Source organism: Bacillus sp. 7884-1, assembly GCF_002272245.1.
In the GTDB taxonomy this organism is placed as follows: Bacteria; Bacillota; Bacilli; order Bacillales; family Cytobacillaceae; genus Neobacillus.
Map to the genome: position 1 here is coordinate 1 of NZ_NPDD01000146.1, position 55,543 is coordinate 55,543.

A 55,543-nucleotide genomic window follows, 5' to 3' on the forward strand; every position below is an offset into this window, starting at 1 on the left:
TCATTACATCATATACCATTATTATAAAATTTTATAAATTAAAGGTCTTTAAAAAAAATATATATACTGATTTATTTTTAAAAGAAAAAGGTTCAGAATTCGCTTTCTGAACCTGGTACCAAATAATGTATTTGAGCTCCTACCAGCGTCCAAATGCTACAAATAGTGCCAATACTAATAATATTAGATTCATTGGAATTGCTTTACTTTCTTTCCTTTTTGCGTGGAACCCTGCAGCCAGAATCATGATAAGCCCCAGTCCAAGAGCGGCAATAGGGGTTAATATTGGTGCAATTCCTAAGACATAAGGCAGTATTAACCCAAGCCCTCCTAGCAGCTCGGCAACCCCGATAAAGGTTACTAAACCTTTTGATGAATCTTGTACCCAAGGCATGCTGGCTTTTGCTTTCTCATAAGAAAATGCTTTCGTTGAACCTGCCATTAAAAACATCAATCCTAATAAAATTTGAGCAATCCATAGCGCAATATTCATCAACTACTCCCCCTTGGTATAATTTACCTGCTCCCGTTATAATATTGCCTAAGAACACATTTTAGAAGTAGGCACATTAATGTGAAAATCAAGAAGTTCAGGGGATAGAAAAGAAAAGATTCCTTAATTTTAATCGGGGATTTTAATTAGGAAAATCACTATATTTATTTTTGATTCCTTTTTTCACACCGAACTTACGCACACCAAAGTATAAAATGAGAAATTGTAAAGAATACTGTGTGAAAGAATTTAATGTGAGTCCCCACACAGAAAAAGTAATATCTACTATTAAAACTGAAATAAACCCAATAATGATAAAACTGACACAAACGAAAACAAATCTAAATAAACCCAATAGAACAGCTCCTCAAAGCATTCTCAATATTCTCTAGTTATTACAAACGCCACTAAAATTGTCTTCCCTCTTTATCTGATGTTTTTCGTTTGAAAAATTTCGGTATTAAAGGATAAAACGTCCTTTATGTCGAATTAATAGATAAAGGGGTTGGCCCAATGAATAAAGTTGATTTATTAAAAAATCTTCGCAATGCCAGTCAAAGTAATTTATTTTCAACAGAGATTCCTAAGTCCACTAAAGAAGATGAAAAAAAGATTGAGAAATGGGTGGGAGAATTAGAAAGTGAAGGAAAGATTAAGTTAAGAGAATGTGTACAGCGGGAATACTCCGTTTATTTACATGGAATAATCAAGTATGCATCCGATCAATAATCGGGTGTTTTTTTTTCGGGAGAAACTAGTACAAATAAAAAGGCGTCAATTCATACTTGAATCAACGCTTCTTTTATTGGAGTTCGGGATTATTTAGTCATAACCCTAATTGTTATTCATGATTTTCTTCTGCAGCCATTGCCTCTGCCTTCGTTCTATGAACAGTCCCAAATGGATGTTGAAGTGGGGCATAGATCGTATAAAGTTTCAGGGGCGTATTCCCTGTATTGGTAACATTGTGCCATTTCCCTGCAGGGACCATAATGGCAAAATCATCCGAAACCCTTGCTTGAATAGTTAAATTGTCTTTTGAATCACCCATTTGAACGATTCCTTGACCCTCTTCAATACGTAAGAATTGATCGACATCGGGATGCATCTCTAAACCGATGTCTTCCCCCACGTTGATACTCATCAAAGTAACTTGCATATGATTCCCTGTCCATAAAGCTGTTCGAAATGTACGGTTTTGCTTAGCAGCTTCCTCAATATCCACTACAAATGGTTGTTTCCCATAATCTTTAATATCTACATTTCTCTCATTTATAGATTGCCAATATTGATATCCATTTGCATAGTCCAATTGATCCGGATAACCCCAATACAAAGGTTGCCTCCCATAGTTATCCATTGGCACATAGAAATAATCAGGATTTTGGTATACATATGGGTAGGTATAAGGAAAATAGTACATCTTGCTCATTCCCTTCCAAAATTAATCTAGGTATTCTATTCACTTTGGTTAGGAAATGACCGTATAGATGAAGGTCCATAAAAAAAGACAAGAAATAGTAATTCCTTGTCTTTTAAGATATAACATTATGCGCGTTTTTTTAGTGAAATAACCAGTGCTAACAATCCAGCGATTAATGCAGCAATTGAAACATAAAGTGGAGCATTTGAAGGGCTTGTTGTTTCTTTTACTACTTCTTCATGCGTTTGCTCCGGTTTCACCTCTTCTTTAGTAGCAGTACCGTGGTGATCACCAGATCCATCAGCTGGCTTTGGATTTACTGTAGTCACAGATGCAGGCTTGTCTGCATCTGATGCTCCAACCCACTCCACTAGGCTTCCATCCTGATATGTCTGATAAGCTTTGAAAACAATTTCAGTTGCCTCGTCTGCAACCTTCCCTTGCATATTAAAAAGTCCAAATTCAGTTGCTGATAAACCTTCACCTTCTGTGGTCCAAGTAACGCTCGTAATTTTATCAGTGGCATCTTTTTGGATTTCATATTTCCAGCCGAGCTTTGGTTCAAAACGGCTTATATTAACTTCTGATGGAAATTCTACTTTTATTTGTGTAGTCGGAACTGTATCGTTTTCAGAAGGTACCCGAACGGTGAACATTTCATAGCTTCCCTGTGTGGTTTCCTTAGGCAGTACAGTTACGTGGGCACTTGCCACACCCGTAAATAGTGTAAATCCTACAAGCATTAAAATTAAAGACGGTGCTAATTTTTTCATAATATATTGTATTCCCTTCACGATGGTTAGTCATAAATAATGTATATTTTTGATTAACGTTTTTTCTTTCCGGTAAAGAATAAAAGTACAATTCCAAATATCACAATTAAGATAATAAAAACTGTAATTAACATGGTTGATGAGTCATTATTATTTTGATCGTCCGTTTTTTCAACTGTATCTGACGCTGTATTTTGATCTTCACTATTTTGAGCTATTTGATCATTTTGACTGTCATCCTCTTGATTTGCTTCGCTCTCCTCAGGAGTAACAGGATTCTCCTCTATTGCATTTTGATCCATTTGTACAACAAAATTGATTTCTCCTTTTATCGGATGACCATCTTCTCCAACAATTGTCCATTGGATTATGTAAGATCCATTATCTAATGGTTTTGCTATTGTTCCAATTAATTGCTTATTTTCAACCTTGATTCCTTCTAATGGAATTTTATTTCCGTCCTTAACCATATCCATCGTGCTTAATTCCTCGATAGAAGTAGCAAACGTAAGAATAATTTGTTCAAGATTCTCTGTTACAACTTGTCCTTCAGATGGATTCGATGAAGATAAACTTGTGTGTGCACTTACAAAGGAAGGTACAGCCAGTAAAGTACAAACCAAGAATAATATAATTTTCTTCAAGATAAAGCTCCTTTCTCTCTAATACATGATGTACTTAATATATTCGGGAATTGACTAAACTAGTACATGTTTCCTAGCATATTCATATTAACATGCTGACTATGTGGTTTTAAGAGTAATGTACTATTTCACAAAAATTTCACAAGTAATTCTTGACAAGATAAAAAAGGCGATTGTCCATATAGAACAATCGCACTTCGTTAGAATCACTATTCTACTGATATACTCGTAAGATGTTTATTTATATTTTTTACTTCAGCTATAATATCTTTCATTAAAACTTCAACAGTTTGACTTTTGGCTAATCTAGGACTTTGACCAGACCAGAGTGACATGTAATCTGAATTATTTTGGGAAGAAGCAGCCTTTCGAATGTGTTGGGTTAGAGTATTTTGAACTGGAAAATGGGGTACAGACTCTTCATGATTCTTGAAGTCTGAAATAAATTTATTGTTAATTCCCCTTGCCCATTTGCCAGAAAACGCTCGTGTCAAAACCATCTGGTCTTCTTTTGCGTGAAGAATGCCTTCTTTATGTAGTTTATGAGCTCCACTTTCTATACAGGTTAAGAAAGCTGTCCCCATTTGAACTCCCTTTGATCCCAAACAAATGGCGGCCATCAGCCCTCTACCATCCATAATTCCTCCAGCAGCAATCACAGGAATGCTTACATGATCAACAACCTGAGGAATCAATGACATTAAACCTACTAAACTCTTTTCGTCGTCAGCCATAAAGTTCCCTCGGTGTCCACCCGCTTCACTGCCTTGAACAACAACCATATCCATCCCTAACTTTTCAACTTCAACCGCTTCTTCAACGGTTGTTGCTGTTCCCATCAGAATAATGTTATGGTGTTTTAACTCAGCGATTATTTCAATGGAAGGAACACCAAAAGTAAATGAACAAACAGGGACTTTTTCGTCTATGACAACCTGGATTTGTTCATCGAACTTCTCAAAAAAATGATTAGATGTAGGTATGTCAAGATTGACATTATCGCTTATATTTAATTGCTTATAAATGGGTTGTAAGTGATCATTTGCTGCTTTAATTTCTTTTTCTGTATAGGTAAATTCGTTAGGAACAAATAGATTGATACCAAATGGATATGTTGTTAACTGCTTTATTTCTTTGATCTGATCACGTATTTGATCTGGTGTCATGTAGCCAGCTCCCATCATACCAAGACCACCGGAATTTGAAACCTCTGCTACTAAATTTGAAGTGGTTACTCCTCCTGCCATAGGAGCTTGGATAATCGGAAACTCAATTTTTAATAGCTCTGTCATTTTATTTTTAATCATCCACTACACCTCTAATAATCTATTGTTTTTTATTAAAACAATCTTCACAAATGAATTTACCTTCGTTTCTTAAGTAAGCTATTATTTCGGTAAATCCTTTTCGCTTGGGATACCGCATTTTAACATAAACCATTTCATCTCCTTTAATTTCTTTGTCACAAACTAAGCACTTTGGTTTATCCCAGAACATGATATAAATACCTCCCATACAAAATAAAAGTTCTGTAAAAAAGGAACCTCCAATTACAGAAGTTCCTTTTCTTTTTAATACTTAATTTCTTGGACAATTTGTCCAATTTCATTTTGAACATCTAACACATCTTGACCACCGAGGAAACCAAAGTAATCAATTTTCTGTTTCAATATGGTGCTTCGAATAGAAGGAGGAACATTCTTATCGTTCGATAACAAGATAGGTACACCTTGTTTTGCAGCTAATACAGCACCTGTTAAGGCATCAGGGAATTCATATCCTCTTGCAAGATATGCTTGATCAATCCCATTATAAAGTCCATTTACAATGGCTGCATTGGTATCAAAGCGAGTTTCCCCGCCGTAACGTATGATCTTTTTAGGTGATACTTTAGATAAGATACTATCTGGGAGAAGCTGCTTATCACCAACAACAATAATATTTTCATAGTTTTTAAGTTCGTTTGCGGTTACATCAGGTATTCCAGTTTCCCGCGTTAAATAAATCGGGTAACCATTTTGAGCGGCATAAGATGCAATGGATAACGCATCTGGGAAATTAAAACCGTATGCAAGGACAGCGGTATCCTTTTTCGGTAATTGCTGACCAATTTTTGCTGCTGTTTCAAATCTATCTTCCCCGCCATAACGTGTAATGGTTGTAATCCCTAAATCTCTTAATTCTTTCTCAACAGATGGCTTAATGAGCTTTGAACTGCCAAGCAACACAGCCTTTTTAGCACCTAATCTTTTAATTTCATTTTTCGTTGCGTCCCTTAATGAATCATAGTAAGACAAAAGAAGCGGTGCATCCAAATGATACGCAAGCGGTGTACCAGCTAAGGCATCAGGGAAATCATATCCAAAGGCAATCACAACGGTATCCGTTGATTTCCAGCCTTCTCGAGAAACAGCCGCTGCCGTTTCCATCCGATCAAAACCATGAAGACGTTTTCCTAATGGGATCAATTCACCTGAGGCCGTATACGCAGTGGTTTTACCATCATTAAGTAACGCTTTATACCAGACATATTGTCTATCTAGCATTTTTACCGTTGAATCATATTTGTAGGTTTCATCGTAAACCAATGATGAATATTGAGGGGCTCCTGCTTGATTCCCTGGATCAAGGATGGTGATAGCTTCCCTCATCCCTTTAGGCAGACTCCTTATTGGGTCAATCGTTTTTACGGTAGAAGGAACCCCACGGAATTGTGCCGCTGGTGCAGAAAGAACAATATCATCCTTTTCAAATTTATGCTTCGTTACATGCAATAAGTGATCGGGAACATCATATTCCATCTTATTAAAATGCAAATTATAGTTTGGCGCCCCGGTATAAGTGAAGTCCTCAGGTTTAAATGGGAATGGCAGTGGAGAGACACCCATAAAATTATTATAGTAATCGACTTTCGTATAGACTTCCTCCTGGTATGCTCCTTTATTGACACTGCCATCATCTTGCTTAGTAGGACTATTCACTTGTTTCTTTCCATTGTATGCTAATAGTGCAAAGTACCAGTTTTCTAGTACATCGCGGTCCATATCATTCAATTTAGGAAGAATTGCATCAAAATTACGAAACTTTTGATCAAGTATTTCCACACCTTTCTCGATGTTATACTTGATGTCATTTTTTAATAAATCTTCATTAAAATTGTGGGGTTGTGTAACTTGCATGATACCAATCCCACCATCAATGACAAGTGGGTCACCTTTTTCATCAAATTGGCGCCAGCTACTTTCTTGAATAGCAACAGCTTTCACAATTTCAGGCGGTATACCTTTTTTAAATGCTTCTTCGGTTAGCATTCTATTAATCTCCTGCTGAGGAGGATTTGTTGCTGCATACCCCTTTTCTCCTGCAAAGCACCCGATTGCCATACTTACAGCAACCAGGGAGACCATCTTTTTAATCATTCTTAATCTCCTTCCAAAAAAACATATTCTTATAGAATGGTAACATTCTTTGACAATAATTGCTATTACCTTACATCAATCAAATAAATTGTAAAAAAGCAAAACTCGCCATAGATGATCTGCCCCGTAAATGTTAGAATGGTGTCTAACATTTACGGGGCAGATCAAGATTGGCGAGTTCTTTTAATAGGAATATCTAAATTTTTAGAATGATTCATCCTCGATACTGTTATACAGTTTGTCGTTCAATTAATTTCACATTTATCTCCTGGTGAGAATTATTTCTATTGTCCATTGTTTGAAGAAACAATTTCTCCCCTATCTCAACCAAAGGAATTTCAAGTGTTGTGATGTGCATAACTTTTGCAATCGGATGGTTATCGAATCCCATTATTGCAAGGTCATCAGGTATTAAGATTTCTTTTTCCTTGCAGTAGGTTATCATTCCAGCAGCCACGATGTCACTTGTAACGAGCAGAGCAGTTGGCGGATTGTCCATTCTAATTAATTGTTGTACCACTTTTACCCCATCTTCAAATTTTAGACTTTCATAAAAAATATAATCAGGGTCAAATGACAGGTTTACGTTATGCAAAAAATCTATATAAGCCTTCTCCCTTTGTTTACTATTGGTTCCTGATTTCCTTCCCACACAATAGCCAATTTTTTGATGTCCTTTATGATAAAGATACTCTAGTGCATTGGTAAAGCAATTATAATGGTCAATGAATGTTGATGATACATTTCGGTCTCTCGCATCTTCGCATAAAATGATTGGACCGTATTCCACATACTGTTCTATAACGTCCCATCCACAACTTCTTGAACAGATAATAAGTGCATCTATTTGCTTATGCTGTAACATCTCTAACGCTTCAATTTCTCGGTTTTCGTCATAATTAGTTTGAAATAGAACCAACTTGTAATTGTTTTTCACAGCTTCTTTCGCAATCCCTTCAAGGAGCAAGCCAAAGTAAGGATGATTGGTAAATGGAATAACAACCCCTATAAGGAAAGTTTTTCCTTTGCTTAGATGAACGGCATTTATATTTCGCTGGTATTTGTATTCCTCCATTGCCTGCAAGACAGCTTCCTTTTTTTCTTTACTTACATATGGATGATTATTCAATACACGAGAAACGGTTGTAACCGATACTCCAGCTATTTTTGCAATATCTTTGATATTTGCCACAGTTATAACTCCTTAAAAAACTTTTTCTTGCTATGATACGCGTTTCATAATTTAAACTGATTTCGTAATAATAAAAGGAGGGTACTAAGATGTCCATGATAATAGGTATTTTGTGCATACTATTCTTATGTAGTTCTGTTCTGATATTATCATCATTTCCAATTTATCAGTACACAAAAAAACATTCTATTAAAAAGAAAGCTAAAAACAAGGTAAATGATTATTATAGCCATTTCTTTGATGTATACATCTATTAGAGAGGAACACTTGTTTTTTAGACTTGCACAAAAACAAAGGGTTGCCGCCGCAACCCTTTATGACAAATCAGATAATTTATTTATTACTTCAAGTTAAATATTCCCTTACCCGTTTCCATATTTATAGGCAAGGATGAATGTTCATGAGCTATAACCCAATATTCATTCACTTTTTTTAAACTATATGTGAACCGATTTGTCATTTGACGAAGTTTCTCACCTGATTCTTCTTGGTAAGCAGCAAATGTTATAGCACAATAAGCAAATGCGAGATATGAATTCTCTTCAACTACTAAGTCATTAAAATCAACTTTAAGTAAAACACTATCCTCACGCAAACCATTAAACCACTCTGCCACATTTTCCTTCCATGAAGAAAACCTTTGATTTCCCCTAGCAGTTACGGAAGGATTACTAGCTGAAAAAAGTTTTAGGTGTGAATTCACATAGGAATTCACGCCTGAATTTGTTGATGAAGGACTAATCTTACTACCATTTCGATAGGTAGTTCTTGATTAAGCTAATCTATTTATTTTATACTGCCTTGAATGGGAGCCGGAGCTTTTTCAAAATGGAAGCCTTCGTAACCGTTGGCCGCGATTTCAGCACATTTCTGGCGGTATGCTCCGACACCCCCTAAGTAGATTAAAAACCTACGTGTTTTTCCAGGGATGTTGGCACCCGTGTACCAGGAATCTGCCTTTGAAAACAGCGTTGCATTCGCGACCTCTCCGCAATGCTTACTCCAGGCTTCCTCAGCTTCAACGTTTGCTTCGATACTTTCCATATTGTTTTCACACATGTATTCAATACAATCGGAGATCCATTCCACATGCTGCTCAATCGAAACCGGCATGTTACTCAAAACGGAAGGACTTTCAGGTCCGGTAATCATGAAGAAATTAGGGAATCCAGCATTCGCAACACCTAGGTAGGTTCTTGTATTTTCTCCCCCATTCCATTTTTCCTTCAATGATACTCCGTCTTTACCGCGGATATCCATTTTTAATAATGGACCTGTCATGCCATCAAAGCCGGTAGCAAAAACAAGCACATCAACCTCATACTCGCCTTCAGTCGTACGCAGCCCTTTTTCCGTAATTTCAACAATTGGATTCTTCTTAACATCTACTAAAGAAACATTATCTCGATTATAGGTTTCATAGTAATCGGTATCGATGATTGGCCGCTTTGTTCCATAATAATACGAAGGCATCAGCTTATCTGCAACATCCGGCTTTTTAACAATCTCGCGGATTTTAGTACGGATGAATTCGGAAGCCGTTTTGTTTGCCTCTTCATTGACGGTAATGTCATAGTAAGAGGTGAAAATTCCTTGACCTCCAATTCGCCATGCTTCCTCATATTTCTCCAGACGTTCTTCAGGTGTTACCTCAAGCGCTGATTTCGTCGGGATGTCACCAGGCGCTCCGCCTGTAGATTCACGCATTTGACGTTTAATTTCTTGGAAATTTTCTTTTGCTTGACGTATATACTCAGGATCATACGGATGATTTCGCGCTGGAGCACTATACTGTGGTGTCCGTTGGAAAACGGTTAAGTGGGCAGCTTCTTTTGCGATAGCAGGAATCGCCTGAACGCCGCTCGAACCAGTCCCTATAATACCGACTGTTTTGCCAGTGAAATCAACTTTTGTATGTGGCCAATGTCCTGTGTGATAATATTCTCCTTTGAAGTTTTCTAAGCCATTAAATTTGGGAAGATTGGATGCAGAAAGACAACCTACTCCAGTAATAAAGTACTTCGCAGTAACAATACTGCCGTCATTTAGAGTAATCTGCCAAATCTTGTTCTCTTCGTCATATTGGGCTGCATTAACGCGGGTCTTAAACTGAATATCTGGTCTCAATTCAAACTTATCAGCGACAAAATTAAGATATTTTAAGATTTCGGGCTGCTCCGGATATCGAGAAGACCAAGTCCACTCGCGGTAAAGATCTTCGGAAAAGGTATAGTTATAATAGATACTCTCGGAGTCACAACGTGCTCCTGGATAACGGTTCCAATACCAGGTACCGCCAACACCATCGGCTGCCTCATAAACACGAGTTGATAAACCTGCTTCACGTAAGCGATAAAGCATATACATTCCTGAAAAGCCCGCACCAATTACTACCGCATCAAAATTCGTCTCTTTTGAAGATGTCAAAAGCATTCCCTCCCAAATTAAGGTTTAGATTTTTCTTCTATGAAAATTAGACTCTACTTACCTCTTGGTCAACTTTACTTAAAAACGCTGCAAATTTATCGATTGCACCTTTGATATCATCAGGGAAAACAGCCATATTTGTGAAAAATCCGTGGATTAATCCTTCCTCACGCGAAGTTTCAACGGTAACTCCAGCTTCCTTAAGTCGTTCTGCATAGGCCTCCCCTTCATCTCTTAATACATCAAACTCCGCCGTAAGTACAAATGCAGGTGGCAGATTGCGTAAGTCCTCTTCGAGAATCGGTGCAACAAGTACATTTTTTGCATCCTCGTCATTGCGGATGTAATAATTGCCAAACCAAATCATTAGGTCTCTATCTAAACCAAATCCTTCTTTAAAGTCCTGATAGGATTGAGAATCATAGCTTAATGCGGTTACCGGATAAATAAGTACCTGACCAGCAATTGCAGGTCCATTAACTCTTCTTGATTTCAAGGTCATAGCAGCAGCAAGATTTCCTCCAGCACTATCCCCGCCTACAACAATATTGGAAGCGTTTCCATTTAAAGCCACAGCATTTTCACATACCCATTGTAAAGCTGCATAGGAATCTTCAACAGGAACAGGAAACTTATGTTCTGGTGCCAGTCGATAATCTACTGATACCACTATTCTCTCAGTTTTGTTTGCTAGCATTCTGCAGCTAGCATCCGATGTAGCAATATCACCAATTACCCATCCGCCTCCATGATAATATACAAAGATCGGGAATGGACCTTGGCCTTCCGGGGTATAGATTCGTACATTTATTTCTGCACCATCAACGGGTACTAGTCGGTCTTCAATCTTCGCAAGCGGTGCAAGCTCTACCTCTACTGGGGGTGCCATAGCAAACATATCTCTGACTGTTTGTGGTTCTAATGAAGCAATTGGCGGCATTTGCTTAAACGCTTCTAAATACATGAGGGACTGTGGTTTTAAATTTGCCATTGTCATCTTCCTTTCCTTTTAAAAAAGATTTTAATCCTTTTTAGGGATTAGCACCTATTAGCACTATCTAAATGTTACAATTTTTTGTATAATTTGAATATTCCTAATTTTATAGGTGTCCAATCCCCCAAAAGGAGATGATAGTTTGCCATCTCAGCATACCTTGATGGAAAAGATTGTACAGCTTGAAGAAGCAGCAAGTCATGAAGAAAAACTGTATAAGATTCTTGAAGTTTACATGTCTCTCTACCCTGCACGTAATGCTTATCTATTTCGCTATTCTCCATTAGGTTATCTTGGGGAAGGAGTTTTAATGGTAAATTCAACCGGCATCGTCTATATTAACGAGATTCGGGATAATGTTCGGACTTTGCCTATCATCTATTCTGCGATTTTAGAGAGGAAAGCTAAGTATTGTTCTGGAATTGAATTTTTAAAACAAACGAGCAGTAAGTATATTCTTACGTCGAATATTAACTCAATGGCTGTAGTCCCGATTTGTTTTAGTTCAGTCGTCATTGGCTACATATGTACGACGGAATTTTCTAAGGATACTTTCCTAGACGAACAAGCCCTCTCCTCACTCACTGACTATGGAAGATTGGTTGGAAAGTATATGGAGCAGTCCGAAGATTTAAAAGAATCACCAAACCTAAGCAAACGAGAACTAGAGGTGATGAGGAAAATTTCGTGGGGAGAAAGCATGAAGGAAATGGCAGCCACCATGGATATTAGTGAACTAACCGTAAAGCAATATGTAAAATCTGCAATCAAAAAACTTGGTGCTCATAACCGTTCCCATGCAGTCGGTGAACTTTTAAGAAAAGGGATTATTTCTTAATAAAAATGTAAACGCTTAATATAATGATTTCATATTATTAATATTGGAAGGTAAAACCTCTACGCCAACACAAACATCAGTGGCCGTAGAGGTTTAAATTATATTGACATAAGTAAAAAAAAAACTAGATTCAATCAAAAACAAAAAAAGCGCTCCTACAATCGTAGAAACGCAAGTTTAGTAGTTTATTATTTTTTTATCATTGAGATGTATTCTTTAACTACTTCATATACATACTCTTGATTTGCCGCTGCTGTACCTGGATTATAAGTTCCACCATTTGTTTTATTATTTGATAGGATTCGAATACCTAAGAATGGTACATCATAGGCATCGGCAATTTGTGCTACTGAGGCACCTTCCATTTCTTCTACAGAGGTACCGTAAACCTCATGGATCCAGTTAATTCGGTCTACTTCGCTATTCCAAAAGTCTGCTGAACCAATCGTACCTTCGACTACTTTACCCTTCGTGTATGTGTCTTTTACTGCATTTGCAGCAGCAAGTAAATCCTTATCTCCCTCGTAGTAACGGACTTTATTAGCACTCTCATCTGATCCGCTTCCTTCCGAAGCCATTAAATCCATCGGAATCCATGTAGTTGGATCAATTCCTTGGCCTTCATCCATATTTGTTGTTTTTAATGAACCAATGTTTGTCGTCCTTTCCCCTAACACAATATCAAATACATTTAGACTCGGATCATGTCCGCCAGATGTACCTTGGTTGATGATGGCGATGGGGTTATATTTTTCAATAGCCAATGCTGTTGCAGCCGCCGTATTTTCCATTCCCTTCCCTGTTTTCGTAACGATAACAGGATAATTATTCAATTTTCCTTTGTAAAAAACAAACGTTCCTGATTTTTCCACTTTCACGTTATCTAATTTTTCCGCAAAATTTTCAGCTTCTATAGGCATTGGACCTTGAATAATGATTGGTCTCTGAGCACCTTCTACTTTTGTTTCATTTAGTAAAGATGAATTACATCCTGCTAGCATCACTAACATGCCGGAAACAGCTGCGACTGAAGCGACTTTTTTAAACATTTTGTTTTTCATAAATAATCTCTCCCCTTTTTCTTGTTGTTTTTACTCTCGCTAAATGGTTCCAAAGAAAAAAGTCTAGAAAATGCAGGATATTCCCTGCCTTCTAGACCTACGAAAGTCAAAATATTAATAATCAAGCAATAAAAATGCTAAATCATTAAATGGAGCGGCTAAGAATGCCTGACCACCAAATACTTTAACTCGTAGTCTAGTTCATATAATGGGAACCAGGTAGAAACACTCGGACCGTATTACCGAGTATATACGAATAATGTTATTAGTATTATTACTTTGTTAATATAACAAATTCACAAAAGTAAATCAATAAAAAGGTGAATATTAATTTAAAAATCCATGTTATTGTTCGTGTTTTATGATAAAAGTAACATAAAAATGGTAATTTTTTCTTATTTTTTAACAATTTATTAATAATCAAATAAAAAAAGCAACTCTCCGTTATAGAAGAATTGCAGGAAACTTTATATAACATTATTCGCATTACTTGGATTATGTATTTGCAGCCATTTGTCTGATTCCTTGATTATCCACTCACCAAATTCATTTAAAAAGTATAAAAGCTCCTCAACGTTTGTAATTGGTTCAATGGCATATAAAAGTGCCTTTTTCATCTCTAGTTCTTTTTCAGGATAATGCTTTGCAAATATCTTATAAGCAAGGAACAAATCTCTCGTGTAAAGATTTTCTTCCACGATAACAAGAGCAATTCCTGCTCGAACAATGATTTTCATTATCCAGCCGCAACAATCTTTGATATCATCCAAATCATCATTATCAACAAGGTCTTCTCTCGCAAGTTCTATTTGTTTCTTAAGTTAAATCTGGTTAAAATGATATTTAGATCTCCGCCAGGATACAGACCCTGCTATTTTTGTTACTGAACGGCACCCGCATAAAATGAGTATTGCACAGATGAGGTACATCATAAAAGAATTTCAAGTCTTGCAGGGATCGACAAAGAAATCCATCCACACCAACTACGCCACAGCTATGCCACACACCTATTGAACAACGGAGCTCCCATTGATGTAATTCAGAGTTTACTAGGGCACGAAAAAAGCGAAACCACTCGGATATATGCTCAGCTAAGTGGGAGTATTAGAAGAGAAATTTATAAAAAATATTTTTAGATATGAGTTGGTAATAAGCAACGGATCATTCTGCTGCCTTTTCACTATTGCACCCTTTAGTGAAAAAACTATAAACTCCCAGGTAAATGATTTCGATACATTTCTAATGCATCTGTATGCTCTTCTAAAACAGCTATTGTTTTTGGATGTGGCTTTACATAAATTACAGGATAGTCCTTTTCACCAAATTCATTTTGAGTTGGGAAGGCTAATTTTTCTTCATCAACTGAAAATTGAGCATCAATTCCCTTTTTATTACCACGAGCATCTAACCGTACCCATTTATTTAGTGATTTAAAGAAAACAGCATTCAATGCGTGAATACAGTACCCTTTTTCAGGTGTATCAAACAACATCAAACGTTGATAACAAAAACCTGTTGGTATTCCTTGCGAACGTAATAAAGAAGCTAATAGGTGTGATTATGCATAGCAAATTCCCTCTTTATAGCCTAAAACATCTGAAGCGTTACAAGTAACCCGTTTCGACTGAATATCCCAAGAATGTGCTATTTCATCACGAACAAATTCATAAGCTGCTTTGGCTTTTTCAATTTCTGTTTGAAACGAGATGAAAAGTTCATCTGCATTTGCTGCAATTATAGGATTAGAATAATTAACTTCTTTTAATTCAAGTAAATAATCATTCAATATATTAGACTCACTAATAATTTTCATTATCTCCACTCCTGTTTAAGTGTATAAATATGTATATATTAGTATTATTATACAATATTGAATGATGGATTTATAGATGTTCTGTTAAACTAACCTGACCGTTATCTTAAGTACAGTTTTTCACAAACTTTATTTCATCTTAACATAAATATCCAATTAGTTCAGAATAACATAGCCATTGTACCCTTACAATTTGGAATGCATTTTCCTATACAAATTTTAGTGTAATTTCCGTAAAAATCGCTTTACATCAATAAAAAAAGAGTAACAAATTCATATACAATTTGGCACTCATTTTAAATTACATTTTTAATGATTGCGATAGGTAACGGAACCCGTTACCTTTCCACAGAAGTTCCTTTTTTTGCATATAAAAGTCTTTAGTTATGTGATTTACACATTGTCTTTTAGTGATGAAATGTAGTTTCCTATTTCAATTGCACAGGAGTAACTACCGCAAAAGAATTTTCAGATGGATCTGTTACGTTAATTTCAATAACCTTAAATCCATTTCCTCCAATATTACTCTCAATTTTAGTAGATTGTTTAATTACGTCAATATTCATATGTTTTTTCTTCCTTCCAATTAAAAAATTCTCACAGAAGTTATCTTATGTTGAAAGTTCAAAAATGTGCATGAAATTTTTCCAATCGAATGAAAAAATTAACAAGGAGGTGCATTCTGCTGTTTCTCAGTTCTTCAAAATAACTGATTTATGTTTCTTTTTTCCTATTTTTCGTTATAATATAAATATGAGTATGAACATAAAATAAAAAGACCGACATGGTGCAACATGTCAGGTCCTGCAATAGACGGTCCCCTTAAAAGGGTTGACTTGTTAATGAGATTAAATAATCCACCTGAGCCGCAAAACTCAAGGGTGGATTATTTTTTTTGACCAAACGTCAGGATGGCTACGATTAAACTAGCAAACCCAATCATAATCATGAACGTTTCAAAAATCGTCAAACAGCAACACCCCCTTTCCAATGGGAGCATGCCAACCGCCTTTGAGACAACCTTTTCTATTGCCATTTAAGTATAGCATAAACCGCACTAAATAAGAACATACATTCGTGATTTACTTTTAAAGTAAATCCTCTAAGGCCGAGAGGATTGTTGGGAATATGAATTCAAACCCATTTTCTTGTAACACTTGAGGGATAACATGCTGCCCTTCCAGCACTAGGGCACTTTTTTGCCCAAGGACCATTTTCATAGCGAACGAAGGAACGGGAAGCCAATGTGGACGATTTAAAACAGAACCAATACTTTTACCAAATTCGTTCATTCGAAGTGGAGCTGGAGCGGTTACATTGATGGGTCCACTTAAATGGTTACTAGTAATAGCAAAGAGAATGGCGCGCACTACATCCGTAACATGGACCCATGATACCCATTGTTCACCTGAACCCACTTTTCCGCCAACAAATAATCGATATGGCATGGCCATGAGTGGCAGCGCACCTTCCTCTTTACCAAGCACTACACCAAATCTCATGAATACTGCACGAATGGAAAATTTCTCAACTTGCTTGGCTTTATTTTCCCAGTCCCGTACAGTCTCCCCCAAAAAATCAGTCGCCGTTTCCAATGAATTTTCAGTGTAGACAGCATTTTTTGAGGATGGATAAATGCCAATCGCACTGGCATTCACCAGGACAGAAGGCTTTGTAGAAAGTAATGAGATGATTCTAAGTAGCTCATCCGTTGCTTTCATTCGACTTTCATAGATTTGCTTCTGATGGCTTTTACTCCATCTCCCGTCATTAATGGACACACCAGCCAAGTTAATAAACGCATCTGCATTCCCTATTTCTTTTTCAGGTGAAGCCCCTTCAACCAGCCACCTTACAAATTCAATCTTTCCGGAAGATTTTTTTTCCTTCCTTGTTAAAATCACAACACTATGCCCTTCATCGAGCAGCAATTGTGTTAACGTCTGACCAATGAAACCAGATCCTCCAGCAATGACAATTTTCATTTTTCCCCTCCAAAAGACTCTCTTCTATTTAGAAAATTATACCATTACTTACAATCTACTTTTCTAGATTTCCCAAAATAATCCTTGAATCTGCTTATTATTATTTCTGGAAAAAACTACCACGGTATTCGTGAAATGTTTCACAAAATATTCACAGACTACATCCATGATTGGTGGTAATATTCCACTGTAAACAACATAGCGATGTTGAAAATATATTTAATTACCTTTTCTTAGACGAGTTATTCTATTAAATAATTACACTGTTAAAAATAGGAGGTTACACAAATGTTTGATACGTATATGGTACACAAGTATTTTAAAGGTACTTTTATTGGAAAAACCTACTACCAGGGAGCTACAAAAAAATCACTGGAAAATTTCATGGCCAGAGGATATCGAGAAGGTGAGCTACGCTCTTGGAAGACCGTTCATTTTGATGAGGCAAGAGTGTATAAGTTTATTGACGGTCAAGAAGAATATGTAGAGACAGTTACAAAATTTAAAAGCCTTCCGATGGCATAAATATAAAGGAAATCTAATTCCCGTGTAGATTAAAAACAGATGTAGCGGTAACCTGAGAAGCCATCTGATTCCCGTTCAGCTTAAAAATCAGCACCAGCGGTAACCTGAGAGGCCTTCTGATTCCCGTAAAGCTTAAAAATCAGCATCAGCGGTAACCTGAGAAGCCATCTGATTCCCATACAGTGTAAAAATCAGCATCAGCGGTAACCTGAGAGGCCTTCTGATTCCCATACAGTGTAAAAATCAGCATCAGCGGTAACCTGAGAAGATATCTGGTTTCCGTATAGCTTAAAAATCAGGAGCAACGGTAACCTGAGGGTAAGCTGATTCCAATCATTTATAAATAGTCACTATAATCAGTATTAAAACGCTTGGGATCCCCAAGCGTTTTGATTTAGGTACGATCTCTACTCGGGTCAATCATCTAAAGGAACGTAAGCGCTTTTTTCGATTACGTAGGAACGTTGGTATATCACTAGAGTCGTCTATCTCTTCTGATTGCTGATTATATGGCTGTTCCTCTTCGACATAGGTTAGTGGTTCAGGTTGTTCATAGTGTTGTTCGCGTTGATGATATTGGTAATGCTGTTCTCTTTGCTGATGTTCATAATGTTGTTCTCTTTGATATGGAATACCCTTTTCTTCCGCTGGTGCTAGGGCAGGTTTATGTACAACGGTATTCTCTTGCTCTGTGAATCCAGTAGCAATCACGGTTACAATAATTTCATCAGTTAAGTTTTCATTAATCACCGAACCAAAAATCATATTTAATTCCTCGTTGGAAGCGGAAGCCACGATTTCGGCTGCCTCCTGGACTTCAAAGAGACTTAAATTGTTGCCGCCGGTTATGTTCATAATGACACCATGAGCCCCATTGATTGAAGTCTCCAATAATGGACTGTTTAGCGCTTTCTCTGCTGCTTCGGCCGCACGATTGCTGCCATTCGCAATCCCAATTCCCATTAAGGCCGTTCCTTTATGGGACATAACCGTTTTTACATCTGCAAAATCCAGGTTGATTAAACCAGGAACCGCAATTAAATCGGAAATCCCTTGTACACCCTGACGCAGGACATTATCCGCTTCACGAAAGGCATCAATCATCGGTGTTTTTTTATCTACAATTTCCAATAAACGATCGTTGGGAATGATAATTAGGGTGTCTACGGCTTCCCTCATTGCGCTTATTCCACTTTCGGCGTTTTTTGCACGCTTGAAGCCTTCGAACTTGAATGGACGTGTTACCACCCCGATTGTCAGTGCGCCCATCTTTCGTGCGATTCTAGCAATGGCCGGTGCTGCCCCTGTTCCGGTACCGCCGCCCATTCCTGCCGTAACGAAAACCATGTCTGCTCCTGCCAAGACTTCTTCAATTTGATTCTTGCTTTCCTCGACCGCTTTTCTTCCTATTTCCGGATTTGCCCCTGCTCCTAAACCCCTAGTCAAAGAGGAACCAATTTGCATCTTGACTGCTGCTCTTGATTGTTTGATGGCTTGTGAATCTGTGTTGACAGCGATAAATTCAACTCCCCCAACCCCATCCTCAATCATGCGGTTGACAGCGTTATTACCTCCTCCGCCAACACCGACAACTTTAATATTGGCTAAATGGTCCATACTTGTGTCAAATTCTAACATGCTCTTTCCTCCCTGTTATCAAAATACTACTAACCTTCGTCTAATATTGGTTTAGTAGATTAGGAGGTTAGATACCATACCCCCAAATAATTAGTAGAAAAATGATATAGTGTTTAGTCTACGGAACATTAATTTCATTGTCTAGTTAAGTGTTACCTATTATTTAGGGCTGAAAAATGGGAAAAAGCACACCCCTCAACATTGATAAATGCAGTTATTTTTTTCCATTTTTGGGTAGTATGGTCCTGTTTATATTCAAACTATTTCTATTATTAAGGAAAGTTAACAGTCTATTTACAAATTGATGACTATCCCTTGGTTCGACAAATTTTTAAGAATGCCTTGATATAATGACATTGTCTTTGTGGAAATAGGAAAATGAAGAGAAGGAGGAAGTATGGCGGAATTATTGCTTTATGTCGGTACATATCTCTCGGTTACTCTTTGTGTTGGATGGTTGATTACAGTCGGTTTTGATTTATTTATTAAATAAATAGTAAAAACTCATTTGCGTCATAGTGCAAATGAGTTTTTTATCATTATCCGTTTAATTATTTTGCTCGAGAGCTTGGTATACCGCCATCATATCTCGTTTATTTAACTCGCGGATACGATTGAAAATGGGAATGTCACTAACTGCATCGGTAAGTAAGTTTTCAGCAACAACCTCTTTTACTGTACCCGTGAGCCATGTTTGGACATCAATACCTTCGACGATTTCCTTTCGACCTTCGTCATTAATCCCGCTCGCATGACAACTTACACATGGAACAGATAGTTTGTAGACTCCGTCATGGAGACCATCTTCGGAAATGACTTTCTTTCCATTACAGAACGGACATTTATGAGCGGCTTTAATTTTATTAATTTGAGTAACAATTTTTTTGTAGCCAAACGCCTCATAGACATACGTTAGTTTTTTGTATTTGCCATTGGTGAAATATTTATCTATAATCGTTTCTCTGGTTTCGGTAATTGCGGAAAAATCACAAATGGTAAGTAGATTTTTGCTGCTTATGTCTTCGATATTGTTTCTAATTTTATCCCAGAATGGTAAGGCATTTTGTAAAACCACTTCATAGCCGACAAAGCTAGCAAGTTCTAGTTCAAGCATCTTCAACGCTACTTGTGTTTCCCTAGGCAATAAAGATACATCTTCCGTGAGAATCCTATCTCCACCAACAATAGCTTTAAGCTTTTCGAGTTCTGGTAAATTCCCTACTGTTACGATAGCCTGATCAAGTGGCATTTCAATAATCTCACGAATATCACTTTCGCCAAATTTTAGTTTTTTATGATGTTTTAGCACGGTTCCTTGGCAGACTGGACAGGTAATCATCTCTTTCGATTCTTTCATCTGCTCTTTAATAATCGATTTCGAAATAAACATATACCGGCCGATAATGAGATTAAAGCCTTCCCAGTTTCTCGAAGCCTTGCCCGCTTTATCGTAAAAGGACTTTTCCCAATACCCATATAAAAAAGTATGCTTTTCTGCTTCTGTCATCTCATTAAAGCTCTTACTTATATCTTGACCGAGCTCATTCTTGATCTCATCAAAAAGGAATTGCAATTTTGGATATTGGTACCATTTTAAAACTTCCATTACGTCTGGATGTAATAATCCATCCCAGAAAGGAACGGTTTTATCTTGGATCACAACATCAATATCAAACTTTTCAATTTCCCGGCGACCCGAACAGCATGGACAATGATTATCTTGATTGTAGAAATCAAAGTTTCTCGTATCTTTATTGGTTGGATGGGAAGCAATGATATGATTAATCAATCCGCCAATTTCATAAAGAAAACTATATTGACTATACAAGTGTCTTTCAAGGTCTATTGCGATAACAGGTGCAATGGTGTCCGTTTCGTATTCACCATAAATCAAACGGGCCATTGATGATAAGCTTTTTAAAATACCGCCTTTATAGACATTTTCTGCATTTTTAAAATAACCAATTTGGTTTTCTTCTACGTAGTTAATGCCCTGTTGCATATTGAGAGTAGAAGATATTTGGAAGGAAGCAGCAGGAACATCACTAGACTTATCACGATAATAATCATCATGACTTAAAACATCGAGATGATGAACAGGCTCCACCTGTCTTTTTCCAAAATCAACAATATAATCTGAGCTATCCAGCATATAGGCATTATGTTCGATCATCATGATGGAGACAGATTCATCCTGCAGAATGACCCTAACACTATCGATAAATTGGTTTAGGATGTTTTGTGATAACCCTTTTGAAGGCTCGTCGAAAATAAACAGTGTATGGGGATTCCTAGTGTTAGCAAACAGTTCAGAAACTAAATGCACACATTGAAATTCTCCTGTCGATAAAGTTTGCGTCTTTCTTTCTAATGTCAAATAACCAAGACCAAGCTTTATTAAAAGGCTCAAGCGTTTATGAGCAATGTCTTCATTTGGCAGTTCATCAATGATATCTTCAATCGAACGCTGAAAAATATCATCAATATCCTCACTGTATTTTGTCAGTTTTCTTTTTATATCAAGAAAGGTCGCAACGGTTGAACGGCTGGTAATCGATTGGTTTCGATCCTGTCCTACAATCACCAATTTGTCTTTTGGATAACGCTTTAGAAAATCCTTGGCAATACACTCGTTAACCAGTGTTGATTTACCACTTCCTGATTCACCCGTAAAGGTGACAAGTCTATTTTTCGGAATCTGAATTTCAGTCATTTGAATATTACGAAAGTAAAGATCTTTAAATTGGTAATATTCTGTTGGCATGGATGGATTTCGTTCCCATAGAATTGGTTTTGGACGTGGAGATTCTTCTACAATTTTACCGCCGTATTTACCACTGCCCGGACCAAAGAACAATTGTTCATCACTTACATCAAGCACCGTGTCAGAATGGTCAATGAGCCAGATTTGATTCTTAAAGCCTAATTGTCTTATCTGATCCAAGATTTTCAGTAATGTTTCGTGATCAAGACCCACGGAGATTTCATCAATTATAATAACCGTATTTTCACTTGCAGCCATAAATTCAGCCAGGTAAAGCCGTGTTACTTCTCCACCAGACAAGGTACCCATGATCCGATTTAAGGTAAGGTACCCGATATTCATATTGGCAATATTTTTGAGAATATGTATTTTACCTTCACTAAGATGTAAATCTTCTGCAAGTGAAAGAATGGATTCAATGCTTAAGTTGTTGATGTCGGAAATACTATGTGGCTGCTCGAATAATTCAAGCCTATACTGCTCAACTTCTTGATTATAACGTCTGCCCTTACACTTTGGGCATTCTATATTTTTGGTCGTACCGCGTCCTTTACAATCTGGACACCATCCTAATGCATTATTAAAAGAAAATACCTCTGGAGAAAGATTATATTTTTCCGCAAGAGTATCGCGTATCTCTTTAAAAACACCCGTATGTGTTCCAATAGTGGAACGTGGATTAGAAGAAATGGATGATTTACCGAGGAAAAGGACTAAAGGCATGTCTTCCATTTTGATGGCACTGAAGTTCGTCTCCATGATAGTGGAAAACAGATACTGGTATTCAGCCTTTGGCAATAAGGAAACAAGACGCTTTTTGGATTCCTCCCCTATCGTTTGGCAAAAAGTCGTTTTACCTGAACCAGACAAACCCGCAATTCCTATTGAACGATCTACAGGTATTACTGCATCCAATTTGTTGATATTGTTGGCAATTAATGAATTAATTTTCAATGGCTACCCTCTCCATTCTCTCATTTTCATTTATTAATAATAGCATACCTATTAGTTAATAAGGTAGTTATAGTGAAAACGTTTTCAAAACCAAAAGGCACCTGAATAAGTCAGATGCCTTTTGGCTTTTTATTTTATATTTTATTTTACTTTTGTAAAATTAAACTGCTTGTTTCATAGATTGTGCAGGATTCACAGTTATGTTTTGAAGTTGAGATTCTAACTGAGCTAAATCAGATTCATCTCTCTCCTTAAGTTTATCAAAAATAACAACCGTAATAAAATAGGAACCTATGAAATAACCGATACACATCAACCAAGTAAGAAACATTTTATTTCCCCCTTTGTTAGTAACTTACGTTTATTTTAAGGGATTCCTATACCTCTCAGATGTGATATAAATCACGAAAAATAAAAAGGAAAGAAAAATTTTTTTTGTTTTATTAAGAAAAGTTATCAGTCTAATTACAAATCGTTTACTATCCGCTGGTTCGACAAATTTTAAAAAAATAGCTTGGTATAATGTCTTTATCTTGCAATGAAGTTTTACATAAAGATATCTAATAGCGGAGGTGTATTGATATGTCGGAAATACATTCACCAAGTCACGTACAAGAATTACTTGGAATCGATAGCCATACATTACGAAAGTATGCCACTCTATTAGAAGGACACGGATATAAGATTCACCGCAATCATAGGGGCCACAGGGGATATTTTGATAAGGATATTACCACGATTCGGAAATTTATTGAATTCACCGGTCAAGAGGGTATGACGTTGGAACTTTCAGCGCAAGCGGTAATGTCGTGGAATTCTGAAGAAAATAAAAATGTCATCAGGACAGAAGAAGAAACGGTACAAACTAACCCACCTGACCCAGAAATCATACAGAATAATAATCTTGATGAATTGTTGGAAAGAATAGAACATTTGGAGCAAATTAACATGGATTTAATCAAACATCTGAAGGAGAAGGCCGTAAGGGAAGCTTATCTAGAAGAGAAGATTAATCAAATAGTGAAGTATGTAGTACGTTCGGAACAACTGTTAGAGGAACGAAGCAAAATGATGTTGGAAGAAACAAGACAGCAAATCGCAGCAGCCCATCAAAAAAAATGGTGGAAATGGTGGAAGTGAGAAAAGCAGTGGGTTGGATATGCATGGTTTACAGGTCATGGAATATATGATAAGAATAATGAACCCAGCAGCTCCTTTTTTTTCAAGTATTAATTTAATGTATATAGATATAACCTTTTTTATTTACATTTTGCCTTTTATGTCATAATACAAAGCCACAATAACCTCAGTATTATTATCAATAAAACATTGGCGTTCTCTTGAAACTGTTGTCCATTCATCAGAAAAAATTGGGCCGACAAAATATGTCAGAACCTAAAAGTATATCAATCATGAAGTTGGGAAATGACATAACTTACACCAGCAAGTTTCCCAGCTTTATTCAAAACATCTTGAACGTCACTCTATGTCCAATCAGGAGCAACCTCAACCGTTTTTTCAAGCAATATCTCATATTCTTCATTACGCATTAATAATTCCTCCTAATTATCAAAAAACTCTTTATAATAAATCTAACTAAACCAATAATAACCATATATATGGACAAATGATTCCGATACTCCATTTCTATATGTTACAACGGTGAAGCTTATATTTAGGAAAATGTTACCATTAATAATATCGCCAATGTTCCCCATCCTATAAAGGATAAATATATTGGAGGTAATTTCATGGCACAATTAAGAGATATCATGACATCAAATGTTGTTACAGTTACCGAAACACAGACCGTACAGGAAGCTGCAGCGTTAATGAGCGAATATAATATCGGAGCTATCCCAGTAGTTAATAACAGCAGACAAATAGTTGGAATGGTAACGGATCGTGACATTACCCTTCGTACGACAGCACAAGGAGAAAATGCACAAACACCAGTCTCTCAAGTCATGACTGCACAGCAAATCGTACAAGGAACACCTGATATGGATGTTCATCAAGCAGCAAACTTAATGGCAGAGCAGCAAATTCGCCGATTGCCGGTAATCGAAAATGGGCAAATAGTAGGAATGGTTGCTTTAGGTGATCTAGCAGTACAAAATCAATTTGCAAATGAGGCAGAACAAGCATTACAAAGTATTTCCACGCCTTCTGCACCTCAACAATAGTAAGAGTTTATTTTTAATGACATAAAATTATTAGCACAGAACAGGCTTTGGGTTGATGTTATGGACCTTTTCTGGAGTATTGAAAAAAGCCCAATTTCTCAATTTAATGCTAAGAAATTGGGCTTTTTGATATTGGTATTTCCTTAATGTTGTAAATTCGAGTTTTGCTGGTAGTGCCACTTCATAATTTCCTTATTGCTTTTTGCATTCTTTTGATCTTATGTTGATCAAAATCCCATTTTGATAAGAAGTCTTTTGTGGAAGTATAGCCTGATTTATAGAGAAAATCAATTTCAGCCTCACTCAATTCAAAATCAGTTGTGTTGATGTTCCCAGAAGAAATTTTAATGGTCCGTTCATTTGTTTCTTCGTTCAAATGTCTTAAATCATGGGCTTGAAGCATCGTTTTAAATATATTTTTGAAAAGGTGAAGCGGCGTTGGTATAACGGCATCTATGTTAACTTTATCTTTCACAAAACGAAAGCCAAACGTTGGAAACCGAGGGTTGTCCGTATCGAATAACCATATTGGGAAGTTACTAAGTAATCCACCATCTAAAATATAGGATTTTTTACGGTCTTTTGATTTCCAAATAACCGGACGGAAGAAAAATGGTATAGAAGCGCTCATCATAACGGCAGTTGAAACTTTTAGATCTGAAGGCGTCATCCTATAACGATTTAAATCATCTGGCAAAATAAGCATTTGGCCATTCGATACATCTGAAGCAATAATCTTTAACTTTCCATCTGGAAGATCTGCAAATGTCTTAATTCCTTTTTCTGAGAGAAGTGAATCCACCCATGTTTCCAAATAATCATTTTTATAGATTCCAAGATTAAACATTAGTTCAAGTAAGCTGCCAAAAATGGGAATTCGATTCAAGATCGTCCTGCCACGAAGTTTCGAAAAATCAAGTTCTTTAAGGTGCTTTCTAATCTCATAGCTTTTATAGCCGCTTGCCAAAAGAGCAGCGATTACGGCTCCAGCAGATGTTCCAGCTATTCTTTGCCATTGTACCTTTTCCTCTTCCATCGCTTGAATCGCTCCAACAAAAGCAATCCCTCTAGCTCCACCACCTTCAAAAACAGCATCTACCTTCAACTATTTTCCACCTCGCGATAAGTGTCATTAAATAAAGTAAACTTTTGGGATCGATCCTAGATAAAATAAATCTTCATATTCCCCTTCCCCTTCATATTACAAATAATTGTTAAAACTTTAAAGCAATAAAAAAATTTATAATAGACATATAATAAAACAAATCTGGGTACCTATTTAATTATTGATTCCTTGGGATTAATCTACAGGCAAGCAAATTAAAGGAGAGCAATTTTAAGATCACCCTCCTTTAAACTAGTAAAGCTATTAACAACACAAGCCTCCCATTAGCCAAGGGCGATGTCGAAAGGGGCCGATTGGGATTTGGATTAAGCTGGTTTTTCCTTGTGGGTCCATCTTGTAAAGCTCATCACACATATTGGAATCATATCCGAGGAGCGGGTGTCCTCCCATTCCACTGGCTCCTGCCGATAAGAGTAATCGTTGCACGAGCATACCTGCCTCCATTTGTTGGATTCGGTATCCTCTGTATCCGAGTGTAGGTGCATAGTAATCCTTAACTCCTGTGACATGCAGGCACAGTGGTACTTGTAGCAAATTTACATTATTTAACGACATACCAGATTGCAACAGGAGTCGATGATCTCCAAGCTGAACCAGATGTAATGCATGAGCAGTGCTGTCATAGTGGTACGCACCATTAGGAATTCCTTCAACATTATACAAACAGAGATTAACTGAGACACGTGTCTCGTGCCTCTGATCCACAGAAACCAAATCATTTCGATACAAAAAGGACTGCGTTGCCTCGTGTAACAGATTTGCCAATTCGAGTTGACTTACCTTTCCCAAAATGAAATCCATATCTGGGGAAAATCGCTTTCGACAAACAGACCCAAAATCATACGACACCCTCTCCGCATATGGAAGAGCCACCGCTTGACCCTCACATTTCCCATTCTCCTGTGCCTCTATCAAAGAAAATAAAGTTGTAGAATCCAGCATGGACGCTTCATTTATCTTCGTTAACATCGGATACTCTTTAACTCTCTGTGACCGGACGAAGTGGTTTGGTTGAATCAGTGTCAATTCTCTGCACAACTCCGCTGCCGAAACTATCCTGTCTCTTTCACCCCCGTTAGCTGACCATATGGTAGGTTCAACCGATAGGGGGATGACCGAATAGACGGCCTCCTCCTTTTCAGATAAACCAAGCAAATGATTCATGGCCCGATCTAGAAATTGGAAGTATACCCCCGTTTCGAAGCCAAACCGTTTCGATACTTCCAACAACTGTCCCATCAACACACCTGCATCCAATCCCTGCAGTCGGTAGGCAAAGTTATTGTATTTATAAAAGTTTTTCCAAAACATAGTCGATACAAAAACCGTCCCAAAACATGCTGAAATGTCACATCGATTCCCAAGAGCCTTGGCAATATAGGAATCAAAATTTCCTTCCCGCAGCAATACTAAGCGATGGTGTGCCACATCGTAATGATATACCCCAATTGGCAAATCCTCGATTTTTAAATAAACGTATAATTCGTTTGGATATAGCGCTCCACCCGAGGGAGCAAACCTTCTGTACGATTGCATGACGTCTGAATGGTCTGTAGCATCCAAGCTAAAGACAGATTGGCTAATTTGAGTAAGGCCGTAAACATACCAAAGAAAATCCCCGATTATACGCAGGTCAGGCATAAAGGGTTGCTTCAGTTCTTCAAGTGTCAGTGGTACTTCTAGGGATAATGGGACTACAGGTAATCCGCGGTATAGCTTAAAAGGAAGTGGTTTATCCTCCCAATCCACTTCCCAATTTGGAATGCTTGCCTTCTCAATGTCAAAATGCAAATTGTGCAGAAACTCATCTAGAATCATACTCAATCCTCCTAGTGATGCACTTATGGAAACGGATGTGGATGCGGATTAAGCTGTTCAGCGGTTAGCGGTTCTTGCGAATATCCAAGTTCCATAGGGACCCTGAATACCCTATCCAGCCCAGATACGCGTGTTAGGTGATGTCCAAATGTCATCGGCAGCATCCCCGGAATCAGCACTTTTACGCAATACAGTCCGTTTCGGGCCGTTTCCGGTGTCGTCTGGTCAACCACAATGACATCGAGATTTAATCTGCGAAATACTCGAACTATATCCTGAAGGTCATCAGTAAGATCTAAATGTGTTGACTTCCACTTGAATTCCTCGTTAAATGATCGTAATGGACGAAGATCGTCCAGCAAAAACTGCAGGCGCTCTTCTGCTTGCGGCAAACCGTACAGCATTCCATGATCATCCATTTGTTGCACCAAGGTAGAATCATGCAGCATTCGTACATACTCCTCCTGGTTCGCCTCTAATTTCTCATCCAATGACAGCATCATACCAGCTAATTCGTGAACCGCCGTTTTCACCGCTCGTACCGGGTCCAAATGAGATCCGGCCGCACAGATAAGATTCATCCCTTTTTCTTTTCTGTTCTTCGCTATGGCCAAAATACTTGGAATTCCATGCTCCATCGTTGAGTTATACAAATATAGATCATATTCCGCGACTGCACGCATCCGTTCAATCATTAACTGAAGCTCTTGGTCTTCAATGGAGGCTGGGTCCAGACGCGGGAGGGGCATCTGCGCGTACCACGTCATCAGGAACGAATCGCGTTCGACCACTTCCAAAATACCGTAGAGAATCGCCTCTTCTAGACTTCCGCCCAACGCACACCCATTGGAGGTTTCATAGACAAATCCTCGTGATCCGCAGCCCAAACTATAATAAGCAAGCAGCTCTGGAACCAAAATCGGACGCTCTTGCAAAAACGAATATCCCCACACCCAATCAATCGGGCGATCTGGATCAAATTCTGTAAATGGAAAACCAGGTCTCTCATACTGTTCTTTTTCATGCACTCCAACCTCAATCGGATTGAGTGCTTGATTTTTCAAATGATTATAACTGTCATGAACCACTGTCCGTTTTCCACGGGGTTCAAGTCCACAGTACCGCTCCAACCCTTCTAAAATGGCCGTCAATTCACTAACCGCGAATGAGTTTGTACGGCCTGCTGTTCGTTCGTCCCCCTCGAATAAAGGCAAATTGACACTTACATCAGCAAATGTGTGCACGAGGTTAACCATTTTATCATTCAAAAGGCCTGTGCGTTGATCAAGATAGTCATTAGCGAGAACCTCATTCAGGTCATCTAACGAACGGCTGCGATAACTGTCGCTGGTAACCTTCGGACTTTGCTGCAGAGAAATTCTAGCCATCTCTGGTGTATCGTCAGGTAATGAACTACAAACCTGACACAAGGGGACGGGCAGAAACCTGTGCCAGGAACTCTTCAATGTTTTCAGATTGAGAAAACATACCTTTTCTTCAGATTGCGCCTGATTACCTCTAATAATCTTTTGGACCTCAGCCAGTAATAGGTGCGCCAAGTGAAGAAGACTCGTACGTGTGGCCCAGGGTTCCTGCTGCATTGCTCCTGTTAACTCTAACCTCTTTTGTATTTCCCACATCTCTCTACGGTCGTGTCCTGTCATAAGACGCCTCATATCTGTACATTGTGAACAACCTTGTGTACCCGGACGAACAAGCGGACCTATTACACCCTCTCCAAAAGAAACAAAACCTCTTAGCCAGGGAGTATGTGTTCGATGAAACACCTCTTCTGCTTTTTGATGAACAGAGGGATTCCATGCATCATGTAAAACCAATGCCAAATCAATCCTTCCGGGTACAATTGCCCCGAAATCGGTTTGGCGAAATACCAAGTGTTGAGATGACAGTTCTTCACAAATGTGGTCTGCCAGCAGCCCTTCTCCTACAACCAACATGACAGCACTCACGTTAATCCCTCCTCTTGAACCAATACCCCAAATATCCCTGACAATCCCTCTTTCAAAAAAGGTTCTAGTTCTAGTTCATATACAAACAACTGCTTCCCGTTCCCTTCCAAAATTTCCATAGCAGTCAGCAAGTCCTCGGTTTGTAATCTCTCTTCACACGAAGGAATTTCAATGGATAGCGGCACCTTTTCATCCAGAATCATGGATGAAAACTCCAAGGATCGTGCCATAACGAATTCCTCTTCATTTTGCACATTGAAAATTGCCTGTTGCAGCGCATTTCGTAATGCCAGTGTGATATTCAAATCGACACTGCCATACCATCCGACATTTGTACCAACCCACACAACCGGGAATCCAGACACCTCCTCGCCAATCCCTATAATCGGAGCTCCCCGCAAGGTCGTAAGTGCCTGCAAATAATACTGACAGCGTTCATCTTCTACCGTACTTAACTGCACCGGGTAGAGGGAATACTCCTCTTCAAGGCTTTGTTTGATCAACTCCTCGTCTAAGAATCTTTGTAATCCCCGGCAAACACTTTCAGAGAATGTTTCACCTGCTCCCACCTCCACTTCCGGAGGTAGATCCAGCGCTCCGACTAGTTGTGATACATAGTTTTCAATTCCGGACAAACCCGCTTCCCTTCTTGCCTCCTCATGTGTTAGACCTGTACAGACAATATCACCCAATAGTTCAGCTGGCCTATATGCCAATGGGTTGACTGGTTGAACTCGGCACTGAGCCAATGGCAGCTGCTGTAAGTCACCCTCCTCCCAAATGTGAAAAATTCCGGATATATTAGATGTCAAATGGTTAAAGGAAAGGAGTAATTGACCTGGATCTACTCTTTCGGTTCCCTGTGCTAGTCGCTTATCTATATCTTCAACCAATCTAGAAGATGTTTGTCCTGTCACCAGCGGATGAGGCATAAAAGAATGCCAGTTTCCTTCTAACGTTTCCAAATCTAGAAGAAAGAATTGATTCTTCTGTTCCTTTTCGGTCACACCCGTAACGTCTTTAAACAACTCAAATACGATGACATTCGCCAGCATGGCTAAGGGTGTCGAAGCAGAAGCATTAAATTTCTGCTCTCTTAAGAGAGCCCCTTGGTGAATACGGCGCCAAGCAGACTCCCAGTCGGCCTCTGAGTCTGAATATACTAACGGACCCGCTAAACCAGCCTGTTCTAAACAGATAGCAGGGAGAAACACTTTCTTCTCTTCCTTGCTAACCCTATGTAGAAGTCGGAGTTCCTCTACATCATGCTGTTCTGACACATATAAAATATAATCAAACGGTTTTACTATTTCCTCCCAAGTACTTTCCCCCTGCTTGTTTAGAGTGACCTCCTCGATCTCCACATCAGGGTCTGTTTTACGGGCATGTGCCACGAGTTCCATCAACCGCTGTCTATTGGTCTGAACACTGTCAGTAATCAACGTTTGGAACTTGGGCAATCCGGAATCAAGTAACGCCGCAACCAACGAAACAAAAAAAGGACCAGAGCCTACTGCTAACACTTTTGCTTGGCGATAGTTCTGAAAACGGAACCCACCTGAATCAAGCAAATTATCCACAAATTCAATTTGAGAGGCATACTTTTTTAGAACCTGTTCCTTCAATTGATGCGGACGGTCTTGACTCACATCTCGAACAAACCCATTTCGATAAAGGGCTTCTGCAATTTCAAACACTCTATCTCGATAAGCCACCGGCAAACCGTTAGTCAAATACTCCAATGTGTACTCGCCATTAAACATGGGGATCAGCTTTTCAACCCATTGATCAATCATACTGCCTTCCATACGGAACGAGCTTACATTGTTCCGAAAAAACACACCACTGTTTGGATCAGGGAGAAAAAACGTGTCCCTTTTCACTTTCAAACGCATAGAAGGGTTCATATTCGTCATTACGTTCCTCCTTAGCCGAAGCTTTTTCTCATATTTATCATCACTATTATCCTATGTATCTCAATTTGTCCCTATGTTAATTGTTGTAGAGAGGAGCCCCTACAACCATTGTAGGGGCCCTTCTCCTCTTCACATACAATCGAAGTTTTCGTTATAGATTGAAAACGATCAACCGCCGCAACGATGGCCTCCGCCACCACAACGATGTCCGCCACCGCAATTGTGTCCTCCGCAGCGATGTCCGCCGCCGCAATTATGGCAGCGATGTCCGCCGCAATTGTGGAAGCAATTGTGGAAGCAATTAAAACAATTAAAGCAGTGAAAACAGCTAAAGCAACTAAAACAGCTAGAACATCGGCCAAAACCACCCACACCTAGGAATATTCGATCCTGATCACCATAGTACTGGTTTTGGTCATAAGAAACAGCTTGGGTCGCTTGGAAATCGCCAAGATTTAACCCCTGGAGTTGACTTTGAAAATCATTCATTTTTCATTACCTCCTTATATATTTAAACAAGGGCAGCAGCAACTTGAAATTAGAACAGAACAAACTTGAAAGTAGATAAACACCCTGTTTTTTAAAAACCTTTCCCAACAAAATATGTACATTGGGTGGGTATTGCTACTATTAAAAAAGCCTAATTATAAGGGTTCGATGAAAATCCCATTCGTATAGTCCATCTTTCTGTCATATTAACGAAAAAGAATAAATCCTTATCAAAAAAAAAACCCTTTCGTGTATACAGTTCTAACTGTTTACACAAAAGGGATTATCAATCAGTTAACATAATAATGTTATTAGCAAAATAATTCATGATCATTTGACGATAGAACGATAATACAATTTTCCGCCCTTCCATTCACTAGAGATTTCACCATTCTTTTCAAGGTAAATAAGTCGAGTAATGGTGGCCAAAAATGGAGCAAAAAATTTGGTATCACTTAGTGGACCGTATATTTCCTGACAAACCTTCCATGCTGTTTTTTCTTCGGTCCCAACAATTTTTAAAATCTGTTGCAAGCGATGTTTGTGACCAGTGATCATGTCGTCTATCCGCTCATTCAAATTGTAAATGAGTTCCCCATGACCTGGGAGCACTAGTTTGGCAGGATAAGCCATTAACCTTTCCAAAGAGGCAAAGTTATCTTTTATTGGATTCAGGTCGTTTTCTGACCAAAGAGCAATGATGGGAGAAAGTCCCGCTAAAATATGATCCCCAGTGATCATCACCTGTTGATTATGATTATATAAACAGAAATGATCCGAGGAATGCCCTGGCGTCCATATGGTTTCATACATTTCGTTCCCCAGCTTTATCGTTTGCTGGTTTTCAAAAAGTCCATCAGGTTCAAATTCATAAGCATCTTCTTCTAAATTCCCCATATTCCGAGGGATTTCAGGGCCACCATGTGTCTTTAATAAGCTAAGAATCCAATTTCCATTATCATGATTTCGTTTTCTCTGAATTTCTTTATAACCTAAACTTGAAATATAGACAGGAACATGATGCTGTTGTTGAAACCATCTAGCTAGTCTAATATGATCTGGATGAGCATGGGTTAAGACTAATTTCTCGATTTTAATTCCCGAAGCTAACGTTTTCTCCCAAATATCGATAGATTCTTTCGCTTCACTACCAGTGTCAACAATCGTAAAGCCGTTATCTCCTTTAAACAAGAAGCTGTTCATTTCATACATTCCAAACGGATACCGAACGACAAGTTGATAAATGTCCTCGGAAATTTTCGTTAGCGTTGGGAACTGACCCACTATAAAACCCCTTCTTTCTTGTATGTATTATTAAATCCTAAGTCTAGCTATTTATTAAATGTTCGTTAATTGACCGTTTATTAATTCTTTATCTAATTCTCTTACTTGATCAAAAGACTGTAGGAGTACGTCCGGGACCAACGTTCTTCCATAAACCCAAGCATTCATCTCAATTTGAGTTTTTAACTTTGCTATTTCATCATCTTCACCATACTTGAAAGTCCTTAAATCATGTTTATTTTTCTTAAAATCCAAGTAATAACCAATTACATGATACAGAATAATTTTTACAAGATTTTCATCTGTCTCTTTCATTCTAATTTTGCTAATATAACCGTTAACTTGAAGGTAATTAAATTTAATCGTATTTGTTGAAACGTTATAACTCATAGGTACAGGTAGTTTATTATTAATTTCATAGTCAATGTTTAAATGGTGATTATTTAATGTATCTTCAATGATTTTCTCAATATTCCAGATTTTCAGCATGTTACAAACACTTCCCTTTATGAATTACTTCGCCGTATTTTGAATTTTCTCTACACTTAACAATTTTACACATAATGATTAAATCTTTAAAGCAAATAATCAAATATTAATAGAGATAGAATGAAAGTATTCACTTCAAGGGTCACATTGGAAATATCGATAAAATCATGATAAAGTAATAATTTTGATAGGGTTTAGACTTAACAAATGAAATGAGGGATGAACTTGAACATATTATGGGATTTTGATGGTACACTTTTTGATACATATCCGGCACTGGTTGAAGGTTTTATAGAATTAAGTCAGCAAGACCTTGATCATGTCGAAGTCTTAAAATGGCTAAAGATTGATTCCTTAACTGCCTTTAAACATTATGGGATTGATGAGAGTAAACGGCCAGAATACAAACGTATTGACAAACAGTATTCAAAAGAATACAGTAAGCCCTTTGAGCATTTAAAGGAAGTTTTATCAGCAGTTGATAACAATATTATAGTGACCCATCGCGATATGGAATCCACGATTTATCTTCTTGAGAAATATCATTTAACCCACTACTTTAAAGAAATTGTATCCGTTGAAGAACAAGGATTTGACAGAAAACCCCATCCTTCTTCTTATGAATATGTTCTGAAAAAGTATCAAATTGATTTAGTCGTTGGTGATAGAGAATTGGATTTACTTCCGGCCAGAAAATTAGGGATTAAAACAGTAGCCTTTCAAAATCAGAACATTGAAGCTGATTTTCACTTAGAAAGCTACAAGGATTTTATTTCTACTGTACTCAATAAAAAAAGCTTGTAGAATGGTCTTTAGCGACTTTTCTACAAGCTTTTCTTTTATAATAGAGATTTATTTTACAATAAACACTGGGCATGGTGCCTTTTGAACGACATAATGGCTGACGCTTCCTAAGAATAGTTCCTTCAGTCCGCTTAATCCTCTGCTACCCATTACAACAAGGTCAGCATCATTTTGCTTCACAAACTCAACAATCATGACTCCTGGATTACCTTCCATGACCACAGATCTTGTTTTATTTGGCAGCGACTGAATTTCTTCGTCAATTTCTTTACGTATGGCATTAACTTCCTCACGTTGAGAGTCCTGGATTGCCTCAAATGCATAGCCATATGTGTAAACGATGGGTCTTGCAGGCTGCATGACCATAAAAACTAATAATTCAATTTGTTTATCTAGTTTTGCTAGATTCATTGCCATTTTCAAAGCTTTTTTACTTAAATCAGAATGGTCATATGCTACTACGATTCTTGAATAATCCGTTAACATTCTTCTCATCCTCTCAAGAATAAAAACTTTATTTCCTACTATTATTATACGTCTGTTATTTTTATTTGTGGTATCTAGATAGTGACAACTTTGTTCCAATTTTAAAAAAAATCCCTCTGTGAGACCGGTGCCTACCTGTCTACACAAAAGGGATTATCAATCAGTTAACATAATAATATTATTAGTAAAAGTGTATATGATAATAATTTAACTATAGAACAATGCCACATTTTTCTTTAAAAAGATTGAGAGAATGATTGCGCCAATCAATGCACCTGCGATCGAGCTAAATATAAATAACGGAATAAATCCAAATAGCGCTGCTTTTTGACCAAGTAGTAGTGTCGCAATTGGATAGCAAAGAATCGCTCCAATAATACCGGTTCCAATTACCTCACCTGTAAAAGCCATATAGATTTTTTTTGTTTTCATAAAAAGCAGCCCAGCCAATAAGGCCCCAACCATACTTCCTGGAAAAGCAAACACCGAACCAGTTCCCATGATATTCCGTAAGATTGAGACACATAAAGCCTGTGCAACTGCATAAAACGGCCCTAACACTACGGCAGATAAAACATTTAAGAGATGCTGTATCGGAAAAACCTTTGTGACTCCAATCGGAATAAACAATAGATTACTTGTGAGTGCACCAATCGCAATCATCATCGCTGTCAATGTGAGTTTATGCGTATTTCTCATAAAAAAACTCCCTCCCCTTTCTCAATGATTTCACAAATCTAAAAGACACTTTTTCTTAACTCCTTAGCACTTTCTGTAACACAATTAGCATGGCTGATTGCGGTAATAACCGAAACACCGTCAGCTCCTGCTTGAATAACAGTCCCAGCATTGTCAGAGGTAATTCCGCCAATTCCAACAATCGGAATGCTTAAGCCTCTCTCTCTCAATTCCTTGATAAGCTTTGTACCATTTGAGGGTTTGGCGTCTTCTTTTGTCTTTGTTGGAAAAACAGGCCCAATCCCAAAATAATCGGCTCCCCCATCAACCGCGACCATCGCTTCTTCGTAACTATGTACAGAAACACCAATAATTTTATCGCCAATCTTCTTTCTTACATCCTTGACAGGTTCATCCTCCTGCCCAATATGAACGCCATCCGCATTGAGGGCGATTGCTAATTCGATATCATCATTGACGATGAACGGTATTTGATGCTCTCGGCATATTTGTTGGAGTTCTTTGGCCAATTCAACCTTTTTATCCCCCGTGAAAGCTCCGGTTCCCTTCTCACGGTATTGAAAAAGGGTAATTCCGCCTTCAATGGCTTCCCTCAACACTTGGGCAGGATACACCCTGCAGTTCGGACTGCCCATGATAAAATAGACCTTCAATGAATCTCTCAAACTCTCCGTATTGAAAATGGTCATGCTGATTCACTACCTTCTCCGTTCATTTCTCTTTCGATATGCCCAGTGATTGGTTGGACCATGCCCCTGACCAATCTGGAGTTGATCTTCAATCGCAGCTTGGATAAAATTCTTTGCTTTTGATACCGCTTCATTCACTGGTAAACCTTTGGCAAGTTCCGCTGTAACAGCTGCTGAAAACGTACAGCCGGTTCCATGCGTGTTCTTTGTCTGGACTCTTTTGCTCGAAAAGGTTATAAATGCGTTCCCATCAAACAATAAATCGATCGACTCATTTTGATTTTCATCATGACCGCCTTTTATGACTACATTCTTAACGCCTAAACCATAAAGGCGTTTGGCGGCTTCCTGTTTACCAGCATCTGTTCGGATTGATATACCAGTTAAAACCTCTGCCTCAGGAATATTTGGTGTAATGACCATGGCTAGGGGTAACAAATATTGTTTCATCGCCGAAATGGCTTCGATTTGGAGTAAGGATGCTCCGCCCTTTGCAATCATAACGGGGTCGACCACTACATTTTTCCATTTGTAGTATTCTATTTTTTCAGAAACGGCTTTAATGATTTCTGCATTGAACAGCATTCCTGTTTTCAGGGCGTCTGTACCAATATCTTCGCCGATTGCTTCAATTTGTCTGCTTACTGCTTCAACACTCATCGGAAATACAGCTTGAACCCCTAGTGTATTTTGAGCTGTTACAGCTGTTAAAGCTGACATACCGAATACCTCTAACTCCTGAAAGGTCTTTAAATCAGCCTGAATTCCTGCACCGCCGCCGCTGTCTGAACCAGCAATCGTTAATACTTTTTTCATGGTGCTCACTCCTTATACTTGGTTGAATAACGCTAATTGATGGATATCCTCTGATGATACAAGAGCAAGTTGATTTATGAATTCGATTTGGAAACTTCCTGGCCCTGTATTGCCCACCTTTTCGAATGATTTTTCCGCTGCAATGCCATAATAGGTTAAAGCAGATAATCCAGCGAGTAACAGGTTCTTTTCCACCCCTGCAAATGCTCCGATTACAGAGGTTAACAGGCAGCCGGTTCCGGTCACTTTTGTTAACAGTGGATGTCCATTAGAAACTAAATAGGTCGTCTCTCCATCTGTCAGCACATCGTCTTTCCCGGTAATCACCACAATGGTATGGAGCTTTTGTGCAGCAGTTATAGCCAATTCCATACTATTCCCTTGTTGTACTCCAGCATCGACACCTTTGATTTCCCGCTTCTCCCCCAGCACATTGGCAACTTCAGCAGCATTTCCTCTAAGGACGGAGATCTTCACTTCTTCCATCACCTTATGTGCCATTTCTGTTCGGAATGGGGTTGCACCTGCTCCAACAGGGTCGAATATAACTGGAATTCCAAGCTCATTAGCTGTTTTTCCAGCCAAAATCATCGAGTCGACCACTTCCCTGCTTAAGGTTCCGATGTTAAGAACGAGAGCACGAGAAATTCGTACCATGTCTGCCACCTCTTCTGGAGCATAGGCCATAACAGGGGATGCCCCAAGGGATAAGAGTCCATTTGCAGTGAAATTAGTGACCACCACATTGGTAATATTATGTACGAGCGGATTTTCCTCTCTTACTCTTTGTAAAATTGAACCTAAATCGCTGCTATTCATTACAGTTCCTCCTTCTTATGTAACTTTTGTAGAGTTCCTCTAATTCTATTAAACCCTTACTGGCCATTCTTCGAGTTTATACGCCATATCCCAAAACTTATATTCAAGCTGACAACTGATCAAGAAATGTTCCTTCATCTTTTCCTTTTCTCTCTCTGTTGCCCCCTCTGCCCACTCATCTAGACGGCTACAAAACTTAGTTGTAATCGAATCGGTAATAGTACCATAAAAGCTGATCCATTCATAAAAAGGATGAGAAGGCTCTGGATTTACCTCAGTCAATAATCTTTTCCCAATTTCCCAATACGTCCACGGACACGGCAATAACACCGCTAAGATTTCTCCTAAAGTTCCTTCGTGTGCGACAGTAAGCATATGACGAATATATTGATGTGCTGATGGCGAAAGTGGAAATCCATGTAATTCCTCGTAAGGAACACCTGCTACTTGGCAAAAGTTATTATGAGGATGGATTTCGCTTTTTAAAATAAATGAAATCTGTTGATTAAACATCTCCATATCTTCACGACTCTCACACTTAGAAACCGCAATTCCATAGATTCGTATAAAAGAATTCAAATATTCAAAGTCCTGTTTCACATAATGAATCAATTGTTCGCTTGTTAATTCCCCCATGGCAATTCCCTGCACAAAAGGATGTTCAAAAATCGCTTGAAAGATAGGATTTGCTTCTTTTCTTAATTCTGCTGAAAAACTCATACTATTTTCCCCCTTATTGGTTTTAACAGGCAGACACTAGAGGGTGGTTGAAATTTCAAACACGAAAAAACCGCCCCATAAATGGAGCGGCTGAATAGTTATTTATCCAAACACAGACTCCACTTTCCTACGCTAGTATGAACTAGATCAGGTTCAAAGGGTCCAAGATAACTCTTGTCTCAGCCATAAAATGGCTCCCCTAGTGGTCTTCCTATTAATTTAATCTTCACTCTACACTCACTTTTTAGTAAAGTCAATCAATTTACCTCTTAAGTTTAAAAGATAAACCGAATGTTTTACGAAGGTAGGAGCATATGCTCATATACATTTATATCAAGATTAACCCTTTCACACTATGGTATGGTTCAACGTGGTGTATGTAAATGAGGTTTTACGATTTTAAAGAACTTTTAAAACCAAAGACTTCTATATTTTATAAAAGTTTAGCAAATACTAGGTACATCTTGTTTTCTGATGGAGTGATTTGAGTGTCACGTAAAAAAGGTAGTTCGATACATATTTTCTTGTTATTTGTTGTTATGCTTGTTCTTATTTGGTCCCTTATTAAACCTGAGGAAGGTTATAAGGTTTTGTTGATGGAGGTTTTACCTTCAGTATTAGTTTTAGTATTCTTGATATCAAGATACAATCAGTTTCGCCTTACCACGGTTTCCTATGTCATTATAACCCTTCTTGTCATTTTAACGTTTATTGGAGGGCATTTATTCTTACTCCAAAGTTCCTCTCTTTACATGGATCAAAGATTATTTTGACTTACAAAGAAACCACTATGATCGGTTTGGTCATTTTCTTAAGGGGCTTATGGTCATCGTTATCTTAGAGATATTATTAAGGAAAACAGTTTTATTGAAAAGTAAAACAACAAATTTTATTGCTCTATGTATCACACTAGCAATCGGGGCTTTCTACGAGATAATTGAGTGGGCAAGTACAAAAATAGGGAAAGAAGGGAAAGCCACAAAAGATTTTTTAGGCATGCAGGGAGACATATGGGACGCCCAGTGGGATATGTCTCTTTTATTAGTGGGGTCCATTCTTTCGCTTATTTTCACAAGGTTCCTTAAGGTTCCTTTATAAAGGATTGGAAAAATCTAGATAACGAGTTGATATTACATACAACGTAGTATCTCACCTAATTCAATAGGTATTAAAGTTAAAGATTTATAACATTTCTATAAAAAAATCCCTTCTGAGTGACGGCTCATGCCTGTCTACACAAAAGGGATAATTATTAAGCTACTTCCTTGATATCTACTTTTTTACCTTCTTTTAACTGCTTCTTATAATCAGCTGTTGCTGTGAAAAGAACGTCTGTTGATGAGTTAAGTGCTGTTTCAAAGGAGTCTTGTAAAACACCAATGATAAAGCCTACTCCAACTACCTGCATCGCAACATCATTAGGGATTCCGAATAAGCTACATGCCAACGGAATTAATAAAAGTGATCCACCTGCAACCCCTGAAGCGCCGCATGCACAAATAGCTGACACTACGCTAAGGATAATAGCTGTAGGGATATCCACATGAATGCCTAGTGTATGAACGGCGGCAAGTGTCAATACAGAAATCGTAACAGCCGCACCAGCCATATTAACAGTTGCACCTAATGGAATCGATACAGAATAAGTATCTTTATCTAACCCTAGTTTTTCACATAGTTTCAAATTAACCGGTATGTTGGCAGCGGAGCTACGTGTAAAGAATGCTGTAATACCGCTTTCCTTGATACAAGTGAATACAAGTGGGTATGGATTCTGACGTACGTTCACCCAAACCATGAGTGGATTGACAACCAAAGCCACAAAGAGCATACATCCAAGCAAAACGACAAGTAATTTTCCATAGCTTAATAGAGACTCGAGTCCATTTGTTGTAATCGAATCAATTACTAGACCCATGATTCCTAATGGTGCAAGCTTGATTACCCATGTAACCATTTTGGAAACAGCATCTGAAAAATTAGAAATCATGGTTTTCGTTGTATCAGGAGCATTTTTTAAAGCTAAACCAAGGATGATCGCCCAAGCTAAAATCCCAATATAATTTGCATTTGCAATGGCATTAACAGGATTATCCACAACATTCAGCAGTAATGCTTTGAGAACTTCCACCACACCGCCTGGAGCCGCCAAATCTTCAGCACCCTTTGTTAGGTTGATACTTACAGGAAAAATAAAACTTACAATGACAGCAATTAATCCAGCTAAAAACGTTCCTAAAAGATAGAGAGAAATAATCGACTTCATATTCGTTTGCTTCCCACTCTTATGCTGCGCAATAGCAGACATTACTAGGAAGAGTACCAGTACAGGTGCAATAGCTTTTAAAGCACCTACAAATAATGATCCTAAAATGACAATTGGTTTTGCCACTTCTGGAATCGCGACAGCCAGGATAATACCAATTAATAAACCAATAGATATTTGTTTTACCAGACTAATTTGATTCCACTTTTTCAATAGATTTTTCATAGATGTACCCCTCCCAATTGTATACACTCTCCGGTGCAAAGAAACATTAAGGTGTGTTCCTCTGTATCTCTTAATGAATTCCCCTGCCCCTTAAATTCTAATAACTAGAATTATAGTGAATATTTAGATATATTACAATAGCTTATCGTTTAGAATAGTATAACAACTTCATAATCGTTAATCAATAAGAGATGAACAATTAATAAAAAAAAAATATAATCGTTCGGATATTTATATATTATTCAGTATTACACTTCTAAGATCGTTCGCCTTTTAAGCGTTATCATAAAAAATCACTATTCGTAATTCACTATTCCATTGCAAATGATTTGTTCTAGGTAGAAAGACCAGAGGAAATTAGTAGGATTTACTTTCCTCTAACATCTCTTAAAATACTTAATGGGAGGTTCGTACAATGTTCAAAAAAACAATCATCCTCGGAATACTCTTATCTATATTACTTGTGTTAGTTATCATAAAATCACAAACTAGTACTCCTGTTACCAATTTAGGCAATGAAAATTCTGAATACAAAACAGTAGAATACAAAATCAGCCAAATGAAAGAGGATCAATATTACGGGAAAAGTGATGATGGAACTAAGATTGTCTTTTCTGCTGAAAGCATCGACTCTAGTGAGAAAATACAAGTCGGTGATGTGGTCATATGTTATTTTGAGAAAGATAATGTTGGAAAAGGGTTAGTAAAAGTTGAAAAAAAATAATCAAGCAGGTATCAGAGTCTTATCGTACTCTTAGACATTTTTAGAGATAACAAACCAAGGGCCATTCTCCATTGAGAATGGCTTTGCTATTTTTTGAACACTTTTAAAATAAAGGCTTCATATGGATCTTTTATACTAAAGTATAGTTCGTTTAAGGTTATATAGCTATTTGGGTATAATTTACCATTTTTTGCTAATTCGTTATAATATACTGCTTGGATGTGAATCATGGTAGAACTATAAACGATTTGGAAGTGTTACCGATGGAGCATAATATGACCTGGACCTATAATGATTACTGGTTCGTTTTTTCCATACTGCTTGGCATTCTTTTTTCATACATAGCGTTAGATCTCCGCTGGAAAATGATTATTTTTAAAAATTTCAAATATAATCTATGGTTATTAGGTTGTGCGATTGCAATGGGGATTGGGATTTGGACCATGCACTTTGTTGGTATGCTTGCGATGGATATGCCAATTCATAGTGAGTATGATGCTAGGATGGTATTGCTTTCACTTCTTATTTCCATTGCAGGCACTGGGCTCGCCTTCTGTATGATGAAAATGAATCATGTTAGACTCCTTTTATCTAGTCTTTTAATGGGTGGAGGAATCGTTGGTATGCACTATATAGGTATGGAGGCAATGCATCTAAACTTCTCCATCACCTATAACACAGCAATCGTGCTATTGTCGTTATGTATTGCTTTCACTGCTGCGTTTGGTTCTTTATGGGTCCTTTTCTTTTTTAATCATCAACGCTCGATGAATTTTCATTGCCGGGTATTGAGCAGTATGCTAATGGGCATCGGAATCGCTGGAATGCATTACATTGGGATGTGGGGAACGAATCTTCACTTTGAACCATCTTTCAAAACTTCAGATGCCTATTACTCCGTTAGTTCCAGTACCTTGAGCTCTTTTATCAGTGTTCCTGCAATTATCGTCGTGCTGATTATGTTATTATCTAGTGCCTTCCTAGATAAAAAACTTATTGCTCAAATGAAGGATCTAAATCATCATGAGAAAAAGCTTAGAGAATCTGAGAAGCTATCACTGGTTGGAGAACTTGCAGCTGGTGTAGCCCATGAAATTAGAAATCCTTTAACGACATTAAAAGGGTTTACGCAAATGATGAATGAAAATACCGATCCCGAAGCAAATAAAAGATATTTCAAGATTATGATTGATGAAATAAACAGAATCAATTTTATCGTAAGTGAGTTTATGGTCCTTTCAAAACCACATATCGTTCAATATTCCTTAACGGATATTTCGCAAAGTATTAAAAATGTGATTACCCTCTTGAATACACAGGCAATCATAAATAATATTGAAATCATTCCGGAATTTATGGGAGAGAGATTTTTAATTAAATGCGAAGAAAATCAAATTAAGCAAGTTATTGCCAATTTGATCAAGAATTCAATAGAAGCCATGCCGCAAGGAGGAAAAATTCAGATTAGGATAGAACAACAAGATACGAATCTTATCATTTCGGTGATTGATAACGGTGTGGGGATATCGAGGGAAAATCTACAACGATTAGGTACCCCCTTTTATACCACAAAAACAGAGGGAACCGGTTTGGGGCTAATGGTGAGCAAGAAAATTATTCAAAATCACAATGGGAAATTTGAAATAAAAAGTGTGCCAAACATCGCTACAACTGTAACAATCACCTTGCCCACAGAACTTAGCCATTTAGATTATGTAAAAATGAATTTCAAAGATGATTCCACTCTAACCGAATCTTCGTAAGCTGTTCTGCTTTACCAGTACGAACAGGTAAAGCCTTTATCATTGATTTCGAAAAATAATCATTCCAATAATCATAGGCACAATCATTAATAGACCGACCGTTAGAGTGGGAATGTATAATCGACTGGCGAAAATGGCGCCAAATTCTCCTAGAATACCACCAATCAAAAAAGGGATGGCCGATTTTGTTTTGTCTGCATTTGGCTTTGCAAAATACCATGCATCCCAAACCGTATAGGCATAAAATCCAGGATAAAATAACACATACTGAAAATTGGCTGCCTCTAATGCTTTTTGGTGGAAACCGTTAAAATCCAGATGTATCGCAGTATTGATCTTCCCAAATACATTATCATAATGTTCGACGAATAGAAGAAATACACTTTTTAGAAATTGTCGATTATAGAGTTGACCAAATCCAGGCATGAGCATGGAAAATAAAGCAGCAAGATTCCTCATGATATTCTCCTTTGTCACTTATTGCTTATTCCGTTTATTGGAAGTGTTTATTATAATTTCCAATTAGATGGAAATAAATCGAAATATAAAATTACAAAATTCGACATTATTCGAACGAATATTAAAAAACCAAAAGTTGGCCAAACAGCAACAATAATAGAACCTCAGTTCCCTATCTGAGGTTCTACTTCATGAAATGTGATTTATAAAAATCAGGCAATATAGTTACTCCTTGATATGTTCCACTAATAGGTTGGCGTATGTTTCGCCACCTTGCTTCGTTAAATGAACACCATCATTTGCAAAATATTCCGCATGGCCGGCACTGGCGCTATACCAATCTATGATAACGGTATGAGGCACACTTTTAACGACTTCTTCTAATGTTTGGTTTACGTTCGTTTCCCATTGCCTAGGTACTCGACAATTTACTAAATAAACTTTTTTATTTTCCAGACCTTTGATAAGATTTTCTAAGTCTGATTTGACAAAAGGTCCATTGGTTCCAAGTTGGATAAACACATACTCCCCTAATTGCCCACTTCCCTCCAGCATCTTAATCACCTCTGGCACCTCAGACATTTGCCGGCCGACACGGTAATCAATCGTCGCTTCGGGGTAATGGTTTTTAAAGTATGGTGCGACATCATGAAGAATGGAATCCCCAATTACGGTAATAGTCTTCACATTAGGATCTGGTTTCGTGATTTCCTCTTCAAGTTCTGGCTCTTTGGCTGGTTCTTCGTTAAAATCTATTTCATTAAATGCTTCAAATGTTAACGCTTCTTGATTCGTAACCACAACGGTAGTTTTCGAAGCAAATACGACGCCTATTCCTACTAATGATGCAATGAATACAGCACAGCTTGCAATGAAAAGCCTTTTCTGATTAATTGGCAGATCTTTGAATCCTATTAGAAACGATTTTAACTTCCCCGACCGTATCGGTACTTCCACAAATCGATAGGATAACTCTGAAATAAACAATGTAGAAACTATCTGTAAGGTTATTCTCCAGAAGTTTAATCCATCTGTATTAACAATCGGGTTTGTTAAGATAATAATTGGATAATGCCATAAATAAATACCATAGGAACGAATCCCAATCCATTGGAGCGGCTTTACACTGAGCCATTTTGCGAGCTTACTAGCAGGATGTGCTAATGCCGCTACTACTAAAATGGTAATTATAGATAAAAGAAACATGCCCCCCTGATAATGAAACGGGTCAAATTGCGATGTGATTACAAATAGTGAGACCATCAGCAACAAACCTGTTATTCCTGCTATTTCAAGAACGAAACTAGCATGCCTTGGTAATGTTTTAGATAATCGCTGGCTTGGCCAAACAAAGGCAAGTGCGGCTCCTAGAAGAAGTGAGAAAGCTCTTGTATCTGTTCCATAATACACACGAGAAGGATCCTCCCCCGGTATATAGAGGAATGCCATTAACCAAGCAGAAATGACGACTCCTACTAAAATAACCAACACTCGAAACCTTTTTCTTTTTATAAAAGGTAAACCAAGAATCATTAGCAGCGGCCATATAAGATAAAATTGCTCCTCAATTGCCAGTGACCATATATGCGTTAAGGGTGAAGCAGGACCGAAGCTATCAAAATAGGATACTTCATGAAAAATGTACCACCAATTTGTAAGATATAAAATTGAAGGTAAAAAATCTGAACGTAATTTTTCAAACGAAGGATGATTCGTAACCATCACCCCTAAGGTAACGATAAAAATCATCACCAATACGGCCGGAGCCAGTCTGCGAAAACGCCGAATCATGAAGCGAAGGAAGTTAATTTTATTGTTTTTATTCCATTCATCTCTAAGAATATCTGTAATCAAGTAACCTGACAAAACAAAGAATACCGTTACACCTGAAAACCCACCCTGAAACAAAGGGATATTCAGATGGTAAAGAATAACACCCATGACAGCTATGGCTCTAAGTCCATCAATCCCCGGCATATATCTGCGTTTATCGTTGCTTGAGACCGACATTACATCCCCTCTCCTACGTCATTGTGAAAGGATTGTTATTTACTTCTTCAAAACCACTTAATGTTTCCCTTAAATATCAAAAGTAACGAGACCAGCAAAAAGACTAATCCTGTAATGCGATACCAATCAATTGGTATAGGTTGATTAGTGAAGATCCCAAAATGATCAAGTGTAACACTAATAAATAACTGTCCGACAATAACAGCTGTTATTGCTGAGGCTACTCCAATTTTTGGTACGATGGCAACCATGATAGACACATAACCAACTCCAAGGGCTCCACCAAGCAGCTGCCATTTCGAAACGTTTGTTACTTTTAATAGATCCCCTTTTCCCATAAAAATAACGAGTAATAAGAGGATAATGGTTCCGATAAAAAATGAAACAAAACTAGCTTCAATTACGCCAATCCTTTTTCCCAACACACCATTGATCCCGGCTTGTAATCCAATACAAGTCCCAGCAATAATGGCAAATAATAAGTAAAAAAACATGTACATTATTTATTCCACCTTTAATTATCACAACTCCTAAGTCCAATACTTAAGAGTCAATACTCTAAATGATTATGCTTTTAGATAAATGACTATGAATACAGCATGTCCTACCGGAATAATTTTTACTGATTTATTTAGGTTGGGAAGAAGAATTGGGCGCCTTCTAAATATATGAAATATAGTTGATCTGTTAAAGAAGTACAAAGTGGAGTTACATCACTGTGTAAAGAACACTGGAGCAGATTCAACATTTTTAAGCCATATATACTCTTGATCATTTAAGCCGTCCTTCACCCATACATCACCTTTATATTCCTTATCCTTCCTGCGTACCCAACGAAGATGAGTTCCAACAACTTGAGGATCTTCATCAAGTTCGTTCTTCTTTGGAAACGAGATTTGCTGTTGTTCTTCTGATCTTATATTAATCTCATAAAGGGCTGTAAACATTGTTGGGACAGGTCCTTCGTCCCACACCTTGTTCTCTTTTGCACGCGCCACGACCACCTTGTCTGGAGAGATCCATTCTAAATCGAGGTCTACGAACCCTTCAGGTGTATATTCCTTTTGCTGAATCGAGCTTGGCATATCGGCAATTTTCGTTTTCCTGTTTTCTACAAAAAATCTTCCTTCCATTTGTTTATTCATTGCAATTTCACCTTCTATACCGCGACGAACTTCAACTCCATATTCATCAACAATTTTTATTCTGCTCATAATCGTTGATTTACCACAGCACTGTAATATTTTTTGATACTCCTCATCGGCGCGGTGATTCGCTTTCTTAAGCCAGGTTGCAGCACTTTGAGTTTCAGTTAATCCATAAATTCGAAGAAAAACCTGCCCAAACATCTCTAAGCCCTGCCTCAACCGATTTGCTGCTATCGGTGCTGTTCCATATTGAATGATTCGAATGGATCTCACATCAAATTCTTTATTTTCCATAAAATCAAACAAATAGAGGGTTGTAGGTACAGTACTTAGGAACGTAACCTTATTTTTTTCAATATGTTCCAATACGTTCTCAGGATCAAACTTACTTTTTATATAGATTTGTGTTCCTTTTACCATACCAGCGTATAAATAAAGTCCAGCAGCATGCGGCAATGGTGTAGTCAATAGAATTTTTTCATCTTCTTGCATATTCGTCTCAATGGCTATTGAGAGGTAGGTTAGAACGGTTCCTTGATGATTATGTACGACTCCTTTTGGCTTTCCAGTGGTTCCACCAGTGTAAAGGATTAATGAGAGATCTGTAGGGTTAGTTGAAACATTTAACGTAGCTTCTGATTCATTAGCTTGGAAGGATTCCCATGAAATGAATTGATCAGGTAAATTTTCTTTTCTGCCGACCCCTACAATCGTTTTGATTTTGGCAATTCCATTTGGATGTTTTCAATAATGGAGAAAAATTGTTCTTCAACAATTAAGACTTCTGCATCAGAGTCATTTAAAATGTAAAGAATCTCGTTCTCTCCCAACATGTTATTTAAAGGGACTTTTGTTCCACCCGCAAAGAAGATTCCTGCTTCACTAATGAGGTATTCAGGAGTGTTGGATAAAAGCAGAGCAACCCTGGTATTATTTTTTACCCCACATTTCTTCAATCCATGAGCAACCCTGTTAGCTTGCTTATGTAATTCATGATATGTGAAGGATTGAGATTGAAAATGTACAGCGATTCTATCTGCATGATTTTCATAATAGATTGTTGAAAAAATCGTTTAAAGTTAGAATGGATTGATTCATTGGATTCCTCCCCTTTTGAATAAATATTTTTGACAGTAAACTAGATTCGACACCATGAAATGTTTAATCATTTCGAATAATATGAATACTTTTTTGTTTAATAATTTGATACTACCACTACCTCTTTTAATGGTCTAATATATGATACAATTGTATTAATATTCAAAAAATATTATTCTAGGAAAATAAGGAGATAGTTATGGGGTTTAGACATTTACAGTATTTCGTTGCAGTTGCGGGGAACTCCATTTTGGCAGAGCAGCTAAACGATTAAATATGAGTCAACCACCCCTTAGTCAACAAATAGCTCAATTAGAAAAAGAGTTAGGAGTTGACTTATTTTATAGGACAAAACGAAGTACGGAATTAACACCTGCTGGTAAGTTTTTTCTTGAACAAACCTATGATATTATGAATAAACTTGATAGATCCATTATGGATGTTCGAAAAATCCATCAAGGAGAAAAAGGTCAATTAATTATAGGATACAAAGGATTTTTGAATAAACTTATATTACATTTAATTCGAACTTATCGTTCTAGATATCCAAAAGTAGAAGTCGTTTTACAATTTCTGTCTTCAGTTAATCAATTCCAATACTTATATGATAATAAGATTAAACTTGGTTTTGTTTGTCCTCCTATTGACAGCAGCAATTGAATTCTCGGTTAGTCGGCTTTGCTCCTTTTGTAGCAGCGTTACCTTCATCCCGTCCCTTAGCAATGGATACATCACAATTAGATATTAGAGAACTGAAAAATGAACCTTTTGTTATGACTCATCGTAAAAATGAGCTAGGCTATTATGATACAATCATTTCCATATGCAATCGTGTAGGTTTCAGCCCAAATGTTATCCAAAAAGCCGAAGGAATTTTTACAATCCTTACCCTCATTTCCACTGGATTGGGAGTTTCTCTTGTTACGACTTGGAGAAAAAATGAAGATTCACCACTTGTAGACACCTTTCTTGGTGTATATGATGAATTGTTTAATGAGGCTAACAATTTAAAGGAGTATTACCATTTAATATTCCATTTATTACTTTTTCTTGATTATTTTCTCGTTTAAACAGTGATTGTTGAAAAGCTTTTTCTAAATGATTGAATGACATTTCTATTAAGGGTGAAAGTATTTCCCACTCTAACGTTTTGGAATCTACTAATGAGTCTAAATAAATAATCTGAATTTCATCCTGATTAAATGAACGATGAACAAGGTCAAAAGAATCCCCTAATTCTGTAAGTGTCTTGTCATAAGTTGCTTCTGTAATTGTTTTTTCATTTGAAGCTTTTTTATTACTATTCAAATGCTGCGTTTTAAGCAGATTAACAAAATCTGTATCCTTTTGTAAGAAAATCTTTTTGAGTATTGTTCGAAAGCGACCCATTTAAGTTCCATCCTTTTAACCGGGATAGTTCTATTATTTACCATTAATTTTCAAATATGTATTTAGAGACCTCAAAAATAGAAAGACTTAATAAAAAATGCCACGAAAAAATTTCGTGGCGGTCAATTGGCTTTGAAAAAAGTTATTCGGTCACCCATCAACGGGATGTAAGTATCGCCTCACTTGTGCCTTGTTCCTTTACACCCGGTCGGTACGAATGGTCCTACCTTCATAGAACATACGATCTAGGATCACATCTTTCTCTTTGGCCGAAACGGATGATGCGGTTAATTTATAGATGAAAGTTTTACTACCTAAGGGGGAAACATATCGTTCCAAATGACTCTTCCCCAGCGGTCGATCATAATAGCCTGGCACATATTTGTTCAGCATGACCTGCATGGCTTCCGTTGCCTCGTTTATATCGGTTACATGAACCAAGGATCCTTCGATGATCACACTCATATATGCTGTATCCGTTTTGGCGGGTATCGGACTGGTAATTGTCCCATAATTTGTGCTTACAGTGAAGCAGGCCAGAGGGTTATTCTCGATGTAAGTGACTTTTCTTCCTTCTTCTGCCCCATGAAAATAGATAGCGTCGTTCAGCCAAACAAAATTGAGTGGAATGACATATGGGACGTCTTCTAAAGATAAGCCGAGAAATCCAGTTTGGGCATTTTCTAGAAAGTGCTGGATTTTGTCGGTATCAGTACAATTGCGTTTCTGATTACGAATGGGAAACATCTTAATTATCTCCTTTTAAAGTTTTATGAAATAACTATTAGGGTGTATTTAAAGCTTGATAAAAATTCAAGGAAGTTTGAGTGTGATTTAAAGTTATCCATATTCGCGAAACGAAAGAATAAAAATGCAGCCCAACTTTATAGGGCTGCGTTACTTTCACCTGTTCTTTATTCATTCAGCATAAATTTCCCTTTAGTTAACAAAATTAATAATGAATGCTCATTTTACTCGGACTTTGCTAAAAGAGTTCTATATCATGTCCCATTTCAATTGTACAAGGTGTTTTCGAACATGATGAACAAAGGTATTCCAATAATTACTTTGAAAGTGAACCGCCATGTACTGCATCGGCATATATTACTGTCTAAACAGGAAATCTGAAACGATTCACTTGGTCCGACGATCCAGCCATCCCGAGTCGTCAGGCGCGTTTGGGACCGACAACCTTTTGCCAGCCCCTGGCGGACCATCGAGTGACTTTAACAGTGATCTTGGTGGTACTTTAGCCTAGTTCTGAAAACAGCTATTCACTTAGAACATTGCCATGTCAGCGGGAATCCACCTGTCTCCTATTAGCGTAACGATTTGAATGCCGTGCGGAGTTCTGAAGTGATGTACCCTGGTTGCTCCCAAGCTGCGAAGTGTGTCCGCCCTTTGGAAGTTTGTTGTAGTGGATTAGATACAGGTATGCTTTCTCTGCCCAACTCCTCGGTGCTTCATATAGCTCATCCGGAAATACGCTAACGGCAACTGGGATTTTGACTCCTTTGACGCTGAAGAAGGAGACTCCAGCTTTACTGTTCTCCCAGTAGAGACGAGCCGCAGAAACCGCTGTGTTCGTAAACCAGAAGAGCGAGATGTTGTCGAGAACGTCGTCGCGTGTTAGGCCTTCTTTGACTCCAGCAAAAGATCTCGAGATCATTGCAAGGCTTTTCCAGTCGTGGTCAAGCATAAAGGCTGCCAAACCGACTGGCGAATCCACCAGTCCGGTCAGCGCCTGCGGGCGCGTTCCAATGACAGCTCGAATTTTTGCATTAAATTTCGGATTCTATGGTCAAGCTTTGGATAACTGTGTTTCTTTATAGCTCTCCTCTAATGCCTTATTCGCATTTATAAAGTTCATTAATATTTCGATAAAACCTTTTGCAGCTGTTCCAATATATTTTTGTTTATGGTGGACAATATCCACTTCCTTGATGAAGGCTGGATTTGATATTTTAATAGCCTTTAAACTCCCTGTATTTTCCAGCGCGAAGAGTGTACTAGATAAAATGGTAGCCCCTATCCCTTCCTCGACTAGTTCCAATATCGCCTTTGAATCGGTTGATTCAATGATAGGCTGTATGACAACTCCTACAGATAGACACGCATCGGCAAATAATTTCCTAAAACAATGACCAACTGGATTTAATATTAGCGGAATATTGTGAATCTCACGAAACTCAATTTCGTCTCTCTCAGCCCAAGCATGATCCGTTCGCACGACTAAATAGAATTCATCCTCGTATAAAGGAATTTGGATAAAACTCTCATCTGGTCTTGGCATGAAAGTTAGAGCCAAGTCAATTTCGTTTTGTTTTACCTTTTCTACTGGGTCATCAATCGAAAATAACTGTATTTGAACGTGAGGGTACTTAGCATGAAACTCTAACAAAACCTTGGAGGCTATAAGACTTAGGTCACCAGAAAGTGCCCCTATGACTAATTTCCCTCTTTTCACATTTTGCAGCTCCCCTATTTGTTCAGTAGCAAATTTTAAATTTTCGAACACTTTTTTGCAATGTTCAAGAAGGATTTCGCCAGCTTCAGTGATCGCTATTTTTTTATTCAAACGATCAAATAAACGAACACCCAGTTCATCTTCTAACGCTTTCATTTGGTAGCTTAAAGTAGGTTGACCAATTCTTATTTTTTCAGCAGTCCTTGTAAAATGCAGTTCCTCACATAGTGCCATGAAGTATTCTAATTGTCTCAACTCCAAGATTTTTTACCCCATTTACCGTTTCATTTTTTTATAGCACGGTACTAGCTGTCTATCCTCCCAGGATCATAACGATAAGCGACAGCTCACGCATTTGTATGGATGGTGAACTGTCACTATTATCTGATAACTATCAATCTATCTCAATAAATTTCTAAAAGGACAACAATTTATTTGCCTTGAACTTGAATAGTTGGAATCGCTGTCCCCTTTACTAGAACCTTATCTTGATGGTGTTTCAATAACAGGTGCTGAGATCGCATTGTTCATGACCGCGCGAATCATCATATTCCCATATTCCGGTGTCGTAACATGCTGCCACGTTCCATCGTACAGCCACCAATTCCGATCATGAAAGGTGCTATTTTGATCACTTTCGAGACTTGGTATTGTACCTATGGCAGAAGCGTCAGGCTGTACATAGACAAGGTAGAAATCTCCCGTTACAAAAATGTTTTTATCCGTTAAATCGACATGAGTCCATTCCCCATCAGTCTGCGCAGCTGCTTCAAACGGACCTGCAATTCTTTTACCGGGAGATCCGTTAACACCGGTGGAATCATAAACGGCTACTTGAAATCTAGTTGAGCCCGGGGATGGCCATTCTGTATTCACTTTAAAGAGTCCTCCTGTCAGCCAAGATTTCGTGACTCCTTCTTCCAATGACATTCTAATCGCAAAGCCATTTTTAGCACCGTGCCAAAACCATGAATTTTCCGAAGTCCCATCATCATAGCCGATTTCTCCGGGAGTTCCCAAAAATCTTTCCAATTCAACATTCTGTTTGGTTTTCTTTTTCGACTGGAGTGTAATCGAGTAATTATTATAAACATAATCTTTCTTGAACACATGTAACGTATAGGTACCTTCAAAGGCAGTAAGTGTAAATCTTCCTTTACTATCTGTTTTCACTGGTGTAATGGCAGCATCCTCTACTAAAGAGAGGATGGCATCAGATATAGGTTTCCCTGTCGTTTGATCCTTGACTACCCCTTCTAGTGTTCCTTTTCCTAGAGGTTTAAGAGTAAGGTTTGCTTCGACGGTCCCGTCTTTTGGAATTGAAACAGCTTGGTCTTTGGAATGAAAACCATAGGCTTCAGCGCGAAGAGTGAATTCCCCTGCGTTATGTGTCATGGAGAACCTTCCATCTTCAGGATTAGTTGCAACTGAGTATCCGGAGTCTACTAGCGTTACCTTTGCACCGATTGGTAATACTTTTGGTTGACTAGAATTAGTCTCAACCATTGTAGCCGTCGGAGCTAATATATTACTATTTGTTTGTTTTTTTGTATGGATTTCCCCTATTGCCTTTTTTACCTTACTTCCCACAAGGGCTTTGTCCGTTAAGGATATATCATCCAAATACCAGCCATCATGAGGCTCAAAATCAAATCCTGTTAGCCATGAAAACTTATAGAAGCAGATATAAATCCGCTTTCCGGCGTAAGACGAAAGATTTACTTCTGCATCAATCCATTCATCAGTAGTATACTCTAGTGGTACTCCATTTTCACCAAATTTAGTGGCTTCCGTTTTAGTTAGTATTTCCCAATTCTGGCGGTCTGTAGAGACAAGCACCGCTCCGAAATCGGTTGAACCGCCGACTCCATCTGGACTAAAGTCATACCATTGCTTATATTGCAGGTATAAATTACCACTTTCAGGAATATCGATCGGAGGCATATTGAGATAAGAATGCGTATTAGGAGCATGAGGACCCTCCAAATTGGTTCCATATACGTTTTTTCCTGAGAAAGCTTGGCCAGGTCCTGCTGCTGGGCTGCCCCATTCCCAATCGTTTTTCCATCCTTCTGAATACCAGCCTTCAGGAACAGCTTCTAAATCTTGAAAATAACCAATTGTAATCGCAGGTTTAACTTCTGCATGAAAATCCTTAGAAGTTACTTGGTTTTGTCCATAATCAACCATTTTCCACTTATACGTAAATGTGCCTTCCTTTACATCCTCACCTGGAACTACAGCTTGATAGGTCCCATTTCTAAAATCACCGGCTGTTCTTCCTGCTTTTACCGTTTTCCATTGTTGACCAGCTAAATACTGTATTTCTACAGTATCTACTCTGATGTTGTCTTGCACTTCCACTGTTAGTGGCAGCACTACCTGGTCGTACACAAAATCAGGAGAGGTATGCTGGTAGGTTGGATTTGCTTTATCTTTTCCATCATATACGACTAAACCTTCAATCTTCCCATTTCCATTATTATTTGTTTTTATTGCATTGTAAGCGTTAATAAATCCATGACCATACCCATAGTTAGGGGAAGACGGAAATTCTGTATCTGTCAATGGGATGGCTGAATTGAACAGTATTTCCTCAATTTGGTCAATTGAGAGGGAGGCATTTGCTTGCTTTAACAACGCTATGACTCCTGTAATATGTGGTGTTGCCATTGATGTACCACTCATCAGCTCATAGTCATTGGTAGGTACGGCTGAGCGGATATCGACACCTGGTGCT

The 55,543-nt window shown here is 38.0% G+C and carries 50 protein-coding genes, 6 pseudogenes and 2 riboswitches; of the genes and pseudogenes, 12 read left to right on the forward strand and 44 right to left on the reverse strand.

The annotated features are described in order from the left end of the window. Positions 1 to 139 precede the first annotated feature (139 nt). Positions 140 to 493, reverse strand: a complete 354-nt coding sequence (locus CHI06_RS17175) for a DoxX family protein (RefSeq protein WP_095249853.1) — start codon at positions 491 to 493, stop codon at positions 140 to 142. A gap of 513 nt (positions 494 to 1,006) precedes the next feature. On the opposite strand from CHI06_RS17175, the gene CHI06_RS17185 reads away from it, so the two are divergent. Then, a complete protein-coding gene (locus tag CHI06_RS17185) occupies positions 1,007 to 1,222 on the forward strand; it encodes a hypothetical protein (protein WP_095249855.1) in 216 nt (71 codons plus the stop codon). 112 nt (positions 1,223 to 1,334) lie between these two features. Here CHI06_RS17185 and CHI06_RS17190 read toward each other — a convergent pair whose 3' ends face one another. The 10 genes from CHI06_RS17190 to CHI06_RS17235 form a co-directional block, all read right to left on the reverse strand. Then, positions 1,335 to 1,916 carry a cupin domain-containing protein gene (locus tag CHI06_RS17190; protein ID WP_095249856.1) on the reverse strand — a complete coding sequence of 194 codons (582 nt, stop codon included), beginning with the start codon at positions 1,914 to 1,916 and terminating at the stop codon, positions 1,335 to 1,337. A gap of 125 nt (positions 1,917 to 2,041) precedes the next feature. Continuing rightward, complete coding sequence (locus CHI06_RS17195) at positions 2,042 to 2,689, reverse strand: YcnI family copper-binding membrane protein (RefSeq protein ID WP_095249857.1); 648 nt, start codon at positions 2,687 to 2,689, stop codon at positions 2,042 to 2,044. A gap of 53 nt (positions 2,690 to 2,742) precedes the next feature. Beyond that, complete coding sequence (locus CHI06_RS17200; RefSeq protein ID WP_179292664.1) at positions 2,743 to 3,333, reverse strand: copper resistance protein CopC; 591 nt, start codon at positions 3,331 to 3,333, stop codon at positions 2,743 to 2,745. A 209-nt stretch (positions 3,334 to 3,542) separates the two neighbouring features. After that, positions 3,543 to 4,640: an NAD(P)H-dependent flavin oxidoreductase gene (locus CHI06_RS17205; RefSeq protein ID WP_095249859.1), complete on the reverse strand. Its 1,098-nt coding sequence runs from the start codon at positions 4,638 to 4,640 to the stop codon at positions 3,543 to 3,545. Positions 4,641 to 4,659: 19 nt separating this feature from the next. Further along, positions 4,660 to 4,830, reverse strand: a complete 171-nt coding sequence (locus tag CHI06_RS17210; RefSeq protein WP_095249860.1) for a Fe3+ hydroxamate ABC transporter substrate-binding protein — start codon at positions 4,828 to 4,830, stop codon at positions 4,660 to 4,662. Positions 4,831 to 4,904: 74 nt separating this feature from the next. Next, positions 4,905 to 6,752, reverse strand: coding sequence for a cell wall-binding repeat-containing protein (locus CHI06_RS17215; protein WP_095249861.1), 1,848 nt, complete (start codon positions 6,750 to 6,752; stop codon positions 4,905 to 4,907). A gap of 229 nt (positions 6,753 to 6,981) precedes the next feature. Then, positions 6,982 to 7,944: a LacI family DNA-binding transcriptional regulator gene (locus tag CHI06_RS17220; protein WP_095249862.1), complete on the reverse strand. Its 963-nt coding sequence runs from the start codon at positions 7,942 to 7,944 to the stop codon at positions 6,982 to 6,984. 340 nt (positions 7,945 to 8,284) lie between these two features. Beyond that, entirely contained in the window at positions 8,285 to 8,560 is a 276-nt protein-coding gene (locus CHI06_RS17225; RefSeq protein ID WP_179292665.1) for a nuclear transport factor 2 family protein, read from the reverse strand. A 170-nt stretch (positions 8,561 to 8,730) separates the two neighbouring features. Continuing rightward, positions 8,731 to 10,371, reverse strand: coding sequence for a flavin-containing monooxygenase (locus tag CHI06_RS17230; protein ID WP_257009343.1), 1,641 nt, complete (start codon positions 10,369 to 10,371; stop codon positions 8,731 to 8,733). 46 nt (positions 10,372 to 10,417) lie between these two features. Next, complete coding sequence (locus tag CHI06_RS17235) at positions 10,418 to 11,362, reverse strand: alpha/beta hydrolase (protein ID WP_257009344.1); 945 nt, start codon at positions 11,360 to 11,362, stop codon at positions 10,418 to 10,420. A gap of 145 nt (positions 11,363 to 11,507) precedes the next feature. Between CHI06_RS17235 and CHI06_RS17240 the strand changes: the two genes are divergently transcribed. After that, positions 11,508 to 12,203 (forward strand): LuxR C-terminal-related transcriptional regulator, encoded by a 696-nt coding sequence (locus CHI06_RS17240; protein ID WP_095249865.1) that lies wholly within the window; start codon positions 11,508 to 11,510, stop codon positions 12,201 to 12,203. A gap of 188 nt (positions 12,204 to 12,391) precedes the next feature. On the opposite strand, the gene CHI06_RS17245 is transcribed toward CHI06_RS17240, so the two are convergent. Both CHI06_RS17245 and CHI06_RS17250 read right to left on the reverse strand, forming a co-directional pair. Further along, positions 12,392 to 13,264, reverse strand: a complete 873-nt coding sequence (locus tag CHI06_RS17245) for a 5'-methylthioadenosine/S-adenosylhomocysteine nucleosidase (protein ID WP_179292666.1) — start codon at positions 13,262 to 13,264, stop codon at positions 12,392 to 12,394. Between the two features lie 172 nt (positions 13,265 to 13,436). Further along, positions 13,437 to 13,540: riboswitch (purine riboswitch) on the reverse strand. 191 nt (positions 13,541 to 13,731) lie between these two features. Next, positions 13,732 to 14,001 (reverse strand): hypothetical protein, encoded by a 270-nt coding sequence (locus tag CHI06_RS17250; protein ID WP_095249866.1) that lies wholly within the window; start codon positions 13,999 to 14,001, stop codon positions 13,732 to 13,734. 88 nt (positions 14,002 to 14,089) lie between these two features. On the opposite strand from CHI06_RS17250, the pseudogene CHI06_RS17255 reads away from it, so the two are divergent. Continuing rightward, positions 14,090 to 14,400: pseudogene (locus CHI06_RS17255) on the forward strand (tyrosine-type recombinase/integrase); the annotation flags it as partial. Between the two features lie 68 nt (positions 14,401 to 14,468). Here the strand turns inward: CHI06_RS17255 and CHI06_RS17260 are convergent. The 4 genes and pseudogenes from CHI06_RS17260 to CHI06_RS17265 form a co-directional block, all read right to left on the reverse strand. Then, positions 14,469 to 15,077: pseudogene (locus CHI06_RS17260) on the reverse strand (transglutaminase-like domain-containing protein). A gap of 428 nt (positions 15,078 to 15,505) precedes the next feature. Further along, positions 15,506 to 15,643, reverse strand: coding sequence for a hypothetical protein (locus CHI06_RS29835; RefSeq protein WP_165979031.1), 138 nt, complete (start codon positions 15,641 to 15,643; stop codon positions 15,506 to 15,508). Between the two features lie 320 nt (positions 15,644 to 15,963). Next, the gene (locus tag CHI06_RS31110) at positions 15,964 to 16,113 is read right to left on the reverse strand and encodes a putative holin-like toxin (protein ID WP_373558154.1); all 150 of its coding nucleotides are present in this window, start codon (positions 16,111 to 16,113) and stop codon (positions 15,964 to 15,966) included. Between the two features lie 52 nt (positions 16,114 to 16,165). Then, positions 16,166 to 17,062 (reverse strand): TIGR01777 family oxidoreductase, encoded by an 897-nt coding sequence (locus CHI06_RS17265; protein WP_095249867.1) that lies wholly within the window; start codon positions 17,060 to 17,062, stop codon positions 16,166 to 16,168. A gap of 288 nt (positions 17,063 to 17,350) precedes the next feature. Between CHI06_RS17265 and CHI06_RS17270 the strand changes: the two genes are divergently transcribed. Then, positions 17,351 to 17,587: a hypothetical protein gene (locus CHI06_RS17270; protein ID WP_095249868.1), complete on the forward strand. Its 237-nt coding sequence runs from the start codon at positions 17,351 to 17,353 to the stop codon at positions 17,585 to 17,587. Positions 17,588 to 18,007: 420 nt separating this feature from the next. On the opposite strand, the gene ftsZ is transcribed toward CHI06_RS17270, so the two are convergent. The 3 genes from ftsZ to CHI06_RS29840 all read right to left on the reverse strand — a co-directional run bounded on the left by ftsZ (position 18,008) and on the right by CHI06_RS29840 (position 23,274). After that, a complete protein-coding gene (gene ftsZ / locus CHI06_RS17275; protein WP_095249869.1) occupies positions 18,008 to 19,225 on the reverse strand; it encodes a cell division protein FtsZ in 1,218 nt (405 codons plus the stop codon). Positions 19,226 to 19,772: 547 nt separating this feature from the next. Beyond that, complete coding sequence (locus CHI06_RS17280) at positions 19,773 to 22,943, reverse strand: ATP-binding cassette domain-containing protein (RefSeq protein WP_095249870.1); 3,171 nt, start codon at positions 22,941 to 22,943, stop codon at positions 19,773 to 19,775. Positions 22,944 to 23,103: 160 nt separating this feature from the next. Continuing rightward, positions 23,104 to 23,274 carry a hypothetical protein gene (locus CHI06_RS29840; protein WP_179292667.1) on the reverse strand — a complete coding sequence of 57 codons (171 nt, stop codon included), beginning with the start codon at positions 23,272 to 23,274 and terminating at the stop codon, positions 23,104 to 23,106. 251 nt (positions 23,275 to 23,525) lie between these two features. On the opposite strand from CHI06_RS29840, the gene CHI06_RS17285 reads away from it, so the two are divergent. Continuing rightward, a complete protein-coding gene (locus CHI06_RS17285; protein WP_095249871.1) occupies positions 23,526 to 24,083 on the forward strand; it encodes a MerR family transcriptional regulator in 558 nt (185 codons plus the stop codon). Between the two features lie 611 nt (positions 24,084 to 24,694). Then, complete coding sequence (locus CHI06_RS17290) at positions 24,695 to 25,129, forward strand: CBS domain-containing protein (protein WP_095249872.1); 435 nt, start codon at positions 24,695 to 24,697, stop codon at positions 25,127 to 25,129. 181 nt (positions 25,130 to 25,310) lie between these two features. Here the strand turns inward: CHI06_RS17290 and CHI06_RS17295 are convergent, their stop codons facing one another. The 7 genes from CHI06_RS17295 to CHI06_RS17325 all read right to left on the reverse strand — a co-directional run bounded on the left by CHI06_RS17295 (position 25,311) and on the right by CHI06_RS17325 (position 34,221). Continuing rightward, positions 25,311 to 26,234, reverse strand: a complete 924-nt coding sequence (locus CHI06_RS17295) for a patatin-like phospholipase family protein (RefSeq protein WP_095249873.1) — start codon at positions 26,232 to 26,234, stop codon at positions 25,311 to 25,313. Positions 26,235 to 26,498: 264 nt separating this feature from the next. Then, positions 26,499 to 28,073 carry a SagB family peptide dehydrogenase gene (locus CHI06_RS17300; protein WP_095249874.1) on the reverse strand — a complete coding sequence of 525 codons (1,575 nt, stop codon included), beginning with the start codon at positions 28,071 to 28,073 and terminating at the stop codon, positions 26,499 to 26,501. Positions 28,074 to 28,096: 23 nt separating this feature from the next. Then, positions 28,097 to 30,043: a TOMM precursor leader peptide-binding protein gene (locus CHI06_RS17305; protein ID WP_095249875.1), complete on the reverse strand. Its 1,947-nt coding sequence runs from the start codon at positions 30,041 to 30,043 to the stop codon at positions 28,097 to 28,099. After that, the gene (locus CHI06_RS17310; RefSeq protein WP_095249876.1) at positions 30,040 to 31,959 is read right to left on the reverse strand and encodes a putative thiazole-containing bacteriocin maturation protein; all 1,920 of its coding nucleotides are present in this window, start codon (positions 31,957 to 31,959) and stop codon (positions 30,040 to 30,042) included. Before CHI06_RS17310 ends, CHI06_RS17305 begins: the two co-directional genes overlap by 4 nt. 168 nt (positions 31,960 to 32,127) lie before the next feature. Further along, positions 32,128 to 32,448, reverse strand: a complete 321-nt coding sequence (locus CHI06_RS17315) for a heterocycloanthracin/sonorensin family bacteriocin (protein ID WP_095249877.1) — start codon at positions 32,446 to 32,448, stop codon at positions 32,128 to 32,130. A 330-nt stretch (positions 32,449 to 32,778) separates the two neighbouring features. Further along, the gene (locus CHI06_RS17320) at positions 32,779 to 33,732 is read right to left on the reverse strand and encodes an MBL fold metallo-hydrolase (protein WP_095249878.1); all 954 of its coding nucleotides are present in this window, start codon (positions 33,730 to 33,732) and stop codon (positions 32,779 to 32,781) included. 54 nt (positions 33,733 to 33,786) lie between these two features. After that, positions 33,787 to 34,221: a hypothetical protein gene (locus CHI06_RS17325; RefSeq protein WP_095249879.1), complete on the reverse strand. Its 435-nt coding sequence runs from the start codon at positions 34,219 to 34,221 to the stop codon at positions 33,787 to 33,789. Positions 34,222 to 34,446: 225 nt separating this feature from the next. Between CHI06_RS17325 and CHI06_RS17330 the strand changes: the two genes are divergently transcribed. Beyond that, positions 34,447 to 35,025, forward strand: coding sequence for an HAD-IA family hydrolase (locus CHI06_RS17330; RefSeq protein WP_095249880.1), 579 nt, complete (start codon positions 34,447 to 34,449; stop codon positions 35,023 to 35,025). A gap of 48 nt (positions 35,026 to 35,073) precedes the next feature. Here the strand turns inward: CHI06_RS17330 and CHI06_RS17335 are convergent, their stop codons facing one another. The 6 genes from CHI06_RS17335 to tenA all read right to left on the reverse strand — a co-directional run bounded on the left by CHI06_RS17335 (position 35,074) and on the right by tenA (position 39,254). Continuing rightward, positions 35,074 to 35,511, reverse strand: a complete 438-nt coding sequence (locus CHI06_RS17335; protein ID WP_095249881.1) for a universal stress protein — start codon at positions 35,509 to 35,511, stop codon at positions 35,074 to 35,076. A 207-nt stretch (positions 35,512 to 35,718) separates the two neighbouring features. Next, a complete protein-coding gene (gene thiW / locus CHI06_RS17340) occupies positions 35,719 to 36,210 on the reverse strand; it encodes an energy coupling factor transporter S component ThiW (protein ID WP_095249882.1) in 492 nt (163 codons plus the stop codon). A gap of 38 nt (positions 36,211 to 36,248) precedes the next feature. Then, complete coding sequence (gene thiE / locus CHI06_RS17345; RefSeq protein ID WP_095249883.1) at positions 36,249 to 36,899, reverse strand: thiamine phosphate synthase; 651 nt, start codon at positions 36,897 to 36,899, stop codon at positions 36,249 to 36,251. A gap of 9 nt (positions 36,900 to 36,908) precedes the next feature. Further along, entirely contained in the window at positions 36,909 to 37,715 is an 807-nt protein-coding gene (gene thiD / locus CHI06_RS17350; RefSeq protein ID WP_095249884.1) for a bifunctional hydroxymethylpyrimidine kinase/phosphomethylpyrimidine kinase, read from the reverse strand. Between the two features lie 12 nt (positions 37,716 to 37,727). Continuing rightward, positions 37,728 to 38,534: a hydroxyethylthiazole kinase gene (gene thiM, locus CHI06_RS17355; protein WP_095249885.1), complete on the reverse strand. Its 807-nt coding sequence runs from the start codon at positions 38,532 to 38,534 to the stop codon at positions 37,728 to 37,730. A 48-nt stretch (positions 38,535 to 38,582) separates the two neighbouring features. Then, positions 38,583 to 39,254 (reverse strand): thiaminase II, encoded by a 672-nt coding sequence (gene tenA, locus CHI06_RS17360; protein ID WP_095249886.1) that lies wholly within the window; start codon positions 39,252 to 39,254, stop codon positions 38,583 to 38,585. A 107-nt stretch (positions 39,255 to 39,361) separates the two neighbouring features. Beyond that, positions 39,362 to 39,465, reverse strand: a riboswitch (TPP riboswitch). Between the two features lie 277 nt (positions 39,466 to 39,742). On the opposite strand from tenA, the pseudogene CHI06_RS17365 reads away from it, so the two are divergent. Then, positions 39,743 to 40,352, forward strand: a pseudogene (locus CHI06_RS17365) (DUF2238 domain-containing protein). Between the two features lie 154 nt (positions 40,353 to 40,506). On the opposite strand, the gene sstT reads toward CHI06_RS17365, so the two are convergent. Beyond that, a complete protein-coding gene (gene sstT, locus CHI06_RS17370; RefSeq protein ID WP_095249887.1) occupies positions 40,507 to 41,745 on the reverse strand; it encodes a serine/threonine transporter SstT in 1,239 nt (412 codons plus the stop codon). A gap of 415 nt (positions 41,746 to 42,160) precedes the next feature. Between sstT and CHI06_RS17375 the strand changes: the two genes are divergently transcribed. Together CHI06_RS17375 and CHI06_RS17380 are read left to right on the forward strand one after the other, a co-directional pair. Next, complete coding sequence (locus CHI06_RS17375; protein ID WP_095249888.1) at positions 42,161 to 42,469, forward strand: hypothetical protein; 309 nt, start codon at positions 42,161 to 42,163, stop codon at positions 42,467 to 42,469. Between the two features lie 263 nt (positions 42,470 to 42,732). After that, positions 42,733 to 44,232, forward strand: a complete 1,500-nt coding sequence (locus CHI06_RS17380) for an MHYT domain-containing protein (RefSeq protein WP_095249889.1) — start codon at positions 42,733 to 42,735, stop codon at positions 44,230 to 44,232. 39 nt (positions 44,233 to 44,271) lie between these two features. Here the strand turns inward: CHI06_RS17380 and CHI06_RS17385 are convergent, their stop codons facing one another. The 6 genes and pseudogenes from CHI06_RS17385 to CHI06_RS17405 form a co-directional block, all read right to left on the reverse strand. After that, positions 44,272 to 44,691, reverse strand: coding sequence for a hypothetical protein (locus tag CHI06_RS17385; RefSeq protein WP_095249890.1), 420 nt, complete (start codon positions 44,689 to 44,691; stop codon positions 44,272 to 44,274). A gap of 225 nt (positions 44,692 to 44,916) precedes the next feature. Next, the gene (locus CHI06_RS17390; RefSeq protein ID WP_095249891.1) at positions 44,917 to 46,701 is read right to left on the reverse strand and encodes an acyltransferase family protein; all 1,785 of its coding nucleotides are present in this window, start codon (positions 46,699 to 46,701) and stop codon (positions 44,917 to 44,919) included. A gap of 47 nt (positions 46,702 to 46,748) precedes the next feature. Beyond that, a complete protein-coding gene (locus tag CHI06_RS17395) occupies positions 46,749 to 47,201 on the reverse strand; it encodes a DMT family transporter (protein WP_257009345.1) in 453 nt (150 codons plus the stop codon). A 213-nt stretch (positions 47,202 to 47,414) separates the two neighbouring features. Beyond that, positions 47,415 to 47,831: pseudogene (locus CHI06_RS30940) on the reverse strand (translocation protein TolB); the annotation flags it as partial. A 21-nt stretch (positions 47,832 to 47,852) separates the two neighbouring features. Next, a pseudogene (locus CHI06_RS30945) lies at positions 47,853 to 48,578 on the reverse strand (AMP-binding protein); the annotation flags it as partial. Then, on the reverse strand, positions 48,554 to 48,919 hold the full coding sequence (locus tag CHI06_RS17405) for an AMP-binding protein (RefSeq protein WP_095249893.1): 366 nt from the start codon (positions 48,917 to 48,919) through the stop codon (positions 48,554 to 48,556). The gene CHI06_RS17405 and the pseudogene CHI06_RS30945, both read right to left, overlap by 25 nt. 256 nt (positions 48,920 to 49,175) lie before the next feature. On the opposite strand from CHI06_RS17405, the pseudogene CHI06_RS17410 reads away from it, so the two are divergent. Continuing rightward, positions 49,176 to 49,607 (forward strand): annotated as a pseudogene (locus tag CHI06_RS17410) (LysR family transcriptional regulator); the annotation flags it as partial. Beyond that, the gene (locus CHI06_RS17415; RefSeq protein WP_095249895.1) at positions 49,604 to 50,017 is read left to right on the forward strand and encodes a LysR family substrate-binding domain-containing protein; all 414 of its coding nucleotides are present in this window, start codon (positions 49,604 to 49,606) and stop codon (positions 50,015 to 50,017) included. The pseudogene CHI06_RS17410 and the gene CHI06_RS17415, both read left to right, overlap by 4 nt. Here CHI06_RS17415 and CHI06_RS17420 read toward each other — a convergent pair. From CHI06_RS17420 to CHI06_RS17440, 4 genes are all read right to left on the reverse strand, one after another. After that, positions 49,947 to 50,336: a spore germination protein gene (locus tag CHI06_RS17420; protein ID WP_095249896.1), complete on the reverse strand. Its 390-nt coding sequence runs from the start codon at positions 50,334 to 50,336 to the stop codon at positions 49,947 to 49,949. The two genes, CHI06_RS17415 and CHI06_RS17420, sit on opposite strands and share 71 nt — an antisense overlap. 198 nt (positions 50,337 to 50,534) lie before the next feature. Next, a complete protein-coding gene (locus CHI06_RS17425) occupies positions 50,535 to 51,083 on the reverse strand; it encodes a pyridoxamine 5'-phosphate oxidase family protein (protein WP_095249897.1) in 549 nt (182 codons plus the stop codon). A gap of 1,054 nt (positions 51,084 to 52,137) precedes the next feature. Continuing rightward, positions 52,138 to 53,064, reverse strand: a complete 927-nt coding sequence (locus tag CHI06_RS17435) for a LysR family transcriptional regulator (RefSeq protein ID WP_095249898.1) — start codon at positions 53,062 to 53,064, stop codon at positions 52,138 to 52,140. 222 nt (positions 53,065 to 53,286) lie between these two features. Then, positions 53,287 to 55,543 (reverse strand): carboxypeptidase regulatory-like domain-containing protein (locus tag CHI06_RS17440; RefSeq protein ID WP_179292668.1); only part of this gene is annotated, 2,257 nt, incomplete at its 5' end.

Coding starts and splice junctions, on each gene's coding strand:
- CHI06_RS17175 (WP_095249853.1), bottom strand. CDS start 493: ATGAATATTGCGCTATGGATTGCTCAAATTTTATTAGGATTGATGTTT.
- CHI06_RS17185 (WP_095249855.1), top strand. CDS start 1,007: ATGAATAAAGTTGATTTATTAAAAAATCTTCGCAATGCCAGTCAAAGT.
- CHI06_RS17190 (WP_095249856.1), bottom strand. CDS start 1,916: ATGTACTATTTTCCTTATACCTACCCATATGTATACCAAAATCCTGAT.
- CHI06_RS17195 (WP_095249857.1), bottom strand. CDS start 2,689: ATGAAAAAATTAGCACCGTCTTTAATTTTAATGCTTGTAGGATTTACA.
- CHI06_RS17205 (WP_095249859.1), bottom strand. CDS start 4,640: ATGATTAAAAATAAAATGACAGAGCTATTAAAAATTGAGTTTCCGATT.
- CHI06_RS17210 (WP_095249860.1), bottom strand. CDS start 4,830: ATGTTCTGGGATAAACCAAAGTGCTTAGTTTGTGACAAAGAAATTAAA.
- CHI06_RS17215 (WP_095249861.1), bottom strand. CDS start 6,752: ATGATTAAAAAGATGGTCTCCCTGGTTGCTGTAAGTATGGCAATCGGG.
- CHI06_RS17235 (WP_257009344.1), bottom strand. CDS start 11,362: ATGGCAAATTTAAAACCACAGTCCCTCATGTATTTAGAAGCGTTTAAG.
- CHI06_RS17245 (WP_179292666.1), bottom strand. CDS start 13,264: ATGAAAAACAAAATGTTTAAAAAAGTCGCTTCAGTCGCAGCTGTTTCC.
- CHI06_RS17250 (WP_095249866.1), bottom strand. CDS start 14,001: ATGAAAATCATTGTTCGAGCAGGAATTGCTCTTGTTATCGTGGAAGAA.
- CHI06_RS29835 (WP_165979031.1), bottom strand. CDS start 15,643: ATGAATATTGACGTAATTAAACAATCTACTAAAATTGAGAGTAATATT.
- CHI06_RS31110 (WP_373558154.1), bottom strand. CDS start 16,113: ATGGCAATAGAAAAGGTTGTCTCAAAGGCGGTTGGCATGCTCCCATTG.
- CHI06_RS17265 (WP_095249867.1), bottom strand. CDS start 17,062: ATGAAAATTGTCATTGCTGGAGGATCTGGTTTCATTGGTCAGACGTTA.
- CHI06_RS17270 (WP_095249868.1), top strand. CDS start 17,351: ATGTTTGATACGTATATGGTACACAAGTATTTTAAAGGTACTTTTATT.
- ftsZ (WP_095249869.1), bottom strand. CDS start 19,225: ATGTTAGAATTTGACACAAGTATGGACCATTTAGCCAATATTAAAGTT.
- CHI06_RS29840 (WP_179292667.1), bottom strand. CDS start 23,274: ATGTTTCTTACTTGGTTGATGTGTATCGGTTATTTCATAGGTTCCTAT.
- CHI06_RS17285 (WP_095249871.1), top strand. CDS start 23,526: ATGTCGGAAATACATTCACCAAGTCACGTACAAGAATTACTTGGAATC.
- CHI06_RS17290 (WP_095249872.1), top strand. CDS start 24,695: ATGGCACAATTAAGAGATATCATGACATCAAATGTTGTTACAGTTACC.
- CHI06_RS17300 (WP_095249874.1), bottom strand. CDS start 28,073: ATGATTCTAGATGAGTTTCTGCACAATTTGCATTTTGACATTGAGAAG.
- CHI06_RS17310 (WP_095249876.1), bottom strand. CDS start 31,959: ATGACGAATATGAACCCTTCTATGCGTTTGAAAGTGAAAAGGGACACG.
- CHI06_RS17315 (WP_095249877.1), bottom strand. CDS start 32,448: ATGAATGATTTTCAAAGTCAACTCCAGGGGTTAAATCTTGGCGATTTC.
- CHI06_RS17325 (WP_095249879.1), bottom strand. CDS start 34,221: ATGCTGAAAATCTGGAATATTGAGAAAATCATTGAAGATACATTAAAT.
- CHI06_RS17335 (WP_095249881.1), bottom strand. CDS start 35,511: ATGTTAACGGATTATTCAAGAATCGTAGTAGCATATGACCATTCTGAT.
- thiW (WP_095249882.1), bottom strand. CDS start 36,210: ATGAGAAATACGCATAAACTCACATTGACAGCGATGATGATTGCGATT.
- thiE (WP_095249883.1), bottom strand. CDS start 36,899: ATGACCATTTTCAATACGGAGAGTTTGAGAGATTCATTGAAGGTCTAT.
- thiD (WP_095249884.1), bottom strand. CDS start 37,715: ATGAAAAAAGTATTAACGATTGCTGGTTCAGACAGCGGCGGCGGTGCA.
- thiM (WP_095249885.1), bottom strand. CDS start 38,534: ATGAATAGCAGCGATTTAGGTTCAATTTTACAAAGAGTAAGAGAGGAA.
- tenA (WP_095249886.1), bottom strand. CDS start 39,254: ATGAGTTTTTCAGCAGAATTAAGAAAAGAAGCAAATCCTATCTTTCAA.
- sstT (WP_095249887.1), bottom strand. CDS start 41,745: ATGAAAAATCTATTGAAAAAGTGGAATCAAATTAGTCTGGTAAAACAA.
- CHI06_RS17375 (WP_095249888.1), top strand. CDS start 42,161: ATGTTCAAAAAAACAATCATCCTCGGAATACTCTTATCTATATTACTT.
- CHI06_RS17380 (WP_095249889.1), top strand. CDS start 42,733: ATGGAGCATAATATGACCTGGACCTATAATGATTACTGGTTCGTTTTT.
- CHI06_RS17385 (WP_095249890.1), bottom strand. CDS start 44,691: ATGAGGAATCTTGCTGCTTTATTTTCCATGCTCATGCCTGGATTTGGT.
- CHI06_RS17390 (WP_095249891.1), bottom strand. CDS start 46,701: ATGTCGGTCTCAAGCAACGATAAACGCAGATATATGCCGGGGATTGAT.
- CHI06_RS17395 (WP_257009345.1), bottom strand. CDS start 47,201: ATGTACATGTTTTTTTACTTATTATTTGCCATTATTGCTGGGACTTGT.
- CHI06_RS17420 (WP_095249896.1), bottom strand. CDS start 50,336: ATGGGTCGCTTTCGAACAATACTCAAAAAGATTTTCTTACAAAAGGAT.
- CHI06_RS17425 (WP_095249897.1), bottom strand. CDS start 51,083: ATGTTTCCCATTCGTAATCAGAAACGCAATTGTACTGATACCGACAAA.